Origin of the sequence: Geobacillus sp. LYN3, assembly GCF_003064505.1 — a bacterium.
Lineage (GTDB): Bacteria > Bacillota > Bacilli > Bacillales > Anoxybacillaceae > Parageobacillus_B > Parageobacillus_B toebii.
On record NZ_QCWL01000001.1, the window covers coordinates 1872357 to 1916152 of the forward strand.

Consider the following 43796-nt stretch of genomic DNA (forward strand, 5'->3'; position numbering starts at 1 on the left):
TCAACCAGCCGAACGCGGCAGCCAATTAGGCTAGCTGCAAGCCCACGGCTTTAGCCGTTGGGTAGTTGACCCAAAATAATGAATCATATTGGTGAAGCAGTATAGACATGGAGGAAAGGACTTTTTCATTGAGGTTCCTGCAGGGAAAGTAGATGAACAGGAAGATTTGGAATCAGCTGTGATGTGGGAATTGCTTGAAGAAACAGGGTATACATCGGATGCTGCTCCTTTGAAACTAGGAAGCTTTTACACCAATCCCGCTATTTCCACTAACACGATTACAACATATTTCATTAAGGAGTGCTATAAGGTCAGTGAACAAAAGCTGGATTTGACGGAAAATATCGAGTTATTCGTGCTTCCGATTGCAGAGTTCGAAAAGATGATCCAAGAAAACAAGATCAACCACTTGTTTACGGTGTTCGCCTATACTTTGTTTAAAAACTATATACATTTCAATAATCAATAACTGATTTGTCCCCCTGATTATTACCGAGCGGAAATGGTTTTTTATTTTGTCGGGGGATTATTGGGGAAAAAGGGTTAATGATGGAAGCGTCAAAAAGAGTCATTCCATTTGGTTTCGATAAAAAAACATTCATTTTACAACGATAAGGGGATCGAATTCATCACGATGACAAAAAACGTCTAATACGAGAACAAGGTGCTTCGTTTTCAAATGCTTTTTTATTTAGCATCGTCTGGAGGATTAGAAATGGAAGAAATGAAGCTATTTGTTAAAATCGCTATGCATCGAATGTATGACCATTATCTGCCTAAATTGCTTCATTCGATTCAGACATTGAATATGGAACAATTGTGGGAATGTAATGCGCCAGGTTTAAACTCTGTTGGCGGTGTCGTTTTGCATATTTGTGAACACGTGAAAAGGAATACGCTCAGCTATTTGCAGCGTAACATCAAGTTCGATCAAGGAATTGAAGAATATTTTCCTCAGTTAGATTTCACACCGGATGTGCTGTCTATCATCGTTCAGGAAACTTTTGATAAATGGAAACATCAGATTACAAATATGATCAACGAGAACAATTACACAGCCATCGATATGCATAGCCTCTTTCACTTGGTCGAACATACGAGCTACCATTTAGGACAAATTGTCGATAGGGCGAAGAGAATGACGGGAACTTCATTTCAGTTTTGCCAAAACGGATTAAATGAAAAAACGCTACGGTTGATTATCGAAAGAGAAAAGTTTTGATCAGTGTTTTTTTTTGTTATAAGATGTGCATAAGCAGCAAGAAACTTCTTGCCGCCTATGATTTTTAAACAGTTATGGTAAGCTCCATGGACAATCATGGCAGACGGCACGTCCTTTTCATCAATGCGAAAGGCTTGTAGCCAATCATGTTTCGTAAACTCTCCGTATAGCTTCAAATTACCTCTCCTTTATTCTAATGTTCTAATCATTTTTTCGCTTTTAGTGAAAGATTCCTATTTTTATTTTAACATACGAATATATATTCGTATTTTTGGGGATTTATGGTATAATAAACATGCACAGCTACATGCAGGGTGGGCAGTGGCTACTCCCTTAAAGAAGGGAGGTGCCGCTGATGATGACCGTTGCCGATGCGCTGACGTTAATGATTACGTTTGCATCGCTGATCGTAGCCGTCATCGCTGTATCCAAAGACAAAAAGTAACCCACCCTGCTCGGCCTAAGTGAGGGTAGGTTACTATCCGCTTTCCGGGCCACTGCACTTCTTGCAGTAAGCTGTGTATCGATGGGACATTGGTTGCCGCCAATGTCCTGTTTTTATCTTATGTTGTTTAACTTTATTATACGCATACAGTGGATGACATGACAAGAAAATTATCTTTGTATTATTGTTTTTTTCTGGTGATAAGAAAGCGGCTCGGTACGGAAAAAGAGACGTTTGATTAATTTTTGAGTTGCATCGCTGTTTATGACGCAACCGTGGTGCAAACGGTGCTGCAAAAAGCGGGGATAAGTTGTCCGAATTTTACAATGTCATTCCAACGATGGTACGCTATGATCGCAAAAACATAAACAGGATAAAACGAAGCAAATCCAATTGTAACTTTTTCCACTCCTCTTTCGTCTACTGCTATTTGGAGAGGAGAGAGAAATTTTGGGGAGATTATGGTTATTTTTCGTTGTTGCATCGATTGGGATGGCATTGCGTTTTTTGGTTTTAGGAAAATTTGAATGGGGACAGCTGCTTATTGTCTCGGGATTTCTAGCAGGGGTGCTATTGATTTGGGGAATCGAACGCTGGCAGGCTTGGCGTGATGCCTCTTATGAAGGGGCGGAAGACGAAGATGTTTGGCATACGCATATGGCGGAACGATTTTGGACTGGAAAAAAGCGCTTGTTTAAGGGAACGAAAAAGATGGGGGAGTTTTGGCGCTTCTTTCCGCTTCCATGGCAGCGCATTGTCAATAGTATTTTGTCCGATCAAAATCAGTGGTATTTAAATTTGTCTTTTGCATTTGCGGACGGAACTTCGGTACAAATCATAGAGCAGCGGGAAAAACTGTTTCGTGTGAATGATACGTGGCATATTGTGCAAAATGGAGCGGTTGTCGCAGTGGCGCGTACGGATTATTCATGGAAAAACAAGTTGAAGCTGCGCGAGCGCATGATCGTAGAGATACAGGGAAAAACGCTGTTTTTTCAGTCGCCGGAAATGGTTTCCCGCACGGAAGTCTGGTTAGATGGAAAAATGATCGCCGAAGGGAAACGTTCGCGGCTGTTGCGCTGGCGTTATACGTTTCGGGTGAACGAAGGCTATGAAGAATGGGAACGATTGCTTGTTGCGGCGTATGTGCTATTCAATTACGCGTATCACCAGTAAAAGTGGCGCCTCCCGCTGTTTACAGGAGGCGAATTCGTTATTGAACATATTTTCCATAATCCGGCATGGCGATTTGGTCAAACTCGCGCGCTAACTTCGCTAATCCTTCCCGCAGTTTTTCACCTGATACTGGCGCTCCATGTCCTGTAATAGCCGTTTCTGGCTGCAATGCCGCCAGTTTTCTTACCGATTCGCGGGCGGCGTTCCATCGAATGTCAATGATACTATTCCACTTCTTTTCGTCGACTATGCGGCAGGTGTGCTCAGCGAACGGCTGCTGAAGAGCTTTTTCGATGAATTAGCGGTGATGGCATCCGCTTTTGTTTTGATGTAAAAAAGATTCACCGAACATGGGACAATACTGAACCTCCCGATGGCTAAAGCCACGGGGTTCTTGTGTACTATAGAGCTTCTTCCATACCTTCGCATGGATACTGACTCTAATTCCACAAGACTTTCATGGGCAAACACCTCACTGGTGCTTATCGCCCTGTGCGCCCGATTCAAGACGTTGGATTTTTCTTCTCTATAAGAGTAGTATACCATCTTTGACTACGTCAAAGCAATCGGTTCATCCCATGTCTAAAGACGGGCTACACCCTGCATGGGCTTTCTCCGATTGTACTTGTAATATAAAGTAAATATGGTATTGACAAACTTTACGTTTCTGTATAGATTAAATAACATAATAATAAAATCTGAATGTTCCGCATTCGGTAGACTTTCAAACAGTCCGTTTAGAGCGGAGTGGTTGAAAGTAAACCGAAGAACAGTAATACGTGCATTTGGTAGATCTTCAAAAAGCCTTCATAGGCTCGTTGAAGATAAACCGGCTATGTGTACTCGATGCCATTCGTGTACCCTTTTGATGGAAAAGGGAAAACACGGTGGATAGAGGACGACATAGCCGGTTTTTTTGTTGCGGAAAAGAGAGAGGGGGATTCGGTTGGTTTGGTTCATCTTGTTATTCGCAACGGTTGGAATGGCTCTCATCAGTTCTTTATTGCTTCTAGATCGGCGCATGCCGCTATATTATGTGCAGGTGCATGTGGGAGTGATGGTGTTGCCGATTGCTGCGGCGTTAGCGGGGCTGATTTTCGCTGATCATCATGCCGCGGCCGGATTATGGCGTTCTGATATTCTCGCCTGGTTTATGGCGCTGTTTATTTTGACGCTCGGCTGGATGATAGCGCGTTTTTGCCTCCGTTATTTGCATGGCGACCGTGCGTATCGTAAGTATTTTTCCCTGCTTACTTTTACGGTCAGTGCCGCGGCGCTGACCTGGATGAACAATGATATTCGTTTGCTTGTTCTCTTTTGGGGCTTGCCGCTATTGGGGCTTGTGCAGCTGACACGATTAAAAAGGGAATGGCGTCCGGCACGAACAGCGGCGGTGCGTATGGCTATGGTATTTTCACTAAGCTGGCTTGCTTTGTTTGCTGCTGGTTTGTGGTTATGGAGTGCAACCGGACATTGGCAGCTGTCGCTTGCCTTGTCCTCAGAAAGCATCCGCCATCTCGAATGGTGGGAAAAAACAGGGGTGAATGTGCTACTTATATTGGCAGCGATTATTCCAGCCGGACAATGGCCATTTCAGCGCTGGCTGTTAGAGTCGGCGGTTACACCAACCCCGATTTCAGCAGTAATGCATGCTGGTTTGATCAATGCGGGCGGTCTTTTGTTGACAAGATTTTCTCCATTGTTTAGCGGTGATATATCGCAAATGTTGCTGCTGGTTCTCGCCTCCATTTCGGTGCTCATCGGCACAGGAATTAGTTTTGTTCAAGTCGACTATAAACGGCAATTAGTTGCCTCCACGATGGCGCAAATGGGATTGATGCTCATTCAATGCGCGTTAGGCGCTTATGTTGCGGCAGTCATTCATTTAGTGTTGCACGGTTTGTTTAAAGCGACATTATTTTTACAATCTGGTTCGGTCGTGCCGAATCCGAATAAAACCATCCATCGATCACGAAACTTGTCCAAAACATGGCTATTTACCGGAGCGGCAGCTGGTCTTGCCGTAGGAGTAATGTTTTGGCTTACGTCACCAGAAGAAAACGCAAAATTGTTAAGCGCCCTTATTCTTGGATGGTCGCTTGCGTTTGTCTGGGGGAGGATCGCCGTTTTCGAAAATGGACGAACGATCGGATTAATCGTATTGGCAGGATTAGCCTTAGCATCTGGAGCGGTGCACGTTAGTTTCATGAAGCTATTGCATACGTCGGTGCCGTTATTTAGGACATCTATCATCACAGAAATGGCAGCTGTCTTTATCTTAATCACTGGCGGATTGGCAGGCATATGGTTTTCCACACATCGTTCATCAGATTCATTTGTGCGATTGTATATGTGGCTCGTCCATATTGGCGAACCGCGTTCCGAGTCGGTGGAAAGCCATCCGCATTATCTTGCAGATTATTTAAAAAAGGAGAGGATTTAGGGGATGAATACGACAACCGTATCACTCGAACGTCCTAATGTGCATGAGCGACGGAGAGAAAATGTCGCAACAGATATAAATGTAAACGCGCTTGTCAAAAACGCCAGCAAGGCAATCGCCCCGCTTTGGCCGATCGCCGCGTTTGTCGCGCGTCATCCGTGGATGGGACTGGAACATCTTTCGTTTGAGCAAGTTGCGCACCGCTTCAAATTATTGCGAAATATTGACCTTTATCCAAGCATGTCCATGCTGCGTGCGGCGCAACGGAAAGGGGAACTGAATCCGGAGTTTTTGGAAATGCGGCTGCAACGCTGGCTTGATGAGCAGCCACTAATGATACCGCGTGAGGAAGCGGAACGTTTTTGCCGCGCTGCGCTTCAATGCGAAGAAATCCCTAACGAGGTGTTGACATCACCGCAATTAAAAAGTTTGACCGCGAAAGTGAAAGACATGCGATTACGATACGATTCCAACCATTTACTGACCCGGCCGCTAAGCCTTCTCCTTGAAGAGCAAGGCAAAGAGAAATGGGCGCGTATGCTTGACCATCAAATGATCAAATGGTGCAAATTATTTTTAGATGAATCGCAAGCTTTATGGGCAATGCCATATCGAGAAAAAGGATTTTACTACGCATGGCGGAAGCTTGTGATCAACGATCCATCATTAAACAAACAGCAGCGCGAACGATTGAAAGATTTGCCGCATGATCCTGAAGAAGCATTGCGACAAGCGTTGATGTTGCTCGGAATACCGCATGGAGAGATGAAAGGCTACTTGGAAGCGCATCTTCTTTCTTTGCCTGGCTGGGCAGGGATGTTGTTGTGGCGCTCGCAGCAATCGGGCCAAGCGCATTTGTTGCTTGTTGATTATTTAGCGATCCGCCTTTCGCTTGAATGGGCATTGATCGCGCCGCATTTACCATTTGCGAAACAAAAAGATGACGATGAAGCGTTTCTTCTTCCGCTTCTTGCGGCTTGGATGCATTGGGGGGGATGGACGCCGGAAAAATGGCTGCAATTGCCGCAAGCGGAGCAGCAAGCGCGTTTATCGCTTGCTTATCGCTTTGACAAAATCGTTCGCGGCAAACTTTGGCTGGAAGCATGGGAAGATACGCAAGAGGCGCAACTAAAGAAGAGGATTGCATCCCATTCCCAAAACAACGAGCCAAAGCAAGCGGTCGCGCAGCTTATCTTTTGTATGGATGTTCGTTCTGAGCCTTTCCGTCGTCATTTAGAGCAGGCAGGACCATTTGAAACATACGGGTGCGCTGGGTTTTTCGGTCTTCCCATCAAAACGCGTGAACTAGACAGCAGCCATGCACACGCTTCTTGCCCGGTGATTGTAAAGCCGCAGCATGAAGTTCGCGAATATGCATCAGCAGCAAACGTAAAGGAATACCGCAAACGGCGAAACGTGCTGCTTTCGGTCAGACATACGTTTAAAAAAATGAAACAACATCTGCTTGCAAGCATGTTGCTTCCAGAAGTGAGCGGACCGTGGCTCGGTTTGCATACACTCGCCCGAAGTATAGCGCCAAGCGGAGCGGGCCGCTTCTTCCGCCACGTTCAAGAAACATTAGAACATAAGCCGATGACGGAACTTTCATTGCACCGTGATGATTCCTTGAAAACAACGGATCTGCCAGTAGGGTTTTCTGCGGAAGAAAAAGTGAGATATGTTAGTAATCTACTAAAAGGGATGGGATTGACGTCTCGATTTGCGCCGCTTGTTGTTGTCTGCGGACATGAAAGCACAACAACGAACAATCCTTATGCCTCTTCGCTTGATTGCGGGGCATGCGGCGGGGCGGCTGGAGGATTTAACGCACGTGTGTTTGCTGCGCTTTGCAACCTTAACGAAGTGCGGGAAGGTCTTGCCAAACAGGGCATCGTTATTCCAAAAGATACTGTTTTTGTTGCTGCTGAGCATATGACAACGGTCGATGAACTTCGCTGGCTTTATGTGCCACCGCTTTCGGAAGCAGCACAAAAAGCGTTCGATATGCTGCAAGGCAAGCTAGAAGAAGTGAGCCGCAATGCGAATAACGAGCGATTGTCGAAGCTGCCGGGCTTAGAGGGCAAGAAGAAAGATCCGCTTGCCGAAGCACATCGCCGTGCGGAAGACTGGAGCGAAATCCGTCCGGAATGGGGGCTTGCCGGCAACGCGGCGTTGATCATTGGCCGCCGCGAGTTAACAAAGCATTGTAATTTAGAAGGGAGAGTATTTCTTCATAGCTATGACTGGCGCAAAGATCCATCCGGCGAGGCGCTCGCCAACATCATCACCGGGCCGGTGACAGTGGCGCAATGGATTAATTTGCAATATTACGCATCGACTGTCGCCCCGCATTATTACGGAAGCGGAAACAAAACGACGCAAACGGTCACGGCTGGGATCGGCGTCATGCAAGGAAACGCAAGCGATTTGCTCGCCGGGCTTCCGTGGCAGTCGGTCATGGCGTCTGACGAAGAAATATTCCATTCTCCGCTTCGGTTGCTCGTCATTATCGAAGCACCACAGCAAAATATCGAGCGTTTGTTCGAAGACGATCCTCATTTCCGCAGAAAAGTGAAAAACGGCTGGCTTCGCCTTGTTTCTATCGACCCGGACAGTGGTGAGTGGAAAGCTTGGAGATGATGGATTTGTTGATGAAGGCACTGACTTTGCAAAAAAGTCGGTGCTTTTTTATATAAATAGGTGCGTTTTTCTTATTGAAACAGAAGACAAATATTGATTCATAAAAAGACAGTCTAAAAGGAAAATTAACAAAAAAGACATCTTGGGAGGAAATCTATAAAAAGAGGGGAAATGTTTTATTGGTCAATGGGAGGGGCGCTTTCACGGAGAATAGGAGCGCTCGACACAACGTTGTGAAAGTGATATCATGATGTAAAAACTTAAAGGAGGCTGCAAGCATATGAGCATTCTTAAAAAAGGACTGGCGTTTGGACTCGGATTGGCGTTAGCGAGCAAGGAGCAAGTGGAAAAATTAATTGATGAGTTGGTGAAAAAAGGAGAATTGTCGCTTGAAGAATCGAAGGATATTATTGAACAGTGGAAGCAGCAAACAGACGAAAGAAAAGCAGAATTGCAGCGCATCGTGCGCGAACAGATCAAACAAGTGATCGATAAATTCGATTTGGTGACGAAAGACGAACTGCAACAATTAGAACAACGAATCCGCCGCTTAGAAGAAAAATTAGAAGAAAAAGAAGATTAGTAATCGAACAGGGGTCCCACGGGGGCCCATGTCCATTAAGGGGGCTGGACGGATTGATTGGAAAAAGAATGCGCCATATAAGCCGTTATCGCGATATCGCTGTTGCATTGCTCCGCCATGGCTTTGAAATGGTGGTTGAGGAAATCGGCTTTTCCCAGTTTCTTTCCCTTCCGCAACGGCTGCGTGTAGGCAAAAAGAAGGATGAAAAAACGATTGGCGAGCGCATCCGCCTTGTGCTCGAGGAACTAGGCCCGACCTTCGTGAAATTAGGTCAGCTGGCTAGCACGCGCCCCGATTTAATTCCAGAACACATTATTCGTGAACTGGAAAAATTGCAAGATCAAGTCCCGCCTTTTTCGTTTGCCGATGTTCGCCGCATTATCGAGGAGGAGTTGGGGGAAGAGCTGGACCATATTTTTCGTTCTTTTGAGGAAGTTCCGCTTGCCGCTGCCTCGATCGGGCAAGTTCATCGAGCGGTCCTTCATTCCGGTGAAAGGGTAGCGGTGAAAATTCAGCGGCCGCATATCGCATCGGTCATAGAAACAGATTTGGAAATTCTTCAAGATTTGACCGCTCTTGCGGAACGCCGCTTGGAGTGGGCGGAGCAATATCAGATACGTGATATATTGGACGAGCTATCGAAATCGCTTCGTCTAGAGCTCGATTACACCGTAGAGGCGCGCAATGCCGAGAAATTTTCCAAACAGTTTCAAAGCGATCCAACTATTTATGTGCCAAAAGTGTTTTGGGACTATTCAACAAAAAAAGTACTGACGATGGAATATGTAGAAGGTATCAAACTCGGGGAACTTGAGCGGCTGAAACAACACGGCTATAACTTAAAAATTCTAGCGGAGCGGCTGGCGAAGGGAATGTTCCAGCAAATTTTTATGGAAGGCTTTTTTCATGGAGATCCCCATCCGGGAAATGTGTTAGCTTTGTCGGGAGACGTGATTGCGTTCATTGATTTCGGCATGGTAGGGAGAATCACTCCAGAAATGAAATATCATTTATCTTCCTTAATTATCGCTTTGATGCGCCAAAGCACCGATGGAGTCATGAAAACGATCGGAGATATGGGCTTGGTGCCGGATGAGGTAAATGTAAGCCAGCTGCGTGAAGATATCGAGCAATTGAGAGAAAAATATTATCATATTCCGTTGAGCAAAGTCAGTCTCGGCGAGGCGGTTCAGGATTTGCTTCATGTTGCATTTCGCCACTCGATCCGCATCCCAAGCGATTTAACGTTGTTAGGGAAGGCGCTATTGACGGTGGAAGGGATCGTGGAAAAATTGGATCCCGACTTTAGTATTATCGACTTTGCCGAACCGTTTGGCCGCCAGCTGCTAAAGGAGCGGATGCGGCCGAAAAATGTGGCGGAAATGGCATGGAAACGCTTTTCCGATTATGGGGAACTGCTTGTGGATTTGCCGAAAAATATAAAAGAATTAACGAGACTGATGAATCAAGGGAAAGTACGCCTGGAGATCGGCATCCCTGACCTGGATTTTCTATTGAGAAAATTAGACCAAATCAGTAATCGTTTATCGTTTAGCATTGTTTTGCTTTCCTTCAGCATCATTATGGTTGGCATTATTATCGGCTCGTCGATGGGAAGACAATCGACATTATTGTGGAAAATTCCGGCGATCGAGATTGGCTTTTGCGTCGCTACCTTAATGTTTTGCTGGCTTTTATATTCGATTTTTAGATCGGGAAGATTTTAAAAGGATATTTCCTTCTTTTTTTTTGGTACCAGTACTATATGTTTCGCTTTCAAATGTGATTATGTACTTCCCCCCTGTCAATCATCTATTTATGGATGACTGTTCCATCAATGATGCCAACTTCTGCTTTTTATAGCGATTTTTAATATATGTATAAGATCTTTTACGAATTTCGTTGTAATTTTGTAACACATTTGTCAAACTGTCAAAGAATTTATGATCGTTTTTTTGTTATAGTATTGGTAAGTTTCTCGTTCAATAGATTTGTTTTTGTCACTTCGGAAAGTAGCTAGTTTTTTGTACAGTTTTTATGTTACTCATGTTAATAATGTTTAATTTTGTGAATTCATGAACATGATATCACCTCAGATCATGCTCTAATAAATTCTTAAGGGAGACGAAACCGGATGAAAACGTCATTCCCATTGGGCTAGAAATGGCAAAAGGTACGTTGATCCTCGAAAAAGGACGCAAGATCAATCCAGGGGAAGCCGCCCTCCTTGCTGCTTTCGGTTATGATACAGTCACTGTTTCACGACGGCCGACAGTTGCTATTTTTGCCACAGGTTCGGAACTGCTTGACGTCAGCGAGCCGCTCGAGCCTGGTAAAATTCGCAACAGCAACAGCTACATGGTCGCCGCCCAGGTGTTAAATGCCGGTGGAATTCCTGTTCTCCTCGAGAAGGTGCCAGATGATGTTGGATTGGCTAAATCAATGATTCTCGATGCAATGGAAAAAGTCGATCTCGTCATTACAACCGGTGGGGCTTCCGTTGGGGATTACGACATTTTGGTCGACATTTTTGAACAGTGGGACGGTAAAATGTTGTTTAACAAAGTGGCCATGCGTCCTGGCAGCCCAACGACTGTCGGAGTTTGGCGGGATAAATTTTTGTTCGCACTTTCCGGAAACCCTGGAGCGTGTTTCGTCGGGTTTGAGCTGTTCGTTCGTCCAGTTATTTGGGGGATGCAAGGAAAACCTGATATTTATCTCCCTTCGTTTTCAGCGTTTCTCGCCGAGGACTACAAAAAAAAGGATTCATTTTATCGCATCGTACGCGGAAAAAGCGAAGTAAAAGATGGGAAGATTTACGTCCGATCGGCTGGAATCGACCAGTCGAACGTCTTGTCGTCTATTCGGGATACGGATTGCCTGATTGTCATTCCCCGAGACCGGAACGTGATGAATGCGGGCGAGATGGTAAAGGTGTTACGATTAAATGTGCCGGAATGAACTTTCCGATGATATAAGGTTAAGGATTGTGAAATATTATACTAGACGCGGCTGTCGTAATCGAAGCCGCTATACCGCCCCGTCCCAATGACACTTACATTTTCTCATACTCCGCGTGATGGAGTAGCCCAAATTCGGAGCGTATAACTTTTTTGAATTGAATATCGTTAGAAGACACTGACGAAGGAAGTTGGTGTCTTTCTTCTTTTTAGGGTATATTAGTTATAATGATAAATATTTTTTTCCAAAGAAAAGTGGTGGTCTCATGAAAACAAATCAGAAACCCAATAGATTAATCGCTGAAAAGTCTCCATATTTACTCCAACACGCTTATAATCCCGTCAATTGGTATCCGTGGGGGGAGGAGGCGTTTGCGAAAGCAAAAAAAGAAAACAAGCCGATCTTTTTATCGATTGGCTATTCAACTTGCCACTGGTGCCATGTAATGGCGCATGAGAGCTTTGAAGATGAAGAAGTTGCCGCGATCTTAAACGAAAAATACATATCCATTAAAGTGGATCGCGAGGAACGTCCGGATATTGATTCCATTTATATGCGCGTCTGCCAAATGCTAACGGGGCATGGCGGCTGGCCGCTTAGCGTGTTTTTGACGCCGGAGGGGAAGCCGTTTTACGCGGGAACGTATTTTCCAAAACACAGCCGGTACGGCCGTCCTGGTTTTATTGACGTATTGACACAGCTATATGACAAATATAAGGAAAATCCAAGTGAAATTACGAGGGTTGCCGAACAAATAACAAAAGAGCTCGAACAGTCCGCGCACGCTTCGGGAACGGAGCGGCTGTCTCTCGAGTCGATCGAAAAGGCATATCGGCAGCTTTCGAATAGTTTTGATGCAGTATATGGAGGTTTTGGCGGTGCGCCAAAATTTCCAATTCCGCACATGCTCATGTTTTTAATGCGTTATTATCAATGGAAGCGGGATGAGCGCGCGCTGATGATGGTGGAAAAAACGTTAAACGGCATGGCCAACGGCGGCATTTATGACCATATCGGCTACGGGTTTGTCCGCTATTCGACCGATGCGATGTGGCTTGTGCCGCACTTTGAGAAAATGTTGTATGATAACGCGCTTTTAGTCATCGCATATACGGAAGCGTATCAATTAACGAAAAATGAACGATATAAGGAAATTGCGGAACAAATCATTGAATTTGTCAAGCGGGAAATGACTTCTGATGACGGTGCTTTCTATTCAGCAATTGACGCCGATTCGGAAGGGGTGGAAGGAAAATATTACGTATGGACACCCGATGAAGTGATGAACGTGCTCGGCACTGAACTTGGCGAATTGTATTGTGATGTGTATGATATTACTGAAGAAGGAAATTTTGAAGGAAAAAACGTGCCAAATCTCATTCATACGAGAATGGACCGCATCGCAAGACGATATCGTCTGACGGAAGAAGAGCTCTGCGAAAAACTCAAAGAAGCGAGACAGAAGCTGTTTGCCGAGCGTTCGCTGCGTGTTTATCCGCATGTGGATGATAAAATATTAACAGCTTGGAATGCGTTAATGATTGCCGCGCTGGCGAAAGCGGCAAAAGTATATGAACGCCGCGACTATTTACAGATGGCAAAGCAGGCGCTTTCATTTATCCAAACCAATCTTTTTCAAGACGGTCGGCTGATGGTGCGCTATCGCGATGGGGAAGCGAAGCATCTTGGCATTATCGACGACTATGCTTATCTTATTTGGGCGTATATCGAAATGTATGAGGCGACGCTGGAGTTGTCATATTTACAAAAAGCGAAAACATGTACGGAGCAAATGATCGACTTGTTTTGGGATAAAGAGTACGGCGCGTTTTTTATGACCGGAAGCGACGCGGAGGCGCTTATCGTTCGGGAAAAAGAAATTTACGATGGTGCGTTGCCATCGGGAAATAGTGTTGCCGCGGTGCAACTGATTCGTCTAGCAAAGCTGACAGGTGATTTTGCGCTATTGGAAAAAGCAGAAACGATGTATAAAGTCTTCCAGCGTCAAGTCGAAACGTACGAAAGCGGTCATACGTTTTTCTTGCAAGGATTGTCGCTTCTTGAGGCTCAAACCGTCGAAGTTGTTTTGTTTGGAAAACAAGGTGACGAAAAACGAGAGTATTTGATTCAGCAATGGCAGCACACATTTGCGCCGGACGTTTTTCTGTTGGCGGCGGAACACCCGGCCGATGTGGCAGACATCGCTCCGTTTGCGGCAGAGTATGAACCGCTTGGGGAGGAAACGACCGTGTACGTGTGCGAAAATTTTGCCTGCCAACAACCGACGACGGATGTGGAATCCGTTGCCGAGCAGTTGTTTGAATGATCTTTTTGTAACCGCTAGCAGGATTCTGTTTATTCATGAAGAAATAGTACGACAAAGATTAAACAAAGGAGAGTGCTTATGCCAATTACAAATCCAAGTCGAGAAGAAATCCGAGAAATTTTGCAAAAAGCAAAACGCATCGCCGTTGTTGGATTATCAAACAATCCGGAACGGGAGTCATACATGGTGGCGAAAGCGATGAAAGATGCCGGCTATGAAATTATTCCCGTCAACCCGATGATCGAGGAATGGGAAGGCATTAAAGCAGTAAAGAAATTAACCGATATTGACGGGCATGTCGATATTGTCAATGTATTTCGCCGTTCCGAGCATTTACCGGAAATCGCCCGCGAATTTGTGCAAATTGATGCCGATGTATTTTGGGCGCAGCTTGGCGTCGTCAATGAAGAAGCTTATGAATTTTTAAAAGAAAAAGGATATACGGTCGTGATGGATCGCTGCATTAAAGTAGAACACGCGCTAACGAAACAACATTAAACGGAATCGACCATCTTTTTAGATGGTCATTTCCATTTTTAGAGGGAATTTTGTCGGAAACGGTAAAATAAGCGTAGACGCTGACGAATTTTATGTTACAATAAAACAGAAACAAATGTTCTTGTTTTTGTTGAAAGGGGAATGCATGTGACAAAACAATCCGTATATGAATATAACGATGATGCGATTCAAGTATTAGAAGGACTCGAAGCGGTGCGGAGGCGGCCGGGAATGTATATTGGCAGCACCGACAGCCGCGGTCTGCATCATCTTGTCTATGAAATTGTCGACAATTCCGTTGATGAAGCGTTAGCGGGGTACGGAAATTATATTCTCGTAAAAATACATAAAGATAACAGCATTACCGTACTTGACGAAGGGCGAGGCATGCCGACGGGAATGCATAAGCTTGGCAAGCCGACGCCGGAAGTGATTTTAACGGTTTTACATGCTGGCGGCAAATTCGGGCAAGGCGGGTATAAGACGAGCGGCGGCTTGCACGGAGTCGGTGCATCGGTCGTCAACGCTTTGTCGGAATGGCTTGTGGTGACGATCCATCGTGACGGTTTTATCTATCAACAACGTTTCGAACACGGAGGAAAACCGGTTACAACACTAGAAAAAATCGGGACAACCAACAAAACAGGTACAATCATTCAATTTAAGCCAGATCCGACCATTTTCAGCACGACAACGTTTAACTACGAAACGTTAAGCGAACGTTTGCGCGAATCTGCGTTTTTGTTAAAAGGGCTAAAGATCGAGCTCATTGATGAGCGGACCGGCATGCGCGATGTGTTTTATTATGAAAACGGGATTGAGGCGTTTGTTGAATATTTAAATGAAGACAAAGATGTTCTCCATCCTGTCGTTTATTTTGAAGGGGAGCAAAACGGCATTGAAGTCGAATTTGCTTTCCAATTTAACGACGGCTATTCGGAAAACGTGCTTTCGTTCGTGAACAACGTGCGCACCAAAGACGGCGGTACGCATGAAGCGGGCGCAAAAACGGCGATGACGCGCGTGTTTAATGAATATGCGCGTAAGATGGGGCTGTTAAAAGAAAAAGATAAAAACTTGGAAGGATCGGATATTCGCGAAGGGTTGTCCGCCATCATATCGGTAAGAATTCCGGAACACCTGTTGCAGTTTGAAGGGCAGACGAAAGGAAAACTAGGAACAAGCGAAGCCCGTTCAGCCGTTGATGCGGTCGTATCGGAACATTTAACATACTTTTTGCAAGAAAACCCTGATATTAGCACGATGCTGATCAAAAAAGCCATTCGGGCATATCAAGCGCGGGAAGCGGCTCGAAAAGCGCGCGAGGAAGCGAGAAGCGGGAAGAAGCGAAAAGGAAAGGAAACGGTATTAAGCGGAAAATTGACGCCGGCGCAATCGCGCAATCCGAAGAAAAACGAATTATATTTAGTCGAAGGGGATTCGGCAGGCGGTTCGGCGAAACAAGGGCGCGACCGCCGTTTTCAGGCGGTATTGCCGCTGCGCGGAAAAGTGATTAACACAGAAAAAGCGAAGCTTGCCGACATTTTGAAAAACGAAGAAATCAATACGATTATCCACGCGATCGGCGGGGGAGTCGGACCGGATTTTTCGCTTGATGACATTAACTATGACAAAGTGATTATTATGACGGACGCGGACACGGACGGCGCGCACATTCAAGTGTTGCTTTTAACGTTTTTTTATCGGTACATGCGGCCGCTCATCGAAGCGGGAAAAGTATATATTGCCCTGCCGCCGCTATATAAAATTAGCAAAGGTACAGGAAAAAAAGAAATCATCGAATACGCGTGGACGGATGAACAATTAAAAGAAATCGTGAAAAAGTTCGGCAAAGGTTATACCATACAGCGCTATAAAGGGCTTGGCGAAATGAACGCCGATCAATTATGGGAAACGACCATGAATCCAGAAACACGCACGCTTATTCGCGTGCGGATTGAAGATGCGGCCCGGGCGGAGCGCCGCGTAACAACATTGATGGGCGATAAAGTCGAACCGCGCAGAAAATGGATTGAAGCAAACGTCGCATTCGGATTAGAAGACGACCCAAATATTTTAGACAATGAGCATGTATTTGTTGCAGGAGGGGATTATTGATGGCAGAAAGGTTGCTAGATTTGGCGCTTGAGGATGTGCTTGGCGACCGCTTTGGCCGCTATAGTAAATATATTATTCAAGAGCGCGCGCTTCCCGATGTTCGGGATGGGTTAAAGCCGGTGCAGCGCCGCATTTTATATGCGATGTACATCGATGGAAATACGGCGGACAAACCGTTTCGCAAAGCGGCAAAAACGGTCGGGAACGTCATCGGAAATTTTCATCCGCACGGAGATTCGTCCGTCTATGATGCGATGGTGCGGATGAGCCAAGATTGGAAGCTGCGCAATGTATTAATTGAAATGCATGGAAATAACGGAAGCATTGACGGCGATCCGCCGGCAGCGATGCGGTATACCGAAGCGCGCTTGTCGGCGATTGCCTCGGAATTGCTACGTGATATTGAAAAACAGACCGTCGATTTTGTCCCGAACTTTGATGATACGACGAAAGAACCGGTCGTGCTGCCGGCGATGTTTCCGAATTTATTAGTCAACGGCTCTACCGGCATTTCGGCGGGATATGCAACCGAAATTCCACCGCACCATTTAGGTGAAGTGATTGATGCGGTGATTATGCGCATCGACAAGCCGAACTGCACCGTTGATGAGCTGATGACGGTGCTGCATGGCCCTGATTTCCCAACCGGCGGCATTATTCAAGGGAAAGACGGCATTAAAAAAGCGTATGAAACGGGAAAAGGAAAAATTATTATTCGCGGAAAAGCGGTGATTGAACAAGCAAAAGGCGGGAAAAAGCAAATTATCATCACGGAGCTTCCGTATGAAGTAAATAAAGCGAATCTTGTTAAAAAAATAGATGAGCTTCGTTTCGATAAAAAGCTAGACGGCATTTCCGATGTTCGCGATGAAACGGACCGCACCGGACTACGCATTGTGATTGAACTAAAAAAAGATGCCGATGCGGAGGGAATTTTAAATTATTTATATAAAAATACCGATTTGCAAGTACCGTACAATTTTAATATGGTCGCCATTCATAAACGTCATCCGAAACTGCTAAGCCTTCCAGAACTGTTGGACGCATACATTGAGCATCGAAAAGAGGTCGTGACGAACCGCTCGCAATATGAGTTGAAAAAAGCGCATGAGCGCCAGCATATTGTCGAAGGCTTAATGAAAGCTTTATCGATTTTAGATGAAGTGATCGCGACCATTCGTGCTTCCCGTGATAAGCGCGACGCCAAAGACAACTTAATGGCGAAATATGAGTTCACCGAAGCACAAGCGGAAGCGATTGTATCGCTGCAACTATATCGATTAACGAACACAGATATTACCGCATTAAAACAAGAAGCGGAACAGTTGGAAAAAACGATTCAAGAACTGACCGCTATTTTAAATGATGAAAAGAAATTGCTTGCGGTGATTAAAAAAGAATTAAAAGCGATGAAGAAGCAATATGCCGATGAACGAAGAACGGTAATTGAAGATGAAATTGAAGAAATTAAAATTAATTTGGAAGTGATGATTCCAGCAGAAGACGTGATTGTCACGGTGACGAAAGAAGGATATGTGAAACGAACGAGCTACCGTTCATACAGTGCTTCGAACGGTCAGGACTTCGGCATGAAAGAATCTGACCGGCTGCTTTCGCAAATGGAAATGAACACGACCGATGTGTTGTTGTTGTTTACTCGCCAAGGAAATTACTTGTACTGTCCTGTTTATGAACTGCCAGATATTCGTTGGAAAGATGTCGGTCAGCATATTTCCAATTTGATCCCGCTCGATCGGAATGATGAAATTATTGCCGCTGTTCCTGTCAAACAGTTTGATGACTCATTAAGCCTTATTTTTGTCACCAAACGAGGCATGGTGAAACGAACGGAGCTGGCGCAATATAAAGTCCAGCGGTATACGCGCCCGCTTGTCGCGATGAATGTAAAAGAAGATGATGAAGTCATACACGTCTATGTGACGGATGGACAACAAAGCCTATTGCTTGTAACGAATCAAGGATACGGATTATGGTTTGATGAAGCGGAAATAAGCACGGTTGGCGTGCGCGCTGCTGGTGTGAAAGGAATTAATTTAAAAGAAGGAGATTATGTTGTTTCCGCTCATCCAATCGGGAAAGAAGAACACATGTATTTAGTGATCGCGACACAACGGGGAGCCGTGAAAAAAATGCCGTTAAGTGAATTTGAAAAAACATCGCGCGCTAAACGTGGAGTTGTCATGCTTCGTGAGTTAAAAACAAATCCGCACCGCATCGTCGCTTCTATTTTAACGGAAGGGGATGATGATGTATTGTTTATTCGCACCGAGACGGGCGTAACCGAGACGGTTTCCACCGCTTCGCTGCGCACTGCAGATCGTTACAGCAATGGTTCCTTTATCATCGATAGTGATGAAGCGGGGGCCATCATGGATATATGGAAACAACCATCTAACATGTTAGGAAAAGAGGAGATGGAATAAGTCAAAAAACAACTCGGCAAATATGCCGAGTTTTGTTTTACCAAAATTTCCACCACTTATTCGAACGCTTCGTGTCAGTGTTAGCCGCTGCTTGGCGGAAGGAAACAACGAGCTCGCGAAACGCTTTTTCGCGCTCTATGATTTGTTCTTCATAGAGCTTTCGTTCTTGTTCCCGCTTCGCTTTTTCTTCCTGTAAAAATGTAACGACATTTTCAAGATGCTCATGAATTTCTTCCGTTTCTTGCTGCAATGTTTTTGTATATTGCGTTAGTGAGTCATGGATTTCTTGTTTGGTAGATACGGAGTTTTCACGAATTTCGTCCACGTATAACTTCATTTCTTTCATTGCTTGCTCTAACACTTCCGTCGTTTCTTTTTTGAGCTCGCCAACGATTTCCTCTTTCATTGTCCTCGCCACTTGTTCGGCTATGTAATAAGTATCATGGCGTAAAGGGCGCGGAATATCAATCACCTCTCCTTCCATTACCGTTGTTTCCAATCCAACGTTTTGTTTCTGTTGTTCTGCCTGTAAATATTGAATGATCTCTTGTTTCGTTTTTTCCTCAGCAAACCATTGTTTAATTTTTGCAAATTGCTCCAGTAATGCATCATTATAAATGCGTGCCCCCTGTTTTGTCCGCGGAATTGTAATGTATTGTGCAAACTCTTTTTCCCATTCTTTTAAGATTCGCGGAGCGACTTTCACTTTTTTTGCCGCTTCCTTTAGTGTGTATGATTTCATCTTGTTTTGTTCATCCTTTCTCTATCAAAATCGCTATATATTTATTTCCAAATCAATCATTTATTTTCCTGCTAATTTACAAAATATTACAAAAGAAGTGATAGTTAGAGAAAAAGTAACAAAAAATGTCGAAAATAAATGTTGACGAACTTGTATATACAGGTTAGAATAAAATCGACTTGTATATACAAGTTTTTTGAAAGCGATTCCTGAAAACGGTTAAATGAATTTCGTTTTTTAGAAAAAAGATCGGGGAGGTTTCCTTATGGGGGGATATGAACAATCGGTTGCTAAAATTGTCGAAGCAATTGGTGGAAAAGAAAATATTGTTGCCGCCACCCATTGTGTCACGCGTTTGCGTTTTGCGTTGAAAGATGAGGGGAAAGTCGATAAAGAGGCATTAGAAAGCATTGATATTGTAAAAGGTTCATTTTCTGCGAACGGTCAATTTCAAGTAGTTATCGGACAAGGGCTTGTCGATAAAGTATATAACGAAATGGTGGAAATGACCGGCATTGGAAGAGCGACAAAACAAGAGATTAAAGATGCGGCAGAAGCGAAGTTAAATCCGCTGCAACGCGCCATTAAAACATTAGCAGATATTTTTATCCCGATTTTGCCGGCGATTGTGACAGCTGGTTTGTTGATGGGGATTAACAACATCTTAACAGGTCCGGGTATTTTTTATGAAGGCAAATCGTTTGTCGAAGTGCACAAAGAATGGGCAGATCTTGCTAGCATGATTAACCTTATTGCAAATACGGCGTTCGTCTTCTTGCCTGGCTTAATCGGATGGTCGGCAGTGACAAAGTTTGGCGGAAGCCCGCTTTTGGGAATTGTCCTCGGTTTGATGCTTGTCCATCCTGATTTGTTAAATGCATGGGGATGGGGAGCAGCGAAAGAAAAAGGGGAAATTCCTATTTGGAATTTATTCGGATTTGAAGTGCAAAAAGTCGGATATCAAGGCCAAGTGCTGCCGGTGCTTGTAGCGTCTTATGTACTTGCGAAAATCGAGCAATTTTTACGTAAACGTATACCGGATGCATTTCAATTGTTGCTTGTTGCACCGCTTGCGTTATTAATTACGGGCTTTTTAGCATTTATTGCAATTGGACCGATTACGTTTGCGATCGGAAATGCGATTACAAATGTATTTGTCAGCATTTTTGATAACGTTCCAGCGATTGGCGGCTTTTTGTATGGGGCATTATACGCACCGCTCGTTGTTACGGGAATGCATCATACGTTTTTACCGGTCGATTTGCAGTTGATTGCAAGCACAGGTGGTACGTTCTTATGGCCGATCCTTGTCATGTCAAACGTTGCCCAAGGTTCTGCGGCATTAGCAATGATGTTTGCTGCAAAGGATGAAAAGTTAAAAGGTCTTTCTTTCACTTCCGCAGTATCTGCTTATCTTGGCATTACCGAACCGGCGATGTTTGGGGTAAACTTGCGTTTCCGTTATCCGTTCATTTCGGCGATGACGGGTGCGGCGATTGCCGGAATGTTTATTACACTAAATAAAGTCATCGCTCCATCGATTGGCGTTGGCGGTTTGCCAGGGTTTTTATCGATCGTACCGCAAAAGTGGGCACCATTCTTTATCGGAATGGCAATCGCCATTATCGTACCGTTTGCCTTAACGTTTGTATTCAGCAAGTTCCGCAAAGAGAATCGCTAACGAAAATGTGAATTTAACTTATAAAACTATGTTCTAAATAATCAATTCAACGTACCATTGGTGAACACTCACCAATGGTATCGTTTTTATCCATAATAGAATGAGGTGATGACAACAATGACAAAACAGCCATGGTGGAAAAAAGCAGTCGTATATCAAATTTATCCAAAAAGCTTTAAGGATACAAACGGTGATGGAATCGGTGATTTGCAAGGAATTATCGAAAAGCTCGATTATTTGAAACTGCTTGGTGTGGATGTGATTTGGCTGACGCCGATTTACAAGTCACCGCAGCGTGACAATGGCTATGATATTAGTGACTATTTTCAAATTCATGATGAATATGGCACGATGGAAGATTTTGATCGATTGTTAGAAGAAGTACATCGGCGCGGCATGAAGTTGATCATGGATATGGTTGTCAATCATACGTCTACGGAGCATGAATGGTTTAAGCAGGCACGTACATCGAAAGATAATCCGTATCGTGATTTTTACATTTGGCGGGATCCAAAACCAGACGGAAGTGCTCCAACGAACTGGCAGTCGAAGTTTGGCGGTTCGGCATGGGAGTACGATGAGAAAACAGGGCAATATTATTTGCATTTATTTGACGTGACACAAGCGGATTTAAACTGGGAAAACGAAGAGATGCGCCGCCGTATTTATGACATGATGCATTTTTGGTTCCAAAAAGGAGTGGACGGGTTCCGTTTAGATGTCATTAACTTGCTATCGAAAGATCAACGATTTTTTGACGATGACGGTTCGGTGCCGCCGGGCGACGACCGCAAGTTTTACACCGACGGACCGCGCATTCATGAATTTTTGCAAGAGATGAACCGGGAAGTATTTTCGAAATACGATATTATGACGGTCGGGGAAATGTCATCCACAACGATTGACCATTGCATCAAATATACAAATCCTAATCGCCGTGAGTTAAATATGACGTTTAATTTCCATCATTTAAAGGTCGACTATCCGAACGGGGAAAAATGGGCGGTCGCCGATTTTGATTTTCTTGCACTAAAGCGAATTTTATCGGAATGGCAAGTCAAGATGCATAAAGGCGGCGGCTGGAATGCGCTCTTTTGGTGCAACCATGACCAGCCGCGGATTGTATCGCGGTACGGCGATGATGGAAAATATCATAAAGAATCAGCGAAAATGCTGGCAACGGTCATTCATATGATGCAAGGGACGCCATATATTTACCAAGGAGAAGAAATTGGCATGACCGACCCGAAATTCGAGCGGATTGATGATTACCGCGATGTTGAGTCGCTCAATATGTACCGCATTTTGCAAGAACAAGGAAAAAGTGAACAAGAAGTGCTTGAAATTTTAAAACGGAAATCGCGCGACAATTCGCGGACGCCGATGCAATGGGACGACAGCGAACATGCCGGATTTACGACAGGCACGCCTTGGATTCGCGTTGCCCCGAACTATAAACAAATTAACGTGAAAAAAGCGCTGGAAGATCCGACATCAGTTTTCTATCATTATCAACGGCTTATTCAACTTCGCAAGCAATATGACATTATTACAACTGGAGATTATCAGCTGTTGCTTGAAGATCATCCAGATATTTTCGCTTATTTGCGAAATGGAGAAAATGAAAAACTGCTTGTTGTGAATAATTTTTACGGAAGAGAAACGACGTTCGTATTGCCGGATGACGTCGATGTAAGCGGCTATTCGAGCGAAATATTGCTTTCTAACTATGATGATTCACCGAGCGATTTTCGGACAATATCGCTACGCCCGTACGAATCGATTGTTTATTACTTGACCAAATCGTGATACAATACATGTCGGTGAGCGAAATGTATGAAAATAAATATTTATCCATTTATCACGATCTTGTGGAAAAAATTCGTCAAGGACATTGGAAACCGTATGACAAACTGCCGTCGGAAAACGAACTTTCCGAACGATATAACACATCGAGAGAGACGATTCGCAAAGCGCTCAATTTACTATCCGAACATGGTTATATCCAAAAAATGAAAGGAAAAGGCTCCATCGTTTTGGATGTTGGCAAATACGATTTTCCGGTATCTGGGCTAGTGAGTTTTAAAGAATTGGCCCAAAACATGAAACAGCCTGTAAAAACGATCGTAAACGAGTTGGAAGTAATTAAACCGGATCCATATTTAAAGCGGCATTTGCACGCGACAAGCAAAGACGAAATATGGAAAGTCATTCGTTCCCGTGAAATTGAGGGAGAACGAATCATATTAGATAAAGATTTTTTTCATAAAAAATATGTTCCGACATTGACGCGGGAAATATGTGAAGATTCGATTTATGAATATTTGGAGAAACAGTTAAAACTGAAAATCAGCTTTGCGAAAAAAGAAATGTTTGTCGATAAAGTCAATGAAGAGGATCGAAAATATTTAGATTTAAATGGCTATGACCATGTTGTTGTTGTAAAAAATTTCGTCTATTTAGATGACGCTACGTTATTTCAATATACAGAGTCGCGCCACCGTCTCGATAAATTCCGTTTCGTCGATTTTGCAAGGCGGAAGTAAACGAACACTTGCCATCTCGCAAGTGTTCGTTTCTTTTTTATATTTATATCTAATAAAACTATGTGCTAAATAATCAACATTAAACGATAATAATTTTTCATCATTATGGCTATCCTTGTAACGACGAAGGTGGTGAATTGGATGGAAGGAACGTGGTTGTCTTTATTGCCGTTTCTAGTTATCATTCCGCTTGCAATTTGGCTCAAAGAGATTCTTCCTGGGCTTGTCATTGGATTAATCATTGGTGCGTTTTGTTTGGAAAGAAGTGTGCTTCCCACAATCGAGCGAGCGGTAGCCACGCTTTTAAAAGCGATCAGTGATTTAGAGCACATGAAAGTAGTTGCGTTTTTATATTTATTTGGTTCATTAATTGGCATGATTCAAATTACAGGCGGAATTAAAGGATTTGTGCAATGGATTAGCGAAAAGCTTCATTCGAAGCGAAGGCTACTGTTATTTATATGGCTTACCGTACCGTTTACTTTTTTTACGCCGATGTTTCGTATTATGTTGCTCAGTCCTGTGATGAAATCCATCCTTGGGAAATTTCGTATTGACCGACGGAGAATGGCGTATATGATTGATGTGTCAACAGAACCAATTATCGTTCTTCTTCCCGCCGCGACGGCGTTTGTAGGGTTTATGATGTCGGTAGTAGCGGGGGCGCTCGAGCAAAATGGAATCCATAAATCAGCCTATCATCTTTTTTTAGCAAGCTTACCGTACAACTTTTTCGCCATTATTGCGCTTTTTGTTGGATTGATGACCACATTTATGAATGTGAGGATTGGAAGAAATGAGAAAAAGAGAGAAAAAGAAAAAACAAATCAGTTTCACCAATTGGGGCTGCGGAAAGAGTTGGCGTTAGTAACAGGGGAACCGCTTCATTTGTTTTTTCCGCTTTTTCTTGTGCTTGTGCTGACGTTTTTTTTCTTTTGGTACAGTGGGACAAAAAATGGGGCTGCTACTTTTTTTGATGCGTTTTCACGAGCCGATGCGACGCTGGCGATGTTAATGGCATTGTTTGTGACGATCATTGCAACGGCCGTATTTTATCTTATCAGGCGTCAGCCGTTATATGAACTGATTTATCATTTTTTTGACGGCGGCAATCAATTAATGGCACCGATTGGAATGCTTCTTCTCGTTTGGGCAGTATCGCTGACCGCAGATGAATTAGGGTTTGCCACTTACATTTCATCGACATTTGGGACATGGCTTCCGAAAGAAGTCGTTCCCGCTGCTGTATTTGTCATCGGTTCGTTTGTTTCTTATTTTATCGGCACATCATGGGGAACGTGGGGGATTTTTATGCCGCTTGGCGTAACGTTAGCGGCAGCGACAGGAGCGCCGCTAGCGATGACGATCGGAGCGGTATTTGCAAGCGGAACGTTTGGTGCTTTCGCATCTCCGTTAGGCGATACAACTATTACAACCGCGTCGGTTATGGATTTAGATTTAATGAGTTATGCGAAATATAAATTACGTATTTCACTATTGTGTGGAATATTATCGGTGATTGCCTATCTAATTGCACCGATCTTTTTCTCGTAACGACATCGATCGACGTTTCCATCGATGTCGTTTCGTTTTTTATTAAAAGCATTTCAGCATATTCGACTATCGCTGCCTATTATTAATAAATAAAACTATGTGCTAAATAATCAATCAAAACAAAAAAATAGTTGAATCGACCAAAAAATATAGCTATGATAAAAACAACATACTGACTAGTCAATAGAAATTAGGGGGGAGTTTTATGGCAACTCATACAACGACCGTAAACATTCGTTTTTGTGAAACGGATGCGCTTGGGCACGTCAGCAATACAAGCTATTTTATTTATCTCGAAGAAGCGCGCATTCGCATGTTTGAAGAATTAGGATCTGGCAGCGATTTAAAAGGATGGCGGTTTATCCTTGCTTCGACAAAATGCGATTTCATCAATCAAGCGTTTTTCGGCCAACGATTAAAAATCGAAACAAACGTTTCAAAAATCGGAAATAAAAGTTTCCAACTCGTTCATCGTATTTTAGACGAAAAAACAGGAACGTTAATTGCGCTAGGTGAATCAACGGTTGTTTACTTTAACTTTGAAACGCAAAAAAGTGAGCCGATCCCAGATGATTTAAGAAAGCAGCTGGAACAATACACAATTCCCGAATCGAAACAAGCAGCGAAAAAGGAATAACCAATGAGGCTGTCTAGCAAGACTAGGCAGCTTTTTTATTGACCAATTTTTCGCGGCTACATACTGTATGAATATATTAGAGGAAAGGAGGGTGTGTTCGTGGAAATTAAAGCAACCATCGGCGAGATGACATTTACATGCCGCGGAGAGTTGGAAACGTATTTTCAACCGTTTCGTGAAGCAACGATTGGGACAAATGTGACATTTTCCACTCCGTTTGGACAACAGAAAATGATTTATGCTGATTGGACAGCAAGCGGCCGTTTGTATGCGCCGATTGAACGAAAAATAACAGAAGAACTTGGCCCATTTGTTGCCAATACGCATACCGAATCAAACGTGACGAGCACAAAAATGACGTTGGCATACCAATATGCAAAAGAATTGATTAAACGCCATGTCCATGCGGATGAACATGATGTCATTATTATGGAAGGAGCGGGGATGACTAGCGCGGTAAATAAACTACAGCGGCTGCTTGGCTTAAGGGTGCCGGAACAGTGGAAGCCCCATCTTAAGCTTCCTGATGAGAAGCGTCCGGTTATTTTCGTCACACATATGGAACATCATTCTAATTTATTATCATGGGCAGAAACCATTGGAGAAGTGGTTATGATTCGCCCGACTGCAAACGGGGATGTGGATTTGGAGCATTTCCAGCAATTATTGCAAACATACGCGCATCGCCAGCTGAAAATCGGCGCTTTTACCGCATGTTCCAATGTAACAGGTATTCAAACGCCGTATCATCAGTTAGCAAAAATGATACACGAACATGAAGGAATTTGCTTTGTTGATTTTGCTGCCTCCGCTCCATACGTCACCATCAACATGCATCCTGATGACCCGCTAGAAAAATTAGACGGTATTTATTTTTCACCGCATAAGTTTTTAGGAGGACCAGGAAGCGCTGGCGTACTTATTTTTGATGCGCGGTTGTATCAAAACCGCATCCCTGATCATCCTGGAGGAGGGACAGTCATATGGACCGATCCGTGGGGGAACTATAAATATATCAAAGACATTGAAACCCGGGAAGACGGGGGAACACCGCCGATTTTACAAACGATAAAAGCAGCGCTGGCCGTTAAATTAAAAGAAAAAATGGGTGTTGAACGCATCTTGAAGCGGGAAAAAGAATTAACAACACTTCTTTTGTCCCATTTAAAGCAAATACCGCGCGTTCATATTTTAGAAGGGCACCGGGAAGACCGGCTTGGCATCGTATCATTTATTATTGAAGGAATGCATTATAATTTAGTCGTAAAGCTTTTGAACGACCGCTTTGGCATTCAAGTGCGCGGCGGCTGTTCATGCGCTGGTCCATACGGCCATTATTTGCTTGGAATTGACAAAGAGCAGTCGAAAAACATTTTGATGCAAGTCGAACAGGGAAACTTACTAATCAAGCCAGGATGGGTTCGTATTTCAGTTCATCCAATCATGACAAATGAAGATATATACCATATCATCCGGGCGATCCGCCATATTGTGCGTCACGAAGACAAGTGGAAGCAAGAGTATATATATGACCATGCGAAAAATGAATTTTACCACCGTCATGATGACCGTGATGTTCGTCACTTATTCATTCTTTAATTGCATATTGTTTCCATCCCCGCTTTATAACGTGTACAATAAAACCATAATGGAAAAAGAAGGGGAGACTTATGAACGAACTATATCATTTATTTCTTCGCACAGAGCGGGAGCGAAACTTGTACGAACGGGCACGGAATCTTGCTGAGCGATTCCAAAAGCGCGCTAGATGGCATGATGAACATGCCGAATTTCCGTTTGAAAATTTCGATGACTTAAAAGAGGCGCGCTTTCTTTCTCTTACTGTTCCTAAATCATATGGCGGGGAAGAAATTTCCCTTTACGAATTTTTACTCATTCAGGAAACGATCGCCCAAGGGGACGGCGCGACGGCGCTATCGCTCGGCTGGCATTTAGGCATTATCATGAACCTTGCAGAGACGAAAAAATGGCCGCTATCTGTTTTTGAACGAATTTGCCGAGAAGTCGTGGAAAAGCAAATTTTACTAAATAGCGCTCATTCCGAAGAAGCGACCGGAAGTCCAGCGCGCGGCGGAAAACCGGAAACAACCGCGGAACACCGCAGCGGCCGCTGGGTGATTTCCGGCCGAAAAACGTTCACTTCGCTAGCTCCGGCGCTTGATTACTTTATCGTATCCGCAACTATTCAAGAAACAGGAGAAGTCGGAAACTTTCTGATTCCGAAAACAGCGGCGGGGTTAAAAATTGAAAAAACGTGGGATACGCTCGGCATGAGAGCGACACGAAGCGATGATGTTATTTTAGAAAATGTGGAAGTGGAAGAAGAAGCACTTGTCGAAATGCTTAGTTTGCCAAAAGCAAAAAGTCATGCTCAAGGGTGGCTTTTACACATTCCTGCGTGTTATTTAGGAATCGCTATCGCCGCGCGCAATGAGGCGATCGCATTCGCAAAAACGTATCAGCCAAATAGTCTTTCTCACCCGATTGCGGAAGTACCGGAAGTGCAGAGAAAAATCGCGCAAATGGATATCCATTTGATGGCAGCACGGCATTTTATGTATTCCATTGCCGATCAATGGGACCGTTATCCAGAGAAGCGGGCACAAATGAAAGAAGAATTAGCAGCCGTAAAATATATTGCAACCAATACCGCTGTCGATGTCGTTGATTTGGCCATGCGCATCGTCGGAGGAAAAAGTTTATTTGCTGAGAATCCATTGCAGCGGCATTACCGGGATGTCCGCGCCGGATTACATAATCCGCCCGCCGATGATATTACGGTTTCGATCGTGTCAGGGCGCGCTTTACAATAAAGAGCAGTCTAGCGACTGCTCTTTCCTTACTTTTCAAGCGCCTTTTTCAAGAATTGAGGAAGTTGGAAGCATTGTTTTAATATTCCTTCGTTAACATATTTCGTATCTGATGGAATGGTTGTATTTTCCGGAAGTGAAAGAGGTTTCGTTGAACCGATGGTAAAGCTCCACAATCCGCCTGGATATGTAGGAACAGTCGCTGTGTATACTTGGACATGCGGGAATAATTCGCAAATATTTGCATACGTTTGGCGTAAAATATCTAAATGGAAAATTGGCGATTGACTTTGGCAAACCATTAATCCATCATCTTTTAAAGCACGGCGGACATTGGCATAAAAGTCGCGTGAAAAGAGCGCTTCAGCCGGACCGACAGGGTCAGACGAGTCGATAATAATCACATCATATTCACTTTCACGTTCTTTTACAAAAGCAACCCCATCATCATAAATAAACTGTACTCGCGGATCGGATAAGTTTCCGGAAACTTCTTGTAAATGCGCTTTGCAAGATTGCACTACTTTTTCATCAATTTCAACCATATGAATTTCTTCGACATGTTTATATTTCGCTACTTCTCTAGCCGCACCGCAGTCTCCGCCGCCAATAATAAGCACTTTTTTTGCCGATGGATGGAATTGAAGCGGTACGTGAGAAATCATTTCGTTATAAATGTGGCCGTCAATCGATGTCGTTTGCACGACTCCATCGAGTACAAGCATACGTCCGAAATCGTAAGAATCTAAAATCATGACATGTTGGAAATCAGATCGTTCGGAGAAAATAATGTCTTTAATGCGATAGCTAATTTTTAAATTTTCGCGGTCATCTTCTGTTAACCAGAGCTCACCGTTTTGGACTTTTACATAAGGTGGTAATACATTTTGTACGCGTTTCATTTTGGCCTCCTTTTAATTCTTGTTTGTTTTTCTCATGCCTTTCTAATATTAATATATTTTACGAAATGTGACAAACAAATCATTTTTGATTCTAGTATGTCTTTGTTTTAAAAAAATATGAATGGAGCTGTTCTTTGTTTGAGGGACAGCTCCTTTATTGTTTTTCTTTGCGGAAAATCATCTGTAAGTGTTGTTTATTGCTGAGCAAATCCGCTAATGTGTATGAATCTAGCACTTGTAAAAACGATCCTAGTGCTTCGTGAAGCACACGCTTTAACTGGCAAACAGGGGTAAGGACGCAATGATTGCCATGTCCAGCAAAACATTCGACGAGCGACAAATTTTCTTCCGTGTTGCGGACGACTGATCCAATTCGAATCTCTTCTGGTTTTCTGGCTAGCCGAATTCCACCGTTTCGTCCGCGTATCGTTTCAATATAGCCTAATTTTCCAAGTTCATATACGATCTTACTTAAATGGTTTTCTGAAATAGAAAATGTCTTGGAAATTTCTTTAATATTGGTTTTTTCTTCAGGATCGAGCGTTCCTAAAAAGAGAAGAACACGCAAAGCATATTCGGTATAGTTTGTCAGCTGCATTTGTTTCACACCTTTAAAATTAGCTTCTTTAGTACTATTCTATCATAATCCATCCCTCAAAAAAAATTGTGAACAATTTGTTAAAAATGTATTTGAAATATTGCTTTAAAAAAACAACTATGATTCAATAAACATGTATTTAAAATACATCTTTTTTGGGGGATATGAGAAATGAATGCGACAACGAAATCATTAAGCCAAAAAACGATTGAAATTATCAAATCAACGGTTCCAGTACTTGAACAACATGGGGAGCAAATTACGAAGTGGTTTTATAAAACCATGTTCTCAAATCATCCAGAGCTGCTCAATATTTTTAACCATGCTAACCAAAAACAAGGACGACAACAACGGGCGCTTGCACAGGCCATTTACGAAGCAGCAAAGCATATCGAACATCTGGAAGCGATTATGCCGCTTGTCCAACAAATCGCTCATAAACATTGCAGCTTAGGGATCAAACCAGAGCATTATCCGATTGTTGGAAAACATTTGCTGCTTGCGATTAAAGAGGTGCTTAAAGAGGCGGCGACAGACGAAATTATCAATGCATGGGCCGAAGCATATGAGATAATCGCAGATGTATTTATCAAAGTAGAAGCGCAATTGTATGAAGAAGCCGCATCCAAACGTGGAGGATGGAAAGATTTCCGCCGCTTTATCGTACAGAAAAAAGTAAAAGAAAGCGATGTCATTACATCGTTTTATTTCGTCCCTGAAGATGGAGGAGAAATTAGCGAGTATTTGCCAGGACAATATGTCAGTGTCAGAGTCTCTATTCCAGGGGATCAATATACCCACATTCGCCAATACAGCTTATCCGATGCGCCAGGAAAAGGCTACTATCGCATTAGTGTGAAAAGAGAAGCGGCAACAGCAGACAAACCAGCCGGCATCGTTTCGAATTACTTGCATGATCATATTCAAGAAGGCGATGTGCTTGAGTTAAGCGCTCCATTTGGTGTTTTCACGCTCGATATGGCCAAAGAAACACCGATTGTACTCATTAGCGGCGGTGTCGGAATTACGCCACTGATGAGCATGGCAAGTACGGCAGTTTCGCGTCAACCTAATCGCCAAGTAACGTTTATTCACGCGGCGATCAATGGAAACGTCCATGCGTTCGATCAAGATTTGCGCCGCTTAGCGGAACATCCAGCATTTTCGTATCATGTTTGCTATCAGTCTCCTTCAGAAGAAGACCGAAAACATCCTTATTTCGGAAAAGAAGGATTCATTGATTTATCTTGGATACAATCCGTTGTCTCGAATAAAGAAGCAGATTTTTATTTCTGTGGGCCGATTCCATTTATGAAAACGGTCTATCATGCGTTAAAAGAATGGGGCGTTTCCGACGAAAATATTCATTATGAATTTTTTGGCCCAGCCGGCGATTTAACGAAATAATGATTGAATACGCAGTAGACACCTTTCCGTTTGGAGGAAGGTGTCTTTTTTGATATGATAAATAAAAAGGAGGGAAAGTAACGGATGGGATATGAATTAGCAACATTCGCGGGCGGCTGTTTTTGGTGCATGGTTTCGCCATTTGAAGAACAGCCTGGAATTATCAGCATCATATCCGGGTACACAGGCGGCCATAAAGAAAACCCAACGTATGAGGAAGTATGTTCACAAACAACAGGGCATTACGAAGCAGTACAAATTACGTTTGACCCTGACGTATTTCCATATGAAAAACTTTTAGATATTTACTGGCGCCAAATCGATCCGACCGATGACGGCGGACAGTTTCATGACCGTGGCGAATCGTATCGGACAGCGATTTTTTATCATAACGAAAAACAGCGCCTACTCGCTGAAAAATCAAAACGGGAATTAGAAGAAAGCGGACGTTTCTCCAAACCGATTGTCACAAAAATATTGCCTGCATCGACATTTTACCCGGCTGAAGAATATCATCAAAACTATCATAAGAAAAGACCTCTTCACTATAAAATGTATTATATCGCTTCAGGACGCGATGCGTTTTTGAAAGAACACTGGCGGGATAAAGAACGAGAGGAAATGTTGCGAAAAAAGCTGACTCCTCTTCAATTTGAAGTGACGCAGCGAAACGGGACGGAACCGCCGTTTGACAATCCATATTGGAATAACAAACGGGAAGGAATATATGTAGATATTGTTTCGGGGGAACCGCTTTTTAGCACGAAAGATCAATTTGACGCAGGATGTGGCTGGCCAAGCTTTACAAAGCCACTTCATCCAGAAAATATTAAAACGGAGCTCGATTTAAGTCATGGGATGATTCGAACGGAAGTGCGAAGCCGTAAAGCCGATTCTCACCTGGGCCATGTCTTTAACGACGGTCCGGAGCCAACCGGTCTTCGTTATTGTATTAATTCTGCCGCATTACGCTTTATTCCAAAAGAAGATTTAGAAAAAGAAGGATATGGGGAATATTTATCCTTATTTGAAGCGGACGATAAGGAAAATAAATAAAAAAACGGTTGGCATTCCGACCGTTTTTTTATATGATGAAGGTTAAATGAATATTATAGGGGGAAGATAGTCACATGCATACATTTCGCGAACATCGATGGCAATCATTTCTACAAAACTATGAAAATCGTGCTCGTTTGTTAATTTCATGTCCGGATAAACCAGGTATCGTCGCGTCTGTAACATCGTTTTTGTACGAACAAGGCGCAAATATTGTCGAATCTAGTCAATATTCCACCGATCCGGAAGGTGGCACCTTTTTCTTAAGAATCGAATTTGATTGTCCGAATATCGCGTTGCGAAAGCAAGAAATTGAATCCGCTTTTCAGCCGATCGCCGAGTCATTTCATATGGATTGGCGCCTTCGCTTACATAATGATGTCAAACGAATTGCTATATTTGTTTCCAAGGCAGAACATTGTTTACTAGAGTTATTATGGCAGTGGCAAGCTGGTGAATTAATTGCCGATATTGCGCTTGTGATAAGCAATCATGAACATCTCAGAAGCACAGTAGAATCGGTTGGCATTCCATATTTCCATATTCCTGTTACGAAAGAAACGAAAGCGGAAGCCGAGCAAAAGCAAATCGAGCTGCTAAAAAAATATGAAGTGGATACGATTGTGCTCGCCCGTTATATGCAAATTTTATCCCCAGCATTTGTCGCTGAATTTCCGGGAAGAATTATTAACATTCATCATTCCTTTTTACCAGCGTTCATCGGAGCAAGACCGTACGAACGGGCGTATGAGCGAGGCGTGAAACTAATTGGCGCAACTTCGCATTACGTAACCGATGATTTAGATGAAGGTCCGATCATCGAACAAGACGTTGCCCGTGTTGACCATCGCCACCATCCTGATGATTTAAAACGAATGGGAAGAATTATTGAAAAAACCGTGCTTGCCAGAGCATTAAAATGGCATTTGGAAGATCGTGTCATCATTCATGGAAACAAAACGATTGTCTTTTATTAAGTAGGTATGATCAAAAAAAGAGGAGGCAGGAACGCCTCCTTTTCCATTAAATAAACTAATAAATCTATGTTCTAAATAAAAAATCGAAAATAAAAAGGATTTCCATACAATAAGTGGAATTGTTATAATAATGAAAAAGAAGAAAGAAGGGAGAAACATGGGGGAAAAAAGAACACCAAGCGGTTTTCTGTTAAAACAGCGTGCGTTTTTAAAACTATATTTAATCACATTAACTGAACAAGAACGTTTATACGGATTAAAAATATTAGACTTGCTACGCCAGGAGTTTAAGCCATATGGCTACAGACCGAATCACTCAGAAGTATATAAAGCGTTACATGACCTTATTGAAGACGGAATTCTAAAACAAGTGAAACAGAAAAAAGAAGGAATGAAATATCAAGAAGTTGTCTATTATCGGTTTGCGGATGGCGGATATGAAAAAGCAAAGCTGTACAAACGGCAATTAAAAGCGGAATTAGATCGCTGCCAAGCGCTCATTCGCAAGGCGATTGAAGATAATTTTAGCTGACGGGGAGCATCATAATTATAAAAGGATGGTGGCTCTCCATTTTTCTTTGCATTTTTTAATTTACATAATATTTTTATAGTTACAAATGCCTCTTTTTTGCGTGAAAACAGGACATTCAGTAGAATAGTAATCGTAATGCAAAATAAAGAAAGAAAGGACGACAAATAGTGAAACTTCCAGAGAAAGTTGAAGAAATTATTCAATATCGCAACCAACTATTTTCGAATGATGAAGACGCCTATCTCATTGGAAAAGGCGGTTACACCGCTTCCGATGAGTCGATTCTATATGATGCTATCATTGCACTTGCGCTTGGGAAAAACGTCTTATTGAAAGGACCGACGGGATCCGGAAAAACGAAGCTGGCGGAAACGTTATCATCCATATTCGGACAGCCGATGCATAGTGTGAACTGTTCTGTTGACTTAGATGCCGAAGCGCTGCTTGGCTTTAAAACGATTCAAAATCGCGATGGAAAAGCAGAAATCGAGTTTATCCCAGGTCCTGTTATTCAGGCGATGACAAAAGGACATTTATTATATATTGACGAAATTAATATGGCTAAACCAGAAACACTGCCGATTTTAAACGGTGTCTTAGACTATCGAAAAATGATTACTAATCCGTTTACCGGAGAAGTCGTTAAAGCGAAAGAAACATTTGGCGTGATCGCTGCGATTAACGAGGGATATGTTGGCACCGTCCCGCTCAACGAAGCGTTAAAAAACCGTTTTGTTGTCATCGATGTTCCGTATATTCAAGGAGATACATTAAAATCCGTATTGTTGGCACAAACTACATTAACAGACGAAACACTCATCGACCGCTTCGTCACGTTATCCGCTGATTTAATTGCACAAGTAAAAAATGGGCAAATTTCCGAAGAAGCTGCTTCGATTCGGGCGCTGATCGATACTTGTGATTTAGCTGTATATTTGCCGCCGCTTCGGGCCATTGAACGCGGCATTGTGGAAAAACTCGAAGATGACCGTGAAAAAGCAGCGGTGCGCAACATCGCGGAAACGTTGTTCGAAGAATGAGGGATCCAATATGGAGCGGTTTATCCAATTTAACGATAAAAAGATTGATTCCTTTTTGTTTATGCAGCTGTCCGATTTAGCGAAAACGTTAGCGAAACATAGCGATTGGGAAGTAGAGTTCGGCTTTCAGTCTTATGTTGACTCTCCAAACCGAAAATTATATGTCAGTCATTTTTGGGACAATCGGCCGAAAGAAGAAAAAGAAAACGGATTAAAAAGCGATGTCTGTTTACGAGCCGTTGGAACGCTTTTTCATACTGATTTTTCTGAAGTCACCGCATTTCTTAACAAAACGAAAAACATATCGATCCCTAGTTTTGCAAAGCAACTATTTACACTAGCAGAAGATTTGCGTCTTGAGGAAATTTGTAAAAAAGAGCGTCCTGGCACGAAAAAATGGTTTCGCATCCGCCGCGATGTGTACCGCCGTTATTTTTACAGTCAAACGAACGCCAATTTGACAAGAAGCGTATATACGGATGCATTATTTTCTGTTATCTATTTGTTATTAACATCCGATTCGCCGCTAGAGGACGTTCCAGTTATTCATGAGCCAATTGACCGAATGATGCCTTGGCTTCGCCAGACGCTTCCCCAATTTTTTGACGCTGCTTCGACGAAAGAAGTGGCCCGTATCACGTGGATGATTACAGAAGCATTCGATGACGTATTGGAAAATGATATGTTAAACACGTATTTTTATTTACCAGAACAAAGTTATAATGAAGAGATGGGACTGACGCTAGAAGACTTAAAACGGATCGACCCGCTCAATAACTGTGACATCTTGGATAAAGAAAAATGTGGGGACGAAGATGTCCATGATCAAGAACTGCCAACGTGGCACCGTGAAACGAGTGACATGACGAAAAGTTTCTTGCGTTTTGAACTTGAACAAGGCTCGCGAACCGATTTATTAGGAGATGGAGCGCGTGAAGGCGAAGACGGGGATCAGGCACTTGCGATGGTGCAAGGATCTGCGCGAAAATCGAATCGAAACGATTATAGGAAGCTAAATGCCTATGAACAGAAACGGGAAAGCAAACAAGCAGGTAAAGGGGATCGCTACGGGAAAGATAACCGGTATGCTGAAGCAATTTTTCTTTTTCCAACTTCTCCTTCGTCTGAACAAATAGCACAATATGAACAAAAGAAAATCGATATTTTACCATATCAAAAAAAATTAAAACAAATGATGGAAAAAACATTAGAACATAAAAAGACACTTCCACGCACCGATTTACATTTTGGCCGGCTGCATAAAAAACTGCTTCGTCTATGGACAGACGAACAGCCGCGCTTGTTTTATAAAAAACATCATCCATCTTCTCGTATTGATGCCGTTTTTACGCTGCTAGTCGATTGTTCAGCGTCGATGTATGACAAAATGGAAGAAACGAAACGCGGTATTATTTTGTTCCATGAAGCATTAAAATCGTTGCTTGTGCCCCATCAGATCGTTGGATTTTGGGAAGATCCAAATGAGGCGACGGAAACGAAGCAGCCAAACTATTTTCAAACGGTAATTTCATTTGCACAATCACACAAAAAAGAAAGCGGCCCTGCGATTATGCAGCTAGAGGCCCAGGAAGATAATCGCGACGGATTTGCGATTCGCATCATAACGGAACAACTTTTAAAGCGGCCGGAAAAACAAAAATTTCTATTGGTGTTTTCCGACGGAGAACCAGCGGCGTTTGGTTATGAACAAAACGGTATTATCGATACGCATGAAGCGGTATTAGAAGCGCGCAAACATCATATCGAAGTGATTAACGTCTTTTTGGCCAATGGTGAAATTGACGAAGGACAGAGAGAGACGATTCGAAATATTTATGGAAAACATAGCATTGTTGTTCCAAACGTGGAGCAACTTCCAGATTTCTTATTCCCGCTATTGAAGAAACTATTGTATAAAAGTTTATAAAGAAAAGGATGGATTGGCGATGATCAAATTGTTTACGGACAGCGATTTAGACGGAATTGGGTGCGGACTGTTGGCGAAAATTGCGTTTAAAGAAGTAAACATATCATTTTGTTCCTACCGTAACTTAGATGAACGAGTGAAACAATTTATTGAAAATGAACAGCATAACGAAGCAAGTGTATTTATTACCGATCTGGCGGTCAGTGAAGAGGTGGAGAAAAAACTGGAGGAACGATTTGAAGCAGGAAAACACGTTCAAGTTGTCGACCACCATGTCACTGCCCTCCATTTTAATAAGTATCCGTGGGGGTGGGTGCAGCCAACGGATGAACAAGGCAAAAAAACGTGCGCAACCTCGCTATTTTATGAATATTTAATCCGTGAACAAAAACTGGAACGAAACGAAACGCTCGATGAATTTGTAGAGCTTGTCCGCCAATACGATACATGGGAATGGGAAGAAACAGACAACACGCGGGCAAAGCGGCTAAATGATTTGCTGACGATTTTAGGCCTGGACGAATTTTGGGATCGCATGAGTGAACGGTTAACAGAAGGAGGTCCATTTGCTTTAACCGAAACGGAAGAACTTATTTTGGATATGGAAGAAAAGAAAATTCAGCGCTACATCCGAATGAAACAAAAACAACTTGTCCAGCGCTGGTTTGATGATTATTGTGTCGGTATTGTTTTTGCCGAACAACATATGTCTGAACTAGGTAATGCATTATCCAAACGTTGTCCTCATTTAGATTTAATCGCCATGGTTAATCTCGGCACGAAACATATTGGGTTTCGAACGATTCACGACAACGTGAATGTTGCGGAGTTTGCGAAACAGTTTGGAGGAGGAGGCCATCCGAAAGCATCCGGATGCTTTGTTAATGAAACAACATTCCCGCTTTTTGTCGTCGATGTGTTCTCGCTTCCGCCGGTATATCATGATGTGGAACAAAACCAGCTCAATACAAAAGATCAAACAGAAGGGTTCTTTTTTACCAATCATCAAGGACAATGGTTTTTCTTTCATCCAAGCGATGACAAATGGGGCGTTTATCATCAAGAACAGGAAGTACAATCGTTTTCGAGCCAAGAAGAGGCGGAACGGTTTATAAAACGTCAATTCGCAGCGGGACTGGCGGACGATCAAGCGGTGATTGACTTTTTGCAGCAACAGCTATGTATAGATGAGTATATCAATGCCCTGCAACAATACAAACAAAAAGCCGGTACCAAATAACGGTATCGGTTTTTTATGCTACTTATTTTTGTTTCCTCCCTTAACCAAAATGCACGTTTTAACCATGAGCGAATATCGTAAAGGGGAAGGGAGGAAGAAAAATATGATCAAACTTCCGGTTAACATTCATACGGAATATATAAAGCAAAAACGACTTAAACTTTATTATCCGGTTATATACGGATTGTCAAATAAAGAAGCAGAGAGAAAAATAAACTATGAGATACGATCGGCTGTTCAACAGCTTCTTATGACACAAGGGTTTTACGAAAATCCGCTGACTGAAATTACGGGACACTTTGAGCTGAAAACAAATGAAAAAGGCGTTTTAAGCTTAACCATTATCAATTACGCTTATTCCGGCGGTGCCCATGGACTTACACTTATGAAAGGATTAACATTTAATATTATGACAGGAAAAAAATATTCGCTTTCTGAATTATTTTTAGACAACAGCGATTACGTGAAAGTACTGTCTACGATGGTGTCGACTCAAATTAAAGAGAGAGGCATTCTTCTTTTAAATCCTTCTTTCAAAAGCATCTCACCGGAACAAGATTTCTACATTGCTGATAAAGCGCTTGTGCTATTTTATCAATTGTATGAATTAACGGCTTACGCATTCGGGTTCCCATATTTTCCGATTTCCGTATACGATGTAGAAAAACTCGTTGATCCGCAATCACCTTTGGGAAAAATGCTTTCGTAATCTTTATAAAATGTTAACATAATTGTAACAGTTTAAATGTTTAACTAGGACAGATTTTGATTATAATTTATAATCAGGGAGGTGAAAAGTATGAAACAGTACATCTTTTCTTTTTATACAGATCATACGGAACAGGCAAAACCAGTTGTGTGGGAAGAAACGATTTTGGCGTCCGGGATGATGGAAGCCTTTTCAAAAGTGAAAATGTTAATGGAGAAATATAAGAGAGAAAAAGGAGTACCGATCCGTGTTCAATACAAAGGCGTACGCTATCGCCACATCGATATCGCATAACTGACGTAACTAACATGGAAGGATGGTACCATGTCTTTCTCCAAATATGGTAAGGGGTAACATGCAGCGGTCATTAATCATTAATCAATCAAAAAGTAACCGCTGCATGTTTTATTTATTCGATTTTTATGTGCACCTTTTGGATCGCATTATACCCATATCCTTTGCGGTTCCACATCGGTGTGAAAGGCTGTGTACGGCCGCTAGAATCCGTCGCTTTTGCTAAAATCGTATATTCTCCTTTCTTGTGAACTTTCCATCTCCACTCCCATTGCACCCATGCATATCGCTCCTTTAAACGTTTTAACGTCGCTCTGTTCCATGTTTATCCGTTATCTACACTGACTTCTACTTTTTGGATCACACCTTCTCCAGTCCAGGCGATCCCCGTAACCGAAATCGTTCCAACCCGATGGAGAGAGTATGGAAGCGGAAATTGAATCAATGAGTTTACGTTCATTGTTGTTATAGGCATTTTTCCTTCATCATTGTTTGGATGGGGATAATAAACATAATCAATGGATTGAAATGGCCCTGTAAAAGGTTAATCCGTTACGATGATGTATTTTAGCCATTTTACCGATGCCATCGCATACCATTGCGGAACAATGAGGCGAAACGGGAATCCGCGTTTTAAAGGAAGGGGGGAGCCATTATACTCATAAGCGATGATCGTATCTGGGTGCATTGCTTTATGAAGCGGCAAGCTTCTTGCATAGTAAAAAAGACCGTTCATATCATCCCTTGTTCCGGCATCTGCCCCGATAAATATTACTTCCTTTGCCTTCCTGTGGATTTTCGCTAATGTTAATATGTCTTTTAGCGGAATTCCAGTCTCCATTTTCCTTGACTTATCGCCCCCGATTCCCACTGTTCGCCGAAGGTAGGAGGGGTAAACTTCGCCCGTTGATTTCCAGCACATTCCAAAGGGACAATCAACGTTGTTAAAGGCATTCTTTTTAGCTGATCAAGAGAAAGAAAAAAGGAAGATTATACCAAGCCACCGATCATTAGGGGCTGATGGGCTGAAGATGGATATGGAAAATGGTTGCGGCGAAAAAAATTACCGATCTTCAAAAGTGAAAAAGTGAATCGGTGTTTCTTGATTTTCCGGTACCAGACTTCTCGTAATTAAATACGGGCGTATCTTCTGTTTGTTTGACAATTTTTATATTTTTTATATATGGTTTTTTTATATGGTTATGGTTATGGTAATGAATGTGTATGACGTAAAATGTTTAGAATGTTTAGGTCGAACCATTATTTTTTGTTTCGTCTCAATATAACAAGTTTACTTGAATTTGAAACAAATCGTTTTATAACTGCCTATAATTTATATTATGTCAACCGAAATTTAAAAAATATAAAGCAGTTATTAGTTACTTAACTTCCCTTTCTTTAATTTTATAAAATTCTTCGCTAAATGATTTGTCACGCTTCAACCATGTATAATACGTTCCTAATGTAATTCCAACTGTTTCACATGCTTGATGAACGCAATAACTTTTTCGATATTCATCGATAAAAGCTTTTTTTCTTGCTGCAACAGCTTGTTTTGTCTTTTTAAATTTCGCATTTTGCAATGTTTCTGCATCCATATTTTTATCTGGGAACGCTTCAAATTTGCGTTTTAAATATAATCCTTTATCGTGATAAATCCAGTCATAAAATTCCTTAATCGTTTTTCTGCCGCTCATATATAAACGAATATGTTTTGGTTAAGTACACGTCAAATCCTCGCGCTTTTAGATGATGTTCTAATACCGTCATGAAATCGAGAGAACCGCCAACAAAACTGACTAAATAGCCACGAGAATAAATATTTCCATCACCGTCAAAATAGCCTCTTATAAAATGATTTAAATACACTTCTGGAACATACGGAAATTTTATATCCAATGATTTATTTGGTGTGATACCATGTATCTCCATTAAATCGTTTTTCATAACTTTGCTATTGAGATATAACATATAAACACCGGTTTGCTTATTTTGATAAAGTGGTTGATTAGACCCTAATTCGTCTCTGATTTGTTCTAAAATATATTTTTCTTTTTGCGCGAATCCGATCGTCTGAAAATCATTGGGGACAAAACCGTCCGCTATAAAAAAACCTAAGATATAAGCCATATTTTTAGACCAAGTCTTGAAATAATCTTCATTTAACTTATACTTACGCTTCCAACTACCAAAAACGGCCTTTTTTCAATATTATGATCAGACAAAATCATTCTTATATATCTTGGGGACACATTGGAAAGCTTTGCAATTTCGGTGGTACTAGCACCTTCAAGATAAAGTTTTATAATTTCGTCTATTTCCAACGTTCGTTTTATATTTTTTCTTGTCATCTTTAAAACCCCTTCCATATTTATTTAAAATATATTATAAGAACAAATGTTCTTATTGTCTATATAAATTAAAATATTCGTAATAATCTCTTCCCCACTTTAATTAATGAATGGAAATAAATCACAAAACAAAAAAGAGACAGTAAAGTGCAAGTACTGTCTCATCACACCGCTTTATTCCTTATGCTCCGGGCTGCTTTTCACAATTACTGATAAATTGAGTGGAGGCATCGTCCTGTATGAAACAAGAGCAGATTCCGCAATCCTTCTTTCATAATTCTTAATCTCAACAAAAACAATTGATTTATCTAACAACACGATGCGTATTTATGGGAAAGGAAAAAAAGAGCGCTTACTACCCCTTCATCCCATGGTTGTCCCTTTAATGAAAAGCTATATGGGAAGTTTAGAGGAATATCAGCTCCACCCTTCCCGACCGGTATTTTTAAATAAAAACGGCAAAAAACTGAATCCGTGTGGTTTACATAAGATATTTAAGGAAATCTCACAGAAAGCAGGTCTGTCACCTCAACGCTTCTCACTCCATCATTTGCGGCATACGTTTGCTACCTTGTTGATACAAGAAAATAAAGAAAATGTTGATTTGCGTACCGTACAAGAACTACTCGGTCATGAAAGTTTAGTCACGTACCATTGCTTTTTCAAAGCACAATACCCGATATCGGCGATTCCTTGAAACCGTTTGACCCGGTCCATTCTCACGGCATGACATAACTCGATTGGCAAGCTATCCACCACAGCGTAGGCATGGTGCTGCCCGCGTTTCGCCAATTCATGGCGAATCCATTTGATCGCAAAACGCAGTGATCGACAACGACGATGATACCGGGAACGTTCCAGAAACTGCCCCTTTGGGAACAAGTTCCCGATAACAAAGCGATGCCACGCCCGTTCAGAAGTAAAACCGAGCAGCTTTCCTAAAAGATGAATGGCGATGATGACAGAGTCCTCTTGCTTTACCAAATGGCGATTTCGACGATGAAGATGCACCTGAATGTATGAAAGTTGGGCAGAAACAAAAAAGAAAATGGCTGCATATTGCTTTTGAATCTTGGCACGATCTGTAGTAAAATGAAAGTGCTCTTGCATGGGGATTCTCCTTTCGAATGGTAGTTCGCACTTTCATTCTACAGGAGATCCGCCAGGCAAGGGCTATTTTTATGCTTGCTCAAGTTTATCTAGCACCACGGGTAACAGCTTATCTTTTTTTAATATCGTTTCTAAGTTTATCGCGTATATTAGCGTACAAAAGTAAATTCATAATAAATTGTTGTCCTTGATCCCAACTGATACTCATGTTGTTTGGAAGAGAACCTAAGTAAATTTTATCTTCTACTAATAAATCAGGAGCATATTTTGAAACATAATTTTTTACTTTTTCTATTTTTACAGAGCCTTTTTTACCAGCGGTTAATCTTCCGTTGTGGAAAAATCGATATTCCGTTTTTCTTTTTGAGATTGAATTGTCAATGTTGAGTTCTAAAGAATTATGGTAACCTAACATATCTTCAGTAGCTACATTTAGGACAGTATAACTTTTTCTATTTCCAAATATGGGATCGTTGATTAACTTAGCAGTTCCAAACATTCCAATACGATAAATAGCTTCATTTCCATCAAGAGTTTTTACAACGAATCCCCGATAATATCCCGAAAAAGAGCCTCCCGCTGCGTTACCGTAAGTGTGAAAACTATATCCCAAGTCTTGTTCCAAACTTATTCCCTTGAATTGAATAGGTAGTACACAGCTGATTGGTTCTACCAATATAAAATTCTGCAATTCGGCTAAAAATGGATGAAGATCCGGATCGGTTTCTTCTCCTATGGTAACTATTCAGCCACATGATCAAGTGAGCTGAATATTTTTTGTATTTCCTGTCTATGATGTGAATATT

39 protein-coding genes and 3 pseudogenes are annotated in these 43796 nt (G+C 42.3%); 30 read left to right on the forward strand and 12 right to left on the reverse strand.

Annotation, left to right across the window (positions count from 1 at the left end):
• The first annotated feature begins 91 nt into the window (after positions 1 to 91).
• From DCC82_RS09735 to DCC82_RS09750, 4 genes are all read left to right on the forward strand, one after another.
• Positions 92 to 469: an NUDIX hydrolase gene (locus DCC82_RS09735; protein WP_158268582.1), complete on the forward strand. Its 378-nt coding sequence runs from the start codon at positions 92 to 94 to the stop codon at positions 467 to 469.
• A gap of 255 nt (positions 470 to 724) precedes the next feature.
• Positions 725 to 1222: a hypothetical protein gene (locus DCC82_RS09740; RefSeq protein WP_187252183.1), complete on the forward strand. Its 498-nt coding sequence runs from the start codon at positions 725 to 727 to the stop codon at positions 1220 to 1222.
• Positions 1223 to 1577: 355 nt separating this feature from the next.
• Positions 1578 to 1667: a putative holin-like toxin gene (locus tag DCC82_RS18110; RefSeq protein ID WP_233252961.1), complete on the forward strand. Its 90-nt coding sequence runs from the start codon at positions 1578 to 1580 to the stop codon at positions 1665 to 1667.
• Between the two features lie 450 nt (positions 1668 to 2117).
• Complete coding sequence (locus DCC82_RS09750) at positions 2118 to 2843, forward strand: tubby C-terminal domain-like protein (protein WP_015863856.1); 726 nt, start codon at positions 2118 to 2120, stop codon at positions 2841 to 2843.
• Positions 2844 to 2880: 37 nt separating this feature from the next.
• On the opposite strand, the pseudogene DCC82_RS09755 reads toward DCC82_RS09750, so the two are convergent.
• Positions 2881 to 3057: pseudogene (locus DCC82_RS09755) on the reverse strand (MBL fold metallo-hydrolase); the annotation flags it as partial.
• Positions 3058 to 3825: 768 nt separating this feature from the next.
• Between DCC82_RS09755 and DCC82_RS09760 the strand changes: the two are divergent.
• From DCC82_RS09760 to parC, 9 genes are all read left to right on the forward strand, one after another.
• Positions 3826 to 5286 carry an NADH dehydrogenase subunit 5 gene (locus DCC82_RS09760; protein ID WP_049757037.1) on the forward strand — a complete coding sequence of 487 codons (1461 nt, stop codon included), beginning with the start codon at positions 3826 to 3828 and terminating at the stop codon, positions 5284 to 5286.
• Between the two features lie 3 nt (positions 5287 to 5289).
• The gene (locus tag DCC82_RS09765) at positions 5290 to 7926 is read left to right on the forward strand and encodes a DUF2309 domain-containing protein (protein ID WP_108430337.1); all 2637 of its coding nucleotides are present in this window, start codon (positions 5290 to 5292) and stop codon (positions 7924 to 7926) included.
• Positions 7927 to 8206: 280 nt separating this feature from the next.
• Positions 8207 to 8509, forward strand: a complete 303-nt coding sequence (locus DCC82_RS09770) for a phasin family protein (RefSeq protein ID WP_015863859.1) — start codon at positions 8207 to 8209, stop codon at positions 8507 to 8509.
• 53 nt (positions 8510 to 8562) lie between these two features.
• The gene (locus DCC82_RS09775; protein ID WP_062677806.1) at positions 8563 to 10236 is read left to right on the forward strand and encodes an ABC1 kinase family protein; all 1674 of its coding nucleotides are present in this window, start codon (positions 8563 to 8565) and stop codon (positions 10234 to 10236) included.
• A gap of 436 nt (positions 10237 to 10672) precedes the next feature.
• Positions 10673 to 11470: a molybdopterin molybdotransferase MoeA gene (locus tag DCC82_RS09780; protein ID WP_233252962.1), complete on the forward strand. Its 798-nt coding sequence runs from the start codon at positions 10673 to 10675 to the stop codon at positions 11468 to 11470.
• Positions 11471 to 11735: 265 nt separating this feature from the next.
• Positions 11736 to 13796, forward strand: a complete 2061-nt coding sequence (locus DCC82_RS09785) for a thioredoxin domain-containing protein (protein ID WP_108430338.1) — start codon at positions 11736 to 11738, stop codon at positions 13794 to 13796.
• Between the two features lie 78 nt (positions 13797 to 13874).
• Positions 13875 to 14294 carry a CoA-binding protein gene (locus tag DCC82_RS09790; RefSeq protein ID WP_015863861.1) on the forward strand — a complete coding sequence of 140 codons (420 nt, stop codon included), beginning with the start codon at positions 13875 to 13877 and terminating at the stop codon, positions 14292 to 14294.
• 141 nt (positions 14295 to 14435) lie between these two features.
• The gene (gene parE, locus DCC82_RS09795) at positions 14436 to 16412 is read left to right on the forward strand and encodes a DNA topoisomerase IV subunit B (protein ID WP_205423746.1); all 1977 of its coding nucleotides are present in this window, start codon (positions 14436 to 14438) and stop codon (positions 16410 to 16412) included.
• The gene (parC, locus tag DCC82_RS09800; protein WP_108430339.1) at positions 16412 to 18856 is read left to right on the forward strand and encodes a DNA topoisomerase IV subunit A; all 2445 of its coding nucleotides are present in this window, start codon (positions 16412 to 16414) and stop codon (positions 18854 to 18856) included. Before parE ends, parC begins: the two co-directional genes overlap by 1 nt.
• A 37-nt stretch (positions 18857 to 18893) precedes the next feature.
• On the opposite strand, the gene DCC82_RS09805 is transcribed toward parC, so the two are convergent.
• On the reverse strand, positions 18894 to 19598 hold the full coding sequence (locus DCC82_RS09805; RefSeq protein WP_062677810.1) for a MerR family transcriptional regulator: 705 nt from the start codon (positions 19596 to 19598) through the stop codon (positions 18894 to 18896).
• A gap of 265 nt (positions 19599 to 19863) precedes the next feature.
• Here DCC82_RS09805 and treP point away from each other — a divergent pair, with 265 nt between their 5' ends.
• The 7 genes from treP (at position 19864) to DCC82_RS09840 (ending at position 28850) form a co-directional block, all read left to right on the forward strand.
• On the forward strand, positions 19864 to 21279 hold the full coding sequence (treP, locus tag DCC82_RS09810) for a PTS system trehalose-specific EIIBC component (RefSeq protein WP_097354485.1): 1416 nt from the start codon (positions 19864 to 19866) through the stop codon (positions 21277 to 21279).
• A gap of 117 nt (positions 21280 to 21396) precedes the next feature.
• On the forward strand, positions 21397 to 23088 hold the full coding sequence (gene treC / locus DCC82_RS09815) for an alpha,alpha-phosphotrehalase (protein WP_097354486.1): 1692 nt from the start codon (positions 21397 to 21399) through the stop codon (positions 23086 to 23088).
• A 23-nt stretch (positions 23089 to 23111) separates the two neighbouring features.
• The gene (gene treR, locus DCC82_RS09820; RefSeq protein ID WP_081189515.1) at positions 23112 to 23825 is read left to right on the forward strand and encodes a trehalose operon repressor; all 714 of its coding nucleotides are present in this window, start codon (positions 23112 to 23114) and stop codon (positions 23823 to 23825) included.
• A gap of 141 nt (positions 23826 to 23966) precedes the next feature.
• A complete protein-coding gene (locus tag DCC82_RS09825) occupies positions 23967 to 25379 on the forward strand; it encodes a Na+/H+ antiporter NhaC family protein (protein ID WP_015863868.1) in 1413 nt (470 codons plus the stop codon).
• A 205-nt stretch (positions 25380 to 25584) separates the two neighbouring features.
• Complete coding sequence (locus DCC82_RS09830) at positions 25585 to 26016, forward strand: acyl-CoA thioesterase (RefSeq protein WP_108430340.1); 432 nt, start codon at positions 25585 to 25587, stop codon at positions 26014 to 26016.
• A 99-nt stretch (positions 26017 to 26115) separates the two neighbouring features.
• Positions 26116 to 27615 carry an aminotransferase class V-fold PLP-dependent enzyme gene (locus DCC82_RS09835; protein WP_108430341.1) on the forward strand — a complete coding sequence of 500 codons (1500 nt, stop codon included), beginning with the start codon at positions 26116 to 26118 and terminating at the stop codon, positions 27613 to 27615.
• A gap of 71 nt (positions 27616 to 27686) precedes the next feature.
• Positions 27687 to 28850 carry an acyl-CoA dehydrogenase family protein gene (locus tag DCC82_RS09840; RefSeq protein ID WP_097354489.1) on the forward strand — a complete coding sequence of 388 codons (1164 nt, stop codon included), beginning with the start codon at positions 27687 to 27689 and terminating at the stop codon, positions 28848 to 28850.
• A gap of 26 nt (positions 28851 to 28876) precedes the next feature.
• Here DCC82_RS09840 and speE read toward each other — a convergent pair whose 3' ends face one another.
• Complete coding sequence (speE, locus tag DCC82_RS09845) at positions 28877 to 29749, reverse strand: polyamine aminopropyltransferase (protein WP_097354490.1); 873 nt, start codon at positions 29747 to 29749, stop codon at positions 28877 to 28879.
• Between the two features lie 154 nt (positions 29750 to 29903).
• Positions 29904 to 30347 (reverse strand): Rrf2 family transcriptional regulator, encoded by a 444-nt coding sequence (locus tag DCC82_RS09850; RefSeq protein ID WP_062677923.1) that lies wholly within the window; start codon positions 30345 to 30347, stop codon positions 29904 to 29906.
• 171 nt (positions 30348 to 30518) lie between these two features.
• On the opposite strand from DCC82_RS09850, the gene hmpA reads away from it, so the two are divergent.
• From hmpA to DCC82_RS09895, 9 genes are all read left to right on the forward strand, one after another.
• Positions 30519 to 31754: an NO-inducible flavohemoprotein gene (gene hmpA / locus DCC82_RS09855; RefSeq protein WP_097354491.1), complete on the forward strand. Its 1236-nt coding sequence runs from the start codon at positions 30519 to 30521 to the stop codon at positions 31752 to 31754.
• A gap of 84 nt (positions 31755 to 31838) precedes the next feature.
• Positions 31839 to 32810, forward strand: coding sequence for a peptide-methionine (R)-S-oxide reductase MsrB (msrB, locus tag DCC82_RS09860; protein WP_015863874.1), 972 nt, complete (start codon positions 31839 to 31841; stop codon positions 32808 to 32810).
• 74 nt (positions 32811 to 32884) lie between these two features.
• A complete protein-coding gene (purU, locus tag DCC82_RS09865; protein ID WP_062677921.1) occupies positions 32885 to 33787 on the forward strand; it encodes a formyltetrahydrofolate deformylase in 903 nt (300 codons plus the stop codon).
• 157 nt (positions 33788 to 33944) lie between these two features.
• Positions 33945 to 34319, forward strand: coding sequence for a replication termination protein (locus DCC82_RS09870; RefSeq protein WP_015863876.1), 375 nt, complete (start codon positions 33945 to 33947; stop codon positions 34317 to 34319).
• A gap of 167 nt (positions 34320 to 34486) precedes the next feature.
• On the forward strand, positions 34487 to 35359 hold the full coding sequence (locus DCC82_RS09875; protein WP_062754031.1) for an ATP-binding protein: 873 nt from the start codon (positions 34487 to 34489) through the stop codon (positions 35357 to 35359).
• Between the two features lie 10 nt (positions 35360 to 35369).
• On the forward strand, positions 35370 to 37286 hold the full coding sequence (locus DCC82_RS09880) for a vWA domain-containing protein (RefSeq protein WP_097354492.1): 1917 nt from the start codon (positions 35370 to 35372) through the stop codon (positions 37284 to 37286).
• A gap of 19 nt (positions 37287 to 37305) precedes the next feature.
• Positions 37306 to 38526, forward strand: coding sequence for a DHH family phosphoesterase (locus DCC82_RS09885; protein WP_097354493.1), 1221 nt, complete (start codon positions 37306 to 37308; stop codon positions 38524 to 38526).
• Between the two features lie 103 nt (positions 38527 to 38629).
• Positions 38630 to 39235 (forward strand): DUF3298 and DUF4163 domain-containing protein, encoded by a 606-nt coding sequence (locus DCC82_RS09890; protein ID WP_062754025.1) that lies wholly within the window; start codon positions 38630 to 38632, stop codon positions 39233 to 39235.
• A gap of 90 nt (positions 39236 to 39325) precedes the next feature.
• The gene (locus DCC82_RS09895; RefSeq protein WP_015863880.1) at positions 39326 to 39529 is read left to right on the forward strand and encodes a hypothetical protein; all 204 of its coding nucleotides are present in this window, start codon (positions 39326 to 39328) and stop codon (positions 39527 to 39529) included.
• A 115-nt stretch (positions 39530 to 39644) separates the two neighbouring features.
• On the opposite strand, the pseudogene DCC82_RS18115 reads toward DCC82_RS09895, so the two are convergent.
• The 6 genes and pseudogenes from DCC82_RS18115 to DCC82_RS18705 all read right to left on the reverse strand — a co-directional run bounded on the left by DCC82_RS18115 (position 39645) and on the right by DCC82_RS18705 (position 41880).
• Positions 39645 to 40004: pseudogene (locus tag DCC82_RS18115) on the reverse strand (molybdopterin-binding protein).
• Positions 40005 to 40073: 69 nt separating this feature from the next.
• Complete coding sequence (locus tag DCC82_RS18120) at positions 40074 to 40370, reverse strand: molybdopterin-dependent oxidoreductase (RefSeq protein WP_233252963.1); 297 nt, start codon at positions 40368 to 40370, stop codon at positions 40074 to 40076.
• Positions 40349 to 40483 (reverse strand): molybdopterin-dependent oxidoreductase, encoded by a 135-nt coding sequence (locus DCC82_RS18125; RefSeq protein ID WP_233252964.1) that lies wholly within the window; start codon positions 40481 to 40483, stop codon positions 40349 to 40351. Before DCC82_RS18125 ends, DCC82_RS18120 begins: the two co-directional genes overlap by 22 nt.
• A gap of 425 nt (positions 40484 to 40908) precedes the next feature.
• The gene (locus tag DCC82_RS18695; RefSeq protein ID WP_353620306.1) at positions 40909 to 41226 is read right to left on the reverse strand and encodes a hypothetical protein; all 318 of its coding nucleotides are present in this window, start codon (positions 41224 to 41226) and stop codon (positions 40909 to 40911) included.
• On the reverse strand, positions 41204 to 41659 hold the full coding sequence (locus DCC82_RS18700) for an LAGLIDADG family homing endonuclease (protein WP_353620307.1): 456 nt from the start codon (positions 41657 to 41659) through the stop codon (positions 41204 to 41206). The genes DCC82_RS18695 and DCC82_RS18700 overlap by 23 nt, the downstream gene beginning before the upstream one ends.
• A gap of 32 nt (positions 41660 to 41691) precedes the next feature.
• On the reverse strand, positions 41692 to 41880 hold the full coding sequence (locus tag DCC82_RS18705) for a helix-turn-helix domain-containing protein (RefSeq protein WP_353620308.1): 189 nt from the start codon (positions 41878 to 41880) through the stop codon (positions 41692 to 41694).
• Positions 41881 to 42199: 319 nt separating this feature from the next.
• Here DCC82_RS18705 and DCC82_RS09910 point away from each other — a divergent pair, with 319 nt between their 5' ends.
• Positions 42200 to 42577, forward strand: a complete 378-nt coding sequence (locus DCC82_RS09910) for a tyrosine-type recombinase/integrase (protein ID WP_233252965.1) — start codon at positions 42200 to 42202, stop codon at positions 42575 to 42577.
• On the opposite strand, the pseudogene DCC82_RS09915 reads toward DCC82_RS09910, so the two are convergent.
• Together DCC82_RS09915 and DCC82_RS09920 are read right to left on the reverse strand one after the other, a co-directional pair.
• Positions 42529 to 42990: pseudogene (locus DCC82_RS09915) on the reverse strand (transposase family protein); the annotation flags it as partial. The gene DCC82_RS09910 and the pseudogene DCC82_RS09915 sit on opposite strands and share 49 nt — an antisense overlap.
• A 109-nt stretch (positions 42991 to 43099) precedes the next feature.
• Positions 43100 to 43615: a hypothetical protein gene (locus DCC82_RS09920; RefSeq protein ID WP_108430342.1), complete on the reverse strand. Its 516-nt coding sequence runs from the start codon at positions 43613 to 43615 to the stop codon at positions 43100 to 43102.
• Positions 43616 to 43796: the final 181 nt, after the last annotated feature.

What these genes read in the sequence shown, in the direction of transcription:
- DCC82_RS09740 (WP_187252183.1), top strand. Translation starts at nt 725, where the DNA reads ATGAAGCTATTTGTTAAAATCGCTATGCATCGAATGTATGACCATTAT.
- DCC82_RS18110 (WP_233252961.1), top strand. Translation starts at nt 1,578, where the DNA reads ATGATGACCGTTGCCGATGCGCTGACGTTAATGATTACGTTTGCATCG.
- DCC82_RS09760 (WP_049757037.1), top strand. Translation starts at nt 3,826, where the DNA reads ATGGCTCTCATCAGTTCTTTATTGCTTCTAGATCGGCGCATGCCGCTA.
- DCC82_RS09765 (WP_108430337.1), top strand. Translation starts at nt 5,290, where the DNA reads ATGAATACGACAACCGTATCACTCGAACGTCCTAATGTGCATGAGCGA.
- DCC82_RS09770 (WP_015863859.1), top strand. Translation starts at nt 8,207, where the DNA reads ATGAGCATTCTTAAAAAAGGACTGGCGTTTGGACTCGGATTGGCGTTA.
- DCC82_RS09780 (WP_233252962.1), top strand. Translation starts at nt 10,673, where the DNA reads ATGGCAAAAGGTACGTTGATCCTCGAAAAAGGACGCAAGATCAATCCA.
- DCC82_RS09785 (WP_108430338.1), top strand. Translation starts at nt 11,736, where the DNA reads ATGAAAACAAATCAGAAACCCAATAGATTAATCGCTGAAAAGTCTCCA.
- DCC82_RS09790 (WP_015863861.1), top strand. Translation starts at nt 13,875, where the DNA reads ATGCCAATTACAAATCCAAGTCGAGAAGAAATCCGAGAAATTTTGCAA.
- parE (WP_205423746.1), top strand. Translation starts at nt 14,436, where the DNA reads ATGCATGTGACAAAACAATCCGTATATGAATATAACGATGATGCGATT.
- parC (WP_108430339.1), top strand. Translation starts at nt 16,412, where the DNA reads ATGGCAGAAAGGTTGCTAGATTTGGCGCTTGAGGATGTGCTTGGCGAC.
- DCC82_RS09805 (WP_062677810.1), bottom strand. Translation starts at nt 19,598, where the DNA reads ATGAAATCATACACACTAAAGGAAGCGGCAAAAAAAGTGAAAGTCGCT.
- treP (WP_097354485.1), top strand. Translation starts at nt 19,864, where the DNA reads ATGGGGGGATATGAACAATCGGTTGCTAAAATTGTCGAAGCAATTGGT.
- treC (WP_097354486.1), top strand. Translation starts at nt 21,397, where the DNA reads ATGACAAAACAGCCATGGTGGAAAAAAGCAGTCGTATATCAAATTTAT.
- treR (WP_081189515.1), top strand. Translation starts at nt 23,112, where the DNA reads ATGTATGAAAATAAATATTTATCCATTTATCACGATCTTGTGGAAAAA.
- DCC82_RS09825 (WP_015863868.1), top strand. Translation starts at nt 23,967, where the DNA reads ATGGAAGGAACGTGGTTGTCTTTATTGCCGTTTCTAGTTATCATTCCG.
- DCC82_RS09830 (WP_108430340.1), top strand. Translation starts at nt 25,585, where the DNA reads ATGGCAACTCATACAACGACCGTAAACATTCGTTTTTGTGAAACGGAT.
- DCC82_RS09840 (WP_097354489.1), top strand. Translation starts at nt 27,687, where the DNA reads ATGAACGAACTATATCATTTATTTCTTCGCACAGAGCGGGAGCGAAAC.
- speE (WP_097354490.1), bottom strand. Translation starts at nt 29,749, where the DNA reads ATGAAACGCGTACAAAATGTATTACCACCTTATGTAAAAGTCCAAAAC.
- DCC82_RS09850 (WP_062677923.1), bottom strand. Translation starts at nt 30,347, where the DNA reads ATGCAGCTGACAAACTATACCGAATATGCTTTGCGTGTTCTTCTCTTT.
- hmpA (WP_097354491.1), top strand. Translation starts at nt 30,519, where the DNA reads ATGAATGCGACAACGAAATCATTAAGCCAAAAAACGATTGAAATTATC.
- msrB (WP_015863874.1), top strand. Translation starts at nt 31,839, where the DNA reads ATGGGATATGAATTAGCAACATTCGCGGGCGGCTGTTTTTGGTGCATG.
- purU (WP_062677921.1), top strand. Translation starts at nt 32,885, where the DNA reads ATGCATACATTTCGCGAACATCGATGGCAATCATTTCTACAAAACTAT.
- DCC82_RS09870 (WP_015863876.1), top strand. Translation starts at nt 33,945, where the DNA reads ATGGGGGAAAAAAGAACACCAAGCGGTTTTCTGTTAAAACAGCGTGCG.
- DCC82_RS09880 (WP_097354492.1), top strand. Translation starts at nt 35,370, where the DNA reads ATGGAGCGGTTTATCCAATTTAACGATAAAAAGATTGATTCCTTTTTG.
- DCC82_RS09885 (WP_097354493.1), top strand. Translation starts at nt 37,306, where the DNA reads ATGATCAAATTGTTTACGGACAGCGATTTAGACGGAATTGGGTGCGGA.
- DCC82_RS09890 (WP_062754025.1), top strand. Translation starts at nt 38,630, where the DNA reads ATGATCAAACTTCCGGTTAACATTCATACGGAATATATAAAGCAAAAA.
- DCC82_RS09895 (WP_015863880.1), top strand. Translation starts at nt 39,326, where the DNA reads ATGAAACAGTACATCTTTTCTTTTTATACAGATCATACGGAACAGGCA.
- DCC82_RS18120 (WP_233252963.1), bottom strand. Translation starts at nt 40,370, where the DNA reads ATGGAGACTGGAATTCCGCTAAAAGACATATTAACATTAGCGAAAATC.
- DCC82_RS18125 (WP_233252964.1), bottom strand. Translation starts at nt 40,483, where the DNA reads ATGCCTTTAACAACGTTGATTGTCCCTTTGGAATGTGCTGGAAATCAA.
- DCC82_RS18695 (WP_353620306.1), bottom strand. Translation starts at nt 41,226, where the DNA reads ATGAGCGGCAGAAAAACGATTAAGGAATTTTATGACTGGATTTATCAC.
- DCC82_RS18700 (WP_353620307.1), bottom strand. Translation starts at nt 41,659, where the DNA reads ATGGCTTATATCTTAGGTTTTTTTATAGCGGACGGTTTTGTCCCCAAT.
- DCC82_RS18705 (WP_353620308.1), bottom strand. Translation starts at nt 41,880, where the DNA reads ATGACAAGAAAAAATATAAAACGAACGTTGGAAATAGACGAAATTATA.
- DCC82_RS09910 (WP_233252965.1), top strand. Translation starts at nt 42,200, where the DNA reads ATGCGTATTTATGGGAAAGGAAAAAAAGAGCGCTTACTACCCCTTCAT.